The following is a 43,064-nucleotide window of genomic DNA, read 5'->3' on the forward strand; positions in this document are numbered from 1 at the left end:
AACAAAAAACCCGGCCGGGGCCGGGCTTTTGTCTGCAGCCCAACCCCGAAGGGCAGGGCGGCAACGCCGGATCAGGCGGCCTTGAGGGCCTTGATGCGGTCGTTCAGGCGGCTCTTGTGGCGAGCAGCCTTGTTCTTGTGGATCAGGCCACGCGCGCTGAAGCGATCCAGGATCGGCTGGGCAACGGCGAAGGCGGCTTCGGCGCCGGCGGCATCGTTGGCGTCCAGCGCCTTGATCACTTTCTTGACAGCGGTGCGCAGCATCGAGCGCTGAGCCACGTTGCGCGCGTTGCGCACGACGGTCTGCTTGGCGCGCTTCTTGGCGGACTTGATATTGGCCACGGTGGTGGTTTCCTGAAAAAATCGGTGTTATGGGAACAGCAAGCTAGCTAGTATGATGGCGTAAGAAATGCACGTCAAGTCGATTGTCAAGAGGGACGCTGAGTGAGTTCACCCAAGTTGTTGCGGGGCCTGCTGTCGTTCAGCAGCATGACCATGGTCTCGCGCGTTCTCGGACTTGTCCGGGACTTCGTGGTGACCACCACGTTCGGCACCAACGCCATCACTGATGCTTTCTGGGTCGCCTTCAGGGTACCCAATTTCCTGCGCCGGTTGTTCGCCGAAGGGTCATTTGCCACCGCTTTCGTGCCGGTGTTCACGGAAGTGAAGGAAACCCGTAGCCACGCCGAGCTGCGCGAACTGATGGCCCGCACCGCCGGCACCCTGGGCGGGGTGCTGATGCTGGTCACCGCACTGGCGCTGATCTTCGCGCCGCAGCTGGCCTCGGTCTTCTCCAGTGGCGTTGATACCGACCCGGTCAAGCAGGGCCTGCTGGTCGACCTGTTCCGCCTGACCTTCCCGTTCCTGCTGTTCGTCTCGCTGACCGCACTGGCCGGTGGTGCGCTGAACAGCTTCCAGCGCTTTGCCATGCCGGCGCTGACCCCGGTCATTCTCAACCTGTGCATGATCGCCGGCGCGCTGTGGCTGGCACCGCGGCTGGGCGGCACGCCGGAAAAGCAGATCCTGGCGCTGGGCTGGGCGGTGCTGGCCGCCGGCATCCTGCAGTTGCTGTTCCAGCTGCCCTCGCTGAAGGGCATCAACCTGCTGACCCTGCCGCGCTGGGGCTGGCGCCACCCGGGTGTGCGCAAGGTCATGACGCTGATGGTGCCGACCCTGTTTGGTTCCTCGGTGGCGCAGATCAACCTGCTGCTGGATACGGTGATCGCGGCCAAGCTGACCGACGGCTCGCAGTCGTGGCTGTCGCTGGCTGACCGCTTCCTGGAGCTGCCGCTGGGCGTGTTCGGCGTGGCGCTGGGCACGGTGATCCTGCCGGCGCTGGCCCGCCACCATGTCAGCACCGACCGCGAGGGCTTCTCGCGCTCGCTGGACTGGGGCCTGCGCATGACCCTGCTGATCTCGGTGCCGGCCATGCTGGGCCTGCTGCTGCTGGCCGAGCCGCTGATCGCGACCATCTTCCAGCACGGCCAGTTCAGCGCCTTCGACACCCGCATGACCGCGCTGTCGGTGTATGGCCTGAGCTTCGGCCTGCCGGCATTCGCCCTGCTGAAGGTGGTGCTGCCGGCCTTCTACGCCCGCCAGGACACCAAGACCCCGGTGCGCGCCGGCGTGGCGGCGCTGGTGGCCAACATGGTGTTCAACTTCGCCCTGCTGGCCGTGCTGTACCAGGTGATGGTGCCCGACGCGCTGAAGGCGCAGGGCGTGATGGCGGCCATCGGCAAGCAGCCGGGCCTGCACCTGGCACTGGGCATCGCCAGCGCGCTGTCCAGTTACCTGAACCTGGGCCTGCTCTGGTACTGGCTGGGCAAGACCGATGTCTACCAGCGCCGGCCGGGCTGGGGCGGCTATCTGCTGCGCCTGGTGCTGGCCTGCGCGGCCATGGTTGGCGTGCTGTTGGCCCTGCTGCACTGGCTGCCGGGTTTCTCCGCGATGCGTGTGTGGGAGCGGATCGGTGCCTTGGCGTTGCTGGTCGGCGGCGGCGGCGCGACCTATGCGGTGGCCATGCTGGCGATGGGCTTCCGCCCGCGCGACCTGCGCGGGCATTGATCGCGGCCCGTGGCGGCTATACTTCAGGGTTACACCATTGAAGCGGCGGCCCCGGTCGGGCCGGAACGAGAGTTGATGAGCAGGCTGTTCAGAAGCGTCGAGGGCGGGGAGCTGTTCCCCAACGGAAGCGTGGTCTGTATCGGTGCATTCGACGGCCTCCACCTGGGCCATCGTGCGCTGGTCCGCCACGCGGTCGCCCGCGCGCGCGCCTTGGGCGTGGCCGCAGTGGCCGTGGCATTCGAGCCGCTGCCGCGTGAATTCTTCGCCCAGGGCACGCCGCCGCCGCGGCTGACCCTGGCGCGCAGCAAGGTCGAGATCCTGCGCGAGCTCGGTGTCGATGCGGTCGGCCTGCTGCGCTTCGACGCGGCGATGGCGGCGATGCCGGCCGAGACCTTCGTGCGCCGGTTGCTGGTGCACCGGCTGGGCGCCCGCGAAGTCTGGATCGGGCCGGAGTTCTGCTTCGGCAACCGCCGCCGCGGTGATCTGGCACTGCTGCAGGAGATGGGCGCCGAACTGGGCTTCAGCGCCGGCGAGATTGAAGCGGTGGACCTGCATGGCGAGCGCATCTCCAGCACCCGCATCCGCCAGCTGCTGCAGGGGGGCGATTTCGCCCGCGCCAACGACCTGCTCGGTCGCCCGTATGCGATCAGCGGGCGCGTGGTGCGCGGTCGCCAGCTTGGCCGTACGCTGGGCTTCCCCACCGCCAACCTGCGCTTCCCGAAGACCCCGGCGCTGTCGGGCATCTACGCAACCTGGGTGCACGGCGTGTTCGACCAGCCGTGGCCGTCGGTGTCCAGCTTCGGCACTCGGCCGACGGTGGAGGGCGTGGAGCCGCTGCTGGAAGCCCACCTGTTCGATTTCCAGGGCGACCTGTACGGGCGCCACATCGACGTGGAGTTTGTCGCCAAGCTGCGCGACGAAGAGAAATTCAATGATCTGGCGGCACTGACCGACCAGATGCACCGCGACGCCGAACAGGCGCGCGCCCTCCTTTCCGAACATAGATTGCGAGCCACTGCGTGAGCCAGGACTACAAGACCACCCTGAACCTGCCAGCCACCGAATTCCCGATGCGCGGCGACCTGCCCAAGCGCGAGCCGGGCATTCTGGCGCAGTGGGAAGCGCAGGGGCTCTACCAGCAGCTGCGTGACAACGCCGCCGGCCGCCCGCTGTTCGTGCTGCACGACGGCCCGCCCTACGCCAACGGCCGCATCCACCTGGGCCATGCGGTCAACAAGATCCTGAAGGACATCATCGTCAAGTCGCGCTACCTGGCCGGCTTCGATGCGCCCTATGTGCCGGGCTGGGACTGCCATGGCCTGCCGATCGAGATCGCGGTCGAGAAGAAGTGGGGCAAGGTCGGCACCAAGCTCGATGCGGTTGAATTCCGGCAGAAGTGCCGCGAGTTCGCCGAAGAGCAGATCAACATCCAGCGCGTGGACTTCAAGCGCCTGGGCGTGACCGGCGATTGGGACAACCCGTACAAGACCCTGAGTTTCGACTTCGAAGCCAATGAGATCCGTGCGCTGGCCAAGGTCGTCGCCAACGGTCACCTGGTGCGTGGTGCCAAGCCGGTGTACTGGTGCTTCGACTGTGGCTCGGCACTGGCCGAGGCGGAGATCGAGTACCAGGAAAAGGAATCGCCGGCGATCGACGTGGCCTACGCCGCGCGCGATGCCCAGGCCATCGGCAAGGCGTTCGGCGTGAGCGTGCCGGCCGACGTCGAAGTGGCCGTGCCGATCTGGACCACCACCCCGTGGACGCTGCCGGCCTCGCTGGCGGTGTCGCTGGGCGCGGAAATCAAGTATGTGCTGGCCGAAGGCCCGGCCCACAACGGCAAGCGCCGTTGGCTGGTGCTGGCCGCCGCGCTGGCCGAGCGCTCGCTGCAGCGCTACGGCGTCGAGAGCGTAGTGCTGCACGGTGAAACCACCGGTGCGGCGCTGGAGAACCAGCTGCTGGCGCATCCGTTCTATCCGGAGCGCGACATCCCGTTGCTCAATGGCGACCACGTCTCCGACGAGGACGGTACCGGTGCGGTGCACACCGCCCCTGGCCACGGCCAGGAAGACTTCGTGGTCAGCCAGAAGTACGGCCTGCTGGACAAGTACAACGCCGGGCAGGTGACCCCGATCGACGGCCGTGGCGTGTACCTGGAATCGACCCCGCCGGCCGGTGAGGTGGTGCTGGCCGGCCAGCACCTGTGGAAGGCGCAGGAGGCCATCGTCGGCGTGCTGCGTGACAATGGTTCGCTGCTGGCCTTCCACCCGATCCGCCACAGCTATCCGCACTGCTGGCGCCACAAGACACCAGTGGTGTTCCGCGCGACTCCGCAGTGGTTCATCTCGATGGACAAGGCCAACCTGCGCAGCGATGCGCTGGCTGCGATCGACACTGTCGGCTGGTTCCCGACCTGGGGCAAGGCGCGCATCCAGAGCATGGTCGACGGTCGCCCGGACTGGACCATCTCGCGCCAGCGCACCTGGGGCGTACCGATCGCACTGTTCACCCATCGCCAGACCGGCGAGATCCACCCGCGCTCGGTGGAGCTGATGCAGCAGGTCGCCGACCGCGTCGAAGCCGAGGGCATCGATGTGTGGTACTCGCTGGACGCCGCCGAACTGCTCGGCGCCGAAGCGGCCGACTACGAGAAAGTCACCGACATCCTCGACGTCTGGTTCGATTCGGGCGTGACCCATGAAGGCGTGCTCGCCGCGCGTGGCTTCGGCAAGCCGGCCGACCTGTACCTGGAAGGCTCCGACCAGCACCGCGGCTGGTTCCAGTCCTCGCTGCTGACCGGCGTGGCGATCGACAAGCGCGCGCCGTACAAGCAGTGCCTCACCCACGGCTTCACCGTGGATGAGCACGGCCGCAAGATGTCCAAGTCGCTGGGCAACGGCATCGAGCCGCAGGACATCATGAACAAGCTGGGCGCGGACATCCTGCGCCTGTGGATCGCCTCGGCCGACTACAGCAACGAGATGTCGCTGTCGCAGGAAATCCTGAAGCGCAATGCTGACGCCTACCGCCGCCTGCGCAACACCGCACGCTTCCTGCTCGGCAACCTGGACGGTTTCGATCCGGCCCGGCACCTGCAACCGCTCGGGCAGATGGTCGCGCTGGACCGCTGGATCGTGCATCGCGCCTGGGAGCTGCAGGAGAAGATCAAGACGGCCTACGACGGCTACAACATGGCCGAGATCGTGCAGCTGCTGCTGAACTTCTGCAGCGTGGATCTGGGCTCGCTGTACCTGGACGTGACCAAGGACCGCCTGTACACCATGCCGACCGATTCGCACGGTCGCCGTTCGGCACAGAGCGCGATGTACCACATCGCCGAAGCGTTCACCCGCTGGGTGGCGCCGATCCTGACCTTCACCGCCGACGAGCTGTGGGGCTACCTGCCGGGCGAACGTGCCGGCCATGTGCTGTTCACCACCTGGTACGACGGCCTGGCGCCGCTGCCGGCCGGTGCCCAGCTCAACGCCGCCGATTTCGACCAGCTGCTGGCTGTGCGCGAGCAGGTGGCCAAGGTGCTCGAGCCGATGCGTGCAAACGGCGCGATCGGTGCCGCGCTGGAAGCGGAAATCACCATCGCCGCCAGCGAAGAGCAGGCCGCGAAGTGGCAGCCGCTGGCCGATGAACTGCGCTTCCTGTTCATCAGCGGCGACGTGCAGGTGCGGCCGGCGACCACCGACGAGGTGTTCGTCAGCGCCCAGCCGACCACCAAGACCAAGTGCGTGCGCTGCTGGCACCATCGCGCCGATGTCGGCAGCAACGCCGACCATCCGGAACTGTGCGGCCGCTGCGTGAGCAACATCACCGGTGCCGGTGAAGTGCGGAGCTGGTTCTGATGGCCGCGTCCCGTCCGCATCCGAACGCCCTGGTCTGGCTGCTGCTGTCGGCCGCCATCATCGGCCTGGACCAGTGGTCCAAGGCCTGGGTGCTGTCGAGCCTGCCGGAGTTCCAGCCGGTGGTGGTCATCGACGGCTTCTGGAACTGGTACCGCACCTACAACACCGGTGCGGCGTTCAGTTTCCTGAGTGACGCCGGTGGTTGGCAGAAGTACTTCTTCACCGCGCTGGCGATCGCCATCAGCGGCCTGATGGCCTGGTGGCTGCGCGGCACCGCCCGTGGCAACTGGAAGGCCGCGGTGCCGTATGCGCTGATCATCGGCGGTGCCATCGGCAACGTGATCGACCGCCAGGTGCACGGCCATGTGGTCGATTTCATCCAGTGGTACGTGGGCAGCTATACCTGGCCCTCGTTCAACATCGCCGATTCGGCCATCGTGGTGGGTGCCATCGGCATCGCCCTGTTTGGCCTGTTCGACGGCAAGTCCGCCAAAAAGGCGGATAATGCCAATCCGAAACCGTAAGCCGGCCGCTGCCGGGAGATTGAACTGATGGATGTGCTGCTCGCCAACCCGCGTGGTTTCTGTGCCGGTGTCGATCGTGCGATCGAGATCGTCAAGCGCGCGATCGAAACGCTGGGCGCGCCCATCTACGTCCGCCATGAAGTGGTGCACAACCGCTTCGTGGTCGACGACCTGAAGCAGCGCGGCGCGATCTTCGTCGAAGAGCTCGACGAGGTTCCGGACAACAACACGGTGATCTTCAGCGCGCATGGCGTCTCCCAGGCCGTGCGCCAGGAAGCCGAGCGCCGTGGCCTGAAGGTGTTCGACGCGACCTGCCCGCTGGTGACCAAGGTCCACTTCGAAGTCGCCCGCCACTGCCGTGCCGGCCGTGACGTGGTGCTGATCGGCCATGCCGGTCACCCGGAAGTGGAAGGCACCATGGGCCAGTGGAACCGCGAAGCCGGTACCGGCCAGATCTACCTGGTCGAGGATGTCGAGCAGGTTGCCACGCTGCACATCAACCAGCCGGACAACTTCGCCTACACCACCCAGACGACGCTGTCGGTGGACGATACGCGCGGCATCATCGATGCGCTGCGCGAGCGTTTCCCGGCGATGCAGGGCCCGAAGAACGACGACATCTGCTACGCCACGCAGAACCGCCAGGACGCCGTGCGCGACCTGGCCAAGCGCTGCGACCTGGTGCTGGTGGTCGGTTCGCCGAACAGCTCCAACTCGAACCGTCTGAGCGAACTGGCCCGCCGTGAAGGTGTGGAGTCGTACCTGATCGACGGTGCGCACGAGATCGACCCGGCGTGGGTGGTGGGCAAGCAGCACATCGGCGTGACCGCTGGCGCCTCGGCGCCGCAGGTACTGGTCGATGGCGTGCTGGCGCGCCTGGCCGAGCTGGGTGCAACCGGCGTGGGCGAGCTGGAAGGCGAACCGGAATCGATGGTGTTCGCGTTGCCGAAGGAACTGCGTCTGCGCCTGGTCGACTGACCGGGCCTGCCCCTGGTGGGTGAGAACTGCACAAGGTGGGTGCGAACCTTGGTTCGCACGCCTTTGGCATGCACTGATGGGCGCACCGCCCATGACCTTTGGCCATGGGGCAGGGCACCGCACAGGCCTAGCATCGGAGGATTCTCCGCTGCTGGAAGTTGCCGATGAAGACCCGAGCCCTGGCGATGTCGTTGCTGTTCGCGCTGGCCGCCACGCCCGCGCTGGCGCAGGCCTCGCCATCGGGTGATGCCGCAGCCCCAGGCCTGCTGCGCATCGATGTGGATGCGCGCGATCTCGCTCGCCGCATCTTCAAGGTGACCGCCACCGTACCGGTCAAACCCGGTCCGATGACCCTGCTGTACCCGCAGTGGATTCCCGGCAACCATTCGCCCACCGGCCCGATCGACAAGCTGGCCGGCCTGCGCGTGACCGCCAACGGCAAGCCGTTGGCCTGGCAGCGCGACCAGTACAACGTCTATGCGTTCAAGGTAGACGTGCCCGAGGGCGTCAGCGAGATCGTCGCCCACTTCGACTTCCTGTCCTCGCAGGGCGGCAGCCAAGGCCGGGTGGTGATGACCCCGGAGATGCTCAACCTGCAGTGGAATGCCAACTCGCTGTATCCGGCCGGCGTCGATACACGCGACCTGCAGGCGCAGGCCAGCGTGATCCTACCCAAGGGCTGGTCGTTTGCCACTGCGCTGGAAACCGCGCGCCGCGACGGCGATACCGTGGTGTTCAAGCCGATCTCCTATGACCACCTGGTCGATTCGCCGTTGTTTGCCGGCGAGCACTACCAGCGCATCGATCTCGATCCGGGCGCGAAGGTGCCGGTGCACCTCAATGTGTTTGCCGACGAGGCCAAGTCGCTGAAGCCGAGCGAGGCACAGATCACCCTGCACCGCGCACTGGTGCGGCAGGCCGACAAGCTCTACGGTGCGCGCCACTACAACCACTATGAATTCCTGCTGGCGTTGACCGACCGTCTTGGTGGCATCGGCCTGGAGCATCACCGTTCCAGCGAGAACAGTGCCGACCCGGGTTACTTCACCGAGTGGGACGACAACGCCTGGATGCGCGATCTGCTACCGCACGAGTACACCCATTCCTGGAACGGCAAGTACCGGCGTGGCGCTGACCTGACCACCGCCAACTTCAACACGCCGATGGGCGACAGCCTGCTGTGGGTCTACGAAGGCCAGACCCAGTTCTGGGGACAGGTGCTGGCGGCACGCTCGGGGCTGTGGTCGACGGCGCAGGCGCGCGACATGCTGGCCAATGTGGCCGCGACCTATGATCGCGGCCGCCCGGGCCTGGCCTGGCGCCCGTTGCAGGACACCACCAACGACCCGACCATCGCCCAGCGCCGGACGTTGCCGTACCGCAACTACCAGATGAGCGAAGACTATTACTCCGGTGGCCAGATGCTGTGGCTGGAAGTGGAGGGCAAGCTGCGCGAGCTGAGCGGCAACCGCCGCAGCCTGGATGACTTCGCGCGCGCCTTCTTCGGGGTTGGCAACGGTGACTGGGACGTCAACCCCTACACCTTCGACGACGTGGTGGCGACCTTGAACGGCATCGTGCCGTACGACTGGACGACGTTCCTGCGCGGGCGCCTGGACGGCCACGGTTCGTTGACCGGGGGGCTGGAACTGGCGGGCTGGAAGCTGGTCTACCGCGATACCCCGAACGACGCCTACAAGGCGCAGGAAAAGCGTGCCAAGGCCGCACTGCTGGCCTATTCGCTGGGCGCGACCGTGCTCGACAGCGGCGTGGTCGGCGACGTGATCTGGGACAGCCCGGCGTTCAACGCCGGTCTTGCACCCGGCATGAAGGTGATTGCGGTTGGCGGGCGCGAGTACAGCAGCCAGCGCTTGAAGGATGCGGTGGCGACGGCGGCCAAGGACAAGGCGCCGATCGTCCTGCTGGTGAAGCAGTTCGACCGCATCGAGACGATGAACATCGACTACCACGGTGGCCTGCAGTATCCGGTGCTGGAGCGTATCGCCGGCAAGCCTGACCGCCTGGCGGACCTGTGGAAGGCGCGATGAAACCGCGCGCCCGCGATGGCGTGATCCTGTTGATGGCGATCCTCGCCATCGTCGGCGCGCTCTTTCACGGTGACGGGCGCTGGCTGCATTGGCTGGCGAAGCCGGCGACCACGCTGCTGATCGCTGCCATCGCCTGGCGGGTGCGTGATCCTGCGCAGCCGTCCTACCGGCGCGCGGTGCTGGCCGGCATGCTGCTGTCGTGCCTGGGTGACATCGCGCTGATGTTGCCGATGGACGCGTTCGTACCGGGGCTGGTGGCCTTCCTGCTGGCGCACCTCTGCTACATCGTCGCCTTCCGTGAGGGCCTGCGTGCCGGGCGTGGCCTGCTCGCCGCCAGCATCCTGCTCGGTGCGTTCGCTGTACTCAATGTGCTTGGGCTGTGGCCGCACCTGCCTGCACCGATGCGTATGCCGGTGCTGGCGTACGTGGTGGTGCTGGCCTCGATGGCGGTGTTGGCCTTGGCACGGCAATGGCGCAGCCCGCAGCCTGCCGTGGAAGCCCGAAGTGCGCCCTGGGCTGCCGTCGGTGCGCTGCTGTTCGTGGCCAGCGATTCGCTGCTGGCCTGGGACCGCTTCGCCGGCGGCCTGCCACTGGCCAGCCTGCTGGTGCTGTCCACCTATTACGGCGCGCAGTACGCCATCGCCCGTTCGGTGAAATAGAAAAAGGGGACGGAGGGGATTAAGTCGCAGACCGCACCAAGGCACATGCGACTTAATCCCCTCCGTCCCCTTTTTGCGTTGACTATCGTCGGTTCGCGTGGCCGGAACGACCCTGTGCGTCGAACGATAGTCGTGCGGACTGGCGATCGCCGGCGACCTCGTCCGGCAGCCACACCAGCCTGCCGCCCTTGCGCACGATCACATAGACGTGGCCGACGTCACCCGGCGTGGCCATCAGCGCGTTCCGCTGTGCCTGCAGCGCCTGGGCCACGCGTGGCACCGCCTCGAAATCGATGTTGGCCAGCGCCGTGCTGCTGCGGCGCAGGGTAATGGTGGGCGCGAAGCGCTGCGGATCGACCGGCCCGCCCTTGCGCCACTGGCCGCGCTCGAAGTGGTAGCTGTCCACGTGCGTGGGTTGCTGCGGATCGACCAGATCCAGATTGATGCGGCCGTCGTCGTAGAAGTGGATGCTGTGGAACACCATCAACCGGTGCCCGGCCAGGGCTGGCATCTGTTCCAGTGCCTGGCGGGCGGCCAGCAGGTAGTCCGCATCGAACAAGCGGTTGCTGCGTTCGGGCATCGGCATCGACCGCGGTTCGGGAATCGGTGCGGCCGAAGCAGGCCGCTCGCGCGGTGGAGGCGTGGTGATCGGCGTGGTTGCGCGGTCATCCTGCACCGAATGGCCCATCGTTTCGGCAAGGGTCTGCAGTGCCCCGCCGGCAACGGCGACGCCGGCCAGCAACAGCAGCACCATCGAAAATACCAGTCGCGTCGAGGGGGGCTGCTTCATACACCCTCCAGGCGAACGTTGCCGCGATCTTCCGGGTCGTACAGCAGCGTGACCTGCTCGCGTGGAAGGTTGGCCAGCTCGATCAACGGGATGAAGCGGCGCACGTTCACCTGCTGTATGCCACCTTCGCGGTCGGTGTACTCCAGCTGGAACTCCACCTGCGGCTGCTCGTTGAGGTAGGTGCCGGTCTGGCGCAGCTTCAGCACCTTCGCATCCACGCCGATGCCGCGGTACTTCAGCGCGTCTCCGCGTGCATCGGCCTGCAGCAGGCGCCCCAGGACGCGCAGGCCCAGGGCGTAGCCGCACAACACCAGCGGGCACACCAGCAGTGGGTGGCCGAAGGACATGAACGTCCAGCCCAGGCCCTCGCTCTGCAGCCGATAGGCGAGAACGTAGGCGCTGGCAACCACGACGATGCCGATGACCGCGCCGGCGCCGCGGCGCCAGAGGCTGGCGACATCAAGTTCGGGCTGGGCGCCCTCCAGCACCACATTGGGGAACGCACCCGGCGTCCGGCTCAGGCGAACCTCGATGCGCTGGCCGGCCACGAAACGCTGCAGCTGCGGTTTGCTGTCCACCACCAGCATCTGTTCATTGATCGGCGTGCCGGACAGGTTCTGGAAGCCAAGCTTCAGTCTCCACTGCGCGAAGCCGCGCACGTGCACGCCGGTCTGCTCGGCCTGTTCGATCAACGCATCACGCGGCTCACCGTCGGCCAGGATGGTGCGCACCCGATGCAGCGCGCGCGGCGGGCCCAGCAGCAGGTAGTGCAGGAAGGCGAGCAGCAACGCGAGCCACAGGGCCAGCGACAGGGCGAGCAGCAGCAGGGCCAGCCATGGCGCGCTGCGGTCGGCCAGTGGCACCGGCCACGACGTGCCGAAGTAGAGGATGCAGGGGAAGGGCAACGCGAAGAACAGCAGGAACGCGCCCCAGAACCAGAGATAGGCCTTCATGGGGTGGTGGGGGACCGATGGAACAGGGCGCGTAGGGTACTACGCTCAGCGGATCTGCAGGGTCAGCAGGAAGTAGCGGCCAAGTGGATCGTCCAGCCCCGGCATCTGGCCGCCATTGCCGACCAGGTAGTTCACCGGTTGCGTGTCGAGCACGTTGTGCACGTCCAGCGCGGCGACCACGCGCGGCCCCAGCCGCCTTGCCAGGTGCAGGTTCCAGCGCAGCTGCCGCGGATTCATGCAATGGTTCTGCTCGCGCTGTTCCTCCGGGCATTCCGCACCGGGCAGCCAAGCACGCGTGCGCCCTACCTGGTTGCCGCGCAGGGCGATGTCCCAGTTGCTGTTCTGCCACTGCACATTGAGCACGGCGGCCATCGCTGGCGTGACATGGCCACGCAGGTCCACCGTCGCTTCGTGGCCACGCTCGCGGCGCAGTTCCTGCTGCTTCAGCGCATCGAGCGAGAACAGCCACTGGCCGGTGCTGCCGGTGTCGATGTGGTACTCCCCGCGCAGAACAAGGTTGCGCGACGTGGTGCGGCCGATGTTGTCGAAGGACAGGCGCAGGTTGTGCAGGTTGCCGTCCTCGTCCAACTCCCACGTGCTTGAATTCCACACTGCGTCGGCCGGTTGCAGGGCCAGGATCTCGTTGCGCAGTTCGACGATGTTGTGGGTCAGCGACAGTGAAAACGCATCGGTCGGTGTCCAGGTCGCACCCAGGGAATGGCTGCGCGACCGCTCCGCTTTCAGCGCATCGTTCTCCACCACGTCCACGGTTACGCTGCAGCGTCCGTTGCCGTTGCTCTGCGCGCAGTTGGGCAGTGCGCTGGAGGCGGGTAGTTCGATCGCGCCGAAATAGCCCGGCGGCCGCCGTTGCTCGAACAGGCTGGGGGCCCGGTAGCCGCGCCCGGTGGCAAGCAGGAATGACCACTGCGGTGTCGGGCTCCAGCGTACGCCCACGCGGGGCGAGAAAGCCTGGTAATCGCCATCGCGGTCCCAGCGTGCTGCCAGGTCCATGCGCAGCGTGCGCGCCAATGGCAGGCCGAGTTCGGCGTAGGCACCGCCACTGCGGCGTGACAGGTGGCGTTGTTCCTGTGGCAGGCCCAGCGCCAGGTCGCCCTGGCTCAGCAGCGCGTCGGGATGCGACGTCCAGCGTTCCTGGCGCAGGTCGATGCCGGTGGCCACTTGTGCAGCACCGCCGGCCAATGGCATCAACTCGCGCTGCATGCCCCACCAGCCCTGCCACTGCTCGGTGCGCCCGCGGTTGCGGATCGAAGGGAACAACTGCGCGGCGGTCTCTGCCGGCAACGAGGTGAAGCCGGGCAGGAAATCCAGCGTCTCGGCAGCGCGCAGCAGTGGTTGGGCGCGCACGGTGCCGGACGTCGTCAGGGTGACATCGCTGCGCTGTGCGCTGATGCCGGCATCCCAGCTGCGGCGGCCCTGGTCGCGGCCCATGCCGAAGGTGACGTCGGCATCGGTGGCACGTACATGCGGACGCACGTTGCCGGCTTCGCGCAGCACGCTGTTGAAGGTGAACCCATAAAGCCCGATGGCTACGGCGGTCGGGCCGAGGTCGAAGCGTTGCCGGTTGTGGCTGGCCCGCGCCTCGGCGTAGGCGTAGCGACCTTCGCCGCGCTCATGCCGATAGCGCAGGTAGGCCGAGGCGGTGTCCGAGGCCGGTTGCAGCGAACGCGGGCGTGCGCTGTCGAACCAGCAGGCACCATCGCGCCGTTTCAATGGCCCTTCGCAGCGCGTTGCCGGCCAGTAGCGTCCATCGCGGAACGCGCCGATCAGGTACTGCGAGGTTTCCGCATGCCATTCGCGGCGATCGCCGGCCACGTGGTCGATGCGATGCAGGTCGATGCCAGCGAACCAGCGGTCCCCTCCGTCCCGCACGCCACCGGTGGCCGCCTGCAGGCGATACTGGCCGGCGTCGCCGCGCCCGCTCAGGCCGGTCTGCAGCATGGCTTCAGGGCCATCGGCCTGGTCACGCAGGATGATGTTGACCACGCCGGACATCGCGTCGGCTCCATAGATGGCCGACGCACCGCCACGCACCAGTTCGATGCGCTCGACGAAGCTGAGCGGGATGCCCCCCAGGTCGGTGAGCCCGCCCTGTTCCAGCGACACCATCGGATAGCGTGGCAGGCGCCGGCCATTGACCAGGAACAAGGTCGCACGCGGTCCCATGCCGTCCAGGCTGGTGGTGGTGGCCGCACCCACCGGCAGGTACTGCGAATCGCCACTGCGCGAGGTGCTCATTGCCGGGTGGCCGTTCATGCCCGGCAAGTGCCGCAGCAGGTCGAACAGGCTGCCGTAACCGCTGCGCAGGATGTCATCGCGGTCGATGATGGTCACCGGCAGCGTGGTCTGCACGGAGGTGCGCGGCAGCCGGCTGCCGGTGACATGGATCGGCGCCAGCTCCACCTGCGGTGGCGTCTCGGGCACCCTGCCCGGCGCCGGTACCGCGGGCATCGCACGCGTCGCGACCGGCGGGGGCGATGGCGGTGCTGGCCGGGTGCGGCGGACGACGAATCCACCGGCAGGCGTGCGCAGGATGGTCACCGGCATGCCGGCGACCAGTTCCTTCAGGGCCGTGGCCGCATCGCGTTGGCCATGGGTGCCGGCCGTGCGCAGGCCATCCAGTTCACGCGCATCGAACAGCAGGGCGATGCCACTCTGGCGCGCCCATTGCTGCAGGGCCGGTGCGAGTGGGCCTGAACCCACATGGACCTCCAGGGTGCCGGCCTGTTCGGCTGCATCGGCAGAGGGCAGCGCGGCGATGCTCAGCGCGAAGCAGAACAGGGTGCAGAGCAGCCCCTCCCGCAGCGCGCCCGGTACTGCCTTCACTGCAGGCCTCCTCAGTACGTGCGGCGCAGTTCCAGCGCGCCATCCGGTCGCGTCTGGCCAGCCACCGACCAGCCCAGTTCCAGCGCCGACAGCAGTTCCTGCGCATCGCCGGCACGGAAGGTGCCACTCACGGCCAGGCTGGCGATCTCGGGATCGGCGATCACCAGCGGCGTGCGGCCGTAGCGGTTCATGCGCTCGACCACGATCGACAGCGGCGTGGCATCGAACACCAGCTGTCCCTTCAGCCAGCCTTCGGCAGCGGCATTGGACGACAGCGCCGGGCCGGGCTGGAAGCGGCCCGAGGGCAGCACCTGCAGCTGCTGGCCGGGTGCCAGGGTGTGCTGGGTTCCCCCATTGCTGACTTCCACCGCACCTTCCAGCAGTGCGACTTCGACCAGGCCGTCGTTCAGGCGCTCCACCTGGAAGGTGGTGCCGATGTCGCGGATGGTGCTGTCGCCGGCGCGCAGCTGCAGCGCCTTGCTCGACGGTGCGACCTGCAGCTGCACGCGGCCCCGTTCCAGCACCAGGTTGCGATGGCGCCAACCGAATCGGGCATGCAGCGTGGTGCCCGCATCCAGCGTGGCCACGCTGCCATCGGCCAGCGTCTGCTGCCGGGGCTGGTGGGAATCGTTGGCATAGCGCAGCGGCGTGGGGTTGCCGTCGATGGCGACCATCCAGCCGATCCCGATGGCCAGGCAGACGCCTGCGGCAGCGGCCACTGCCGGCAGCCAGCGACGCTGTGCCGGCCGTGCCGCACGTGCTGCGGCGGTGCGCAGCCACGGGTCAGCGGCCAGTTCTTCGCCCCGCTGGAACAGGGTCTCGGCCTGGATCCAGGCGCTGACATGGGCCGGGTCCTCGGCCAGCCAGTCCTCGAACCTCTCTCGCTCGCCCGGCGTGCAGTCCGGAGCCTCCAGCCGCGCCACCCAGGCGCTGGCGCGTTCAAACAGCAGGGTGTCTTCCCTGGGGCTGGCGTGACTCATCCGTTGTCCCTGTCGTTGTGCAGCGGATCCGATCCGAGTTCCTGGCGCAGGCCCTGCAGGGCGCGGGCGATATGTTTTTCCACGGTCTTGGCGGTGATTCCACAGTGCCGCGCGATCTGCGTATAGCTCATGCCGGTGATCCGGTTGAGCAGGTACACCTCGCGCGCGCGCTCGGGCAGCTTGAACAGGGCCTGCCGCAGCAGGGACAGCATCTGCCCGGACTCGGCCTGGCGCAATGGATCGGGCGACGTGCTGGAGGGCTCGTCGCCGCCATCGTGTTCGGCAAGGGACAGGTGTGGCCGCGACTGCGACGAGCGGCCACGGTCTGCCAGGCGGTTGCGGGCGATACGATACAGCAGCAACCGCAGCTCGTCGGCACTGTGCGCGCGATAGCGGATCAGCCGCTCCATGCAGTCCTGCGCGATGTCCTCGGCATCCTCCGGCCCAACGCCGCGCGTGCGCAGGAAAGCGCACAACGGCGCGCGTTCTTCCCGTACGAACGCAATGAACGCGTCCGTCGGCACGGACAGGTCCGGCGCGCGATGGATCAGAGGAGAGGGGGTGGACAGGGCTGGCCTCGGGCGTCGGTGGCGGGTGCGTCTTCGAGTTTTACGCGACGATGACCGGATGGGGAAGAGTGTGCATGGCCCCTGATTCCATTGTGAATGCATTCATGTTTCGGGGGCTGGTGCGCTGGGGGAGTTTGCGCCGCCCGGACGTTGAACTCCTGACCCGTGTGTTGCGGGTGGAGAGAGAACACATGAAGCATTCGAAGTTGAGCCTGGCCCTGGCCGGGCTGATGGGCATCACCGCCATGGCGGCGGTTGATGACGTCATGGCAATGAATTATCACGTGCGGGACGATCGCGTCTTCCTCAGCGGCGGCGTCACCGTCGCCGACGTGGTGGCGCTGCCCGCGCTGCTGGCCAAGGCACAGGCTGAAGGCCGTCCGATCCGCGAAGTCGTGCTGCGCACATCCAATGGTGGCGCGCTGATCGCCGGCGAGTGGCTGCAGGCGGTGATCCGCACCCAGGGCCTGGACACCATCGTGTCCGGCCACTGCATCTCGTCCTGCTCGATCATGCAGTCCGGTGGCGTCAACCGTTACCTCGGCGGCGATCTGCCACTGATCGACTCGGTGCAGATCCACGCCGCCAGCAGTGGCGGCAAGATCACCTATGCGCCGTCAGCGCGCATGACCCAGATCTACACAGGCAACTACGGCGGCGGCATGGATGCGGGCCTGTTGCACAAGGCGATGTATGAAGTGGTTCAACCCAATGGCCTGCTGGTATTCCGCGACCCGGCGCGCACCACGGGTACGTCGGTCACCTTCGATCCGGATGGCAGCGGCAGCAAGCTGGAGTCGTTCCCGGGCCAGGACATCCGCGGCAACAACATCATCAACACGGCAGGCTATCGCGATCCGGGCGACACCCTGCATGTCACCAGCAACGTCAGCGGCGACATCAACCCGGGCTACCTGCGCACCGCACGCCAGCTGCAGGCCTTCGTCGACGACGATTTCGCGCGCTGGAACACCGACTGGGCCAGCACCTACATCAACTACGCGGTGAGCCTGTACAACGTCTCCACGGGGGGGGCGAACGGTATCGGCGCGCAGTCGTTGCAGCAGCTGCTCGCCGATCCCGACGTCCAGAATGAACTGCGCGGTCAGCTGCGGCTGGCCGATCTGGATGCCTCAACCCTGGCCAGTTCGGCGGGCGTGATCCGTGTCAGCAATGGCGCTACCTGGCGCACCGCCGAAACCACTGGCGCCGATTTCATTCTGGTGGACAACGGCACCATCGCACTGGAGGGTGGTGCGCTGCGCACCCCCGAGCTGCGCGTGATGCCGGGCAGCATCGTGGTCGGCCATGGTGATATCGCATCGGTCGGCACCGACAGCGATGCGCTGCTGGATGGCACCGGCCCGTCCTACCGCGAAGACGGCTTCAACCGCCTGCGCGTGTTCGGCACGTTGATGCCGCGTGGTGGTGATCTGGTGACCCACGGCTACGTCAACATCATGCCCGGCGGGCAGGTGCTGTTCGATGTTACCGAAACCGGTGGTACCAGCAGTGGCCGCCTGCGCGTCGGCAGCTTCTACGATGGCGGCTCCGAGGAGGGTGCGCTGGTGATCGCGCAGGGCGCACATCTGGCGCTGAACGTGGCCCAGGGCTTCTATGCCGGCACCTACCGTCGCGACCTGGTGGAAGGACCGATCTACCAGGGGGGCTTCCAGGATGCCGTGCGGCTGGGCGATGCCGGCTACAGCGCCAGCATCACGGCCGGTGAAGTGTTCCGCCCGCGCCACAATTCGCTGCTCAGCTTCAACGTCAACCAGACCGCCGACGGCCTGTGGCTGACCGCCAACCCGGGCTTCGATCAGCTGGGCCTGTTCGCCAACGGCACCTCCGGCGACGGCCTGGGGCGCGCGCTGGCCGCTGCAGCGGACCGCCAGGACAGCGGCCTGAAGTCGTTGCTCGGCGCGCTGCAGTTCAGCGACCGCGATGTGATCGCACAGCAGGCTGGCGCCCTGCGCGGTGATGCGCATGCCAGCCTGCGCCTGGCCGACAATGCACTGATCGGCAGCATCGGCAACGTGGTGCAGCAGCACCAGGCAGCGATGCGCAGTGGCGGCGATGCAGACGGGTTGGCTTCGCAGGCGGCGCAGTCGGTGTCGGCGCAGCCGGGCATGCGCCATGGCAGCCTGTTCAGCCAGCTGGCCATGCATCTGGTCGAGCCGGCGGGCGAGGCTGCTGGCGACAGCCGCGTGGCGGGGCGCAGCCATGGCCTGTGGGCACGCGGTTTCGCCAGCCATGGCCGCATCGATGCCGACGGCGGCGTGGCCGGCCTGAGCCATAACATCGGCGGCATCGTGGTCGGTGCCGACACCCGCGTGGCCGATGACCGCGTGACCCTCGGCGTGAGCGTGGCCGCCGCCGACATGTCGACCAAGGCCAGCGACGGCTCCGGCTTCAGTGGCGACGTACGCGCGCTGGATGTGGGCGGCTACCTGGATGCGACCTATTCGCGGGGCTACCTGTCGGCTGCCGTGCGCTACACCGACCTGCGGCATGACACCCGCCGCAGTGTCGGCGGCATTGATGGGCTGCAGCAGCCTCTGCGCGCGAAGTACAGCAACGATGCCATCTCGGCACGGGTGGAGCATGCGTTCTCCTTCACCACTGGAAAGGGCCTGGTGATCCAGCCGCTGCTGCCGGTGGTGGACTACGCACGGACCTCGGCCACCCGTTTCAATGAAGGGCAGGGCGCCGGTGCGCTGGTGGGCCGCAGCGGCAGCCTGGAGAGCATTCGTGTGGGTGCCGGCCTGCAGCTGTTCAAGACCTTCGAAGGCAACAACGGTGAGCGCATTACCCCGCGTGCCCGCGTGGTCTGGCAGAAGGAGCTGGGCGATTCGCAGGCGCGCTACAGCACCGGCTTTGCTGCGGCCCCGGACCTGGTGTTTGGTGCCAGCAGCCAGGCCGTGGGCGAGCAGGTGCTGGCCTGGAACCTGGGCGTGACCAGCCGTGCCAGCGAGCGCCTGTCGATCATGGCCGACTACGTGGGTGAGCGCCGCGACGGGCAGATCCAGAACGGCGTGATGCTGGGCCTGGGCTACCGGTTCTAAGGGGCACTCGGTCCCGGCGATATCCGTATCGCCGGGACCATCCCATCAGGGCAGGTGCTGCGGTATGGTCGGCAGGGAATTCCAGCCAGGCCTGTCCATGCAGATCGCCGTTTTCAGTGCCCGCCCCTACGATCGTCGCTTCCTCGACGAGGCCAACCAGCGCGATGCGGCCGGGCAGGGCTTTGCATTCGTGTACTTCGATGCCGCGCTGGACGTGCATACCGCTGCGTTGGCACAGGACTGCGCCGCGGTATGCGTGTTCGTCAACGACCGCCTCGACGCGCCGGTTCTGCACGCGTTGCATGCGCTGGGCGTACGCGCCATCCTGCTGCGCTGCGCCGGCTTCAACAATGTGGACCTGGCCACCGCGAAAGCGCTGGAGCTGTTCGTCGCACGGGTGCCGGTCTATTCCCCCGAAGCCGTGGCCGAGCACGCGCTGGCGCTGGTGATGACGCTCAACCGGCAGACCCATCGCGCCTACAATCGCGTGCGCGAGGGCAACTTCATGCTCGATGGCCTGCTCGGGCGCACCCTGCACGGGCGCACGGTCGGCATCGTCGGCACCGGCAAGATCGGCCTGGCTACCGCGCGCATCTTCCACGGCATGGGCTGCACCGTGCTGGGGCATGACCCGTATCCATCGCCGGCCTTCGCCGGCGTGGGCGACATGGTTGGGCTGGATGAACTGCTGGCGCGCGCCGACATCGTGTCGCTGCATTGCCCGCTGACGCCCGATACCCAGCACCTGATCAACGACGCCTCACTGGCGCGGATGAAGACCGGCGCGATGCTGGTCAACACCTCGCGCGGCGCGCTGGTCGATACCCATGCGGTGATCCGCGCGCTGAAGTCGCGGCGGCTGGGTCATCTGGCCATCGACGTCTACGAGCAGGAAAGCGCGCTGTTCTTCCAGGACCTGTCCGGCGAGATCATCGACGACGAGGCCTTCCAGCGCCTGATGACCTTCCCCAACGTGCTGGTGACCGGCCACCAGGGCTTCTTCACCGTAGAGGCGCTGCAGGAGATCTCGGCAATCACGCTGGGGAACCTGCGGGATTTCGCCGAGGGGCGGGTGTGTGCGAACCGGGTGGAGACATCGCTGAGATGATTGGAAGTCATGAGGGGTGTGCGTTTTCATACCTATCATTGAGGGGCGCAGATGAAACGCTTAGTCACCTTGAAAGTTGAGCTGCTGTTTCCATTGCTGATGGCGGGCGGCTGTGCAGCGGAGGAGTCCCGAGGCGAGAAGGGGTGGGAAGGGCTAGAACGATGCGTGACAACAATCGAGACTTACGTTCAAGAGACGAGGGGATGGAGACGGGAGATGTATCGCATTGCGGAGGAGTCTTCCGGCACCGCAGATATTGGCTTCTCAGTCCAGCACGTCCATGACAGGGTTCTGCTGCCAGAAGGTGGACTGAAGTCATTTCATGTTGATCTCGACCAGCGATGTTCCAAGGTCATCCGTGAAAGCCACTATCAGTAGCTGGTAGCGGCTTGTTGGCCCATGAAGAGGGTAGATGCGCAGCCATTGACCGCATGTTGCTTGTAGTCCTACAATGCCCAGCTAGGCCGGAATAGCTCAGTTGGTAGAGCGGCGCATTCGTAATGCGTAGGTCGCAGGTTCGACTCCTGTTTCCGGCACCAGTTGCATGAAAAGCCCCGGCTCAGGTCGGGGCTTTTGTTTGGGCGTCTAGCAGCGGGATTCCATCAACGGCCTGCCATCACCGCGTCCCGCGCCAGCCACCACGCCAGCTGCCGGAGATAACCACCTGCTGCTCCCGCCGATGCGGCGATCAGCAGGCGTGCGAGCACTCTGGTTCCGCGCGCGGCCCGCTCCCGCACCCAAGGCAGGACCGCCACCACCTGCGCACCCAGCAACAGCATCAGCACGTCCAGCCCCAGCGCATCCACGACCGGCAACAACGGCAGCAGATCCGGATTGCAGGCCAGCACGATCACCAGCGCGGCACCCAGCATGGCCATCAGGCGGCGCCCGGCGGGCAGGGTGGTCCAGTGCAGCAGTCGGCTGATCAGGCGCATGGGATTCCCTGTGTCACGTGTGCGAGTCCTCATCAGTCCCGATCGGTCGCACCGGCTGCCGCAGCACGGTTTTCAACCGCGCTGCGTCGGTCCTGCGCGGGTCGCTCAGGTAGATCTCATGATGGGGGCCGGCAAAGGTGTATCCCAGTGCGGGCATCACTTCGTCATGCAGCTGCGCCAGGACGGGTCCCTCGTCGTCGTAGGCGCCCACGTGCAAGGTCTGCAGGCTGGGGCCCTCGGCAAGGACTTCATGGCGGAGGCTGGGCGGCGCCTCTCCCAGCTTCGCGCGCGCCTTGCTGATCGCGGCCTGCCACTGTGCAGGGCCGATGCCCTCGGGCGTGCGGATCATTACGGTCCAGGCCCACTCATCCTTGCGCCGCGCGAGGAAGCTGGCCGGGTCCTCGGCACTCCACAGCGCCTCCAGCGGTGGCACCACGTAGTCGCGCCCTTCGGCCTTCAGCGCGAACTTCAGTGCATAGCTCACCGAATACAGCCACTGGACGGCCTGCAGGTAGGCGGGGGCCGTGTTCGGGTCGCCGCGACCATCGACCATCACGTAGGGAATGGGCGGTACATCCACGCGTACGAACCTGCCGGCGGGCGGTTGATAGAGCGCCCCGTCGCGCTTCCTGAAGTCGATCTTGTCCACGGGCCTTCCTCCTGCGCCGAGCATCCCACGCCAGGCACCCGCCAGCACGCCTGAACAGGTTCAGGTGACTTTGCCGAACGAGGGCGGACCACCTGCCAGCAGCTGATGCCAGGATGCCGCCCGCAGGCGTCCTGCTGGCCGCGCCCGCGCGGTGCGACAACGTGTCGCAGCCAGAATCGGGCCTTTCCTGCGCTCGATCAATGTCAATGCCTTTCTTAAATGGTGGGTGACGGCCTAAAATTGAAAGGCTGACTCGACCCCACCTCCCTGCCTGTCTTCCGGACCGGTGGGACCGGCTTTGGCCGGAACAGGCAGGGACGGGGAACGGCATTCCCTCGCAATTGGATCGACCGATGATTCCGTTGAAAACCCTTGGGCGCTGGTTGCGCCCGGGCCTGCTGCTGTCGTTGCTGGTGATGCTCACCGGCTGCGATGCCGTGGCCATCCTCAGTCCGAAGGGCCAGATCGGCCAGGATGAGAAGACCCTGCTGATCACGGCCACCGTGCTCATGCTGCTGGTCGTCATCCCGGTCATCATCATGACCCTGACGTTCGCGTGGAAGTATCGCGCCTCCAACACCAAGGCCCGTTACGAGCCGAAGTGGTCCCACTCGACGGCGATCGAGGTGGTGGTGTGGTCCATTCCCTGCATGATCGTGCTGGTGCTGGCGGTCCTGACCTGGCGTTCGTCGCACGCACTGGACCCGTATCGTCCGCTGGATTCGGACGTCAAGCCGGTCACCATCGAGGCGATCTCGCTGGACTGGAAATGGCTGTTCATCTATCCGGAAGAGAAGGTGGCGGTCGTCAACGAAATCAAGTTCCCGGTCAACACCCCGCTGAACTTCAAGATCACGTCCGATTCGGTGATGAATGCCTTCTTCATCCCGCACCTGGGCAGCATGATCTACTCGATGGCTGCGATGGAGACCAAGCTCCACCTGATCGCCAACGAGACCGGTGAATTCCCGGGCATGTCCTCGCACTACAGCGGCGCGGGCTTCGCCAAGATGCACTTCACCGCCTACTCGGTCACCGATGCCGAGTACCGCCAGTGGCTGGACCAGGTCCGCGCCGGCGAGCAGACCCTGGACAAGGCCTCGTTCAAGGCCCTGGGTGAAGCACGCAACGCCGAGTGGTATCCGGTCACTTACTTCGGCAAGACCGAAGAAGGCCTGTTCGACTGGGTCATCGCCAAGCACATGGGCGACAACAAGCATTACGGCATGAAGCACTCGCATGCCGGTGCCGCCGCTGCCGATGCCGCCACCCATGAAGCGCACGAGGGCCACGCCCCGAGTGACGCGCATGATTCCAAGGAATCGGGTGAAAACCTGGATGCCACCGAACACGAACACGCAGGCCATGCCGGCCACGCGGGTTCGGGAGAATGAACATGTTGGGAAAACTCTCTCTTGAGTCGATCCCCCACGATCCGATCGTGCTGACCACCCTGGTCGGCGCGGTTCTTGGTGGCCTGGGCGTCGTCGCCCTGATCACCAAGTTCAAGCTGTGGGGCTATCTGTGGAAGGAGTGGTTCACTTCGGTGGATCACAAGAAGATCGGCGTGATGTACCTCATCGTCGCCTTCGTCATGCTGCTGCGCGGTTTCTCCGACGCCATCATGATGCGTACCCAGCAGGCCATCGCCGTCGGTGGTTCCGAGGGTTACCTGCCGCCGCACCACTACGACCAGATCTTCACCGCCCACGGCGTGATCATGATCTTCTTCGTGGCGATGCCGCTGATCACCGGCCTGATGAACCTGGCCGTGCCGCTGCAGATCGGTGCGCGTGACGTTGCGTTCCCGTTCGTCAACTCGCTCAGCTTCTGGCTGTTCGTGGCGGGCGCGGTGCTGATCATGCTGTCGCTGTGGATCGGTGAGTTCGCTGCCACCGGCTGGCTGGCGTTCCCGCCGTTGTCGGGCATCGAATACAGTCCAAGCGTCGGCATGGACTATTACATCTGGGGTCTACAGGTGGCGGGTTTGGGTACCACGCTCAGTGGTATCAACTTCTTCATCACCATCCTCAAGATGCGCACCCCGAGCATGAAGCTGATGCAGATGCCGGTGTTCACCTGGACCGCCCTGGTGACCAACGTGCTGATCGTGGCCGCGTTCCCGGTGCTGACCATCACCCTGGTGCTGCTGACCCTGGACCGTTACCTGGGTACGCACTTCTTCACCAATGATGGTGGCGGCAACGCCATGCTGTACATCAACCTGATCTGGATCTGGGGTCACCCGGAGGTGTACATCCTGGTCCTGCCGGCGTTCGGTGTGTTCTCCGAGGTCATCGCGACCTTCTCGCGCAAGGCGCTGTTCGGCTACAAGGGCATGGTCTACGCCACCGCCTGCATCGGCGTGCTGTCGTTCATCGTGTGGCTGCACCACTTCTTCACCATGGGCTCGGGTGCCAACGTCAATGCCTTCTTTGGCATCACGACGATGATCATCTCGATCCCGACCGGCGTGAAGATCTTCAACTGGCTGTTCACCATGTTCCGCGGCCGTGTGCACTTCACCACCCCGGTGCTGTGGACCATCGGCTTCATGGTCACCTTCGTCATCGGCGGCATGACCGGCGTGATGCTGGCGATCCCGGCCATCGACTTCGTGCTGCACAACAGCCTGTTCCTGATCGCCCACTTCCACAACGTCATCATCGGCGGCGTGGTGTTCGGCATGTTCGCCGGCATCACCTACTGGTGGCCGAAGATGTTCGGCTTCCGCCTCAATGAGTTCTGGGGCAAGTGCGCGTTCTGGTGCTGGTTCATCGGCTTCTACGTGACCTTCATGCCGATGTACGTGCTGGGCTTCATGGGCATGACCCGTCGCCTGCAGAGCACGGTGAACCCGGCCTACGAGCCGTTGCTGCTGGTTGCCGCCTGCGGCGCGTTCATCGTCGGCGCCGGCATCCTGTGCCAGATCATCCAGGTGGCCGTGTCGATCCGCGACCGCAAGAAGACCGTCGACCTGACCGGCGATCCGTGGGATGCTCGTACGCTGGAGTGGGAAACCTCTTCGCCGCCGGCCTTCTACAACTTCGCGACCCTGCCGGACGTCACCGAGCTGGACGATTTCTGGGAGCGCAAGCAGCGGGGTGAAGCCTGGCCGAAGCCGGCCAAGTACACCGACATCCACATGCCGCGCAACACCGGCACGGGCGTTGTCATCGGTGCCTTCAGCCTGGTGTTCGGCTTCGCGATGATCTGGCACATCTGGTGGCTGGCCATCGTCGGCTTCGTCGGCATGATCGCCACGTTCATCTACCGCACCTTCGACCAGGACGTGGACTACTGGGTCCCGGCCGCCGAGGTGGAACGCATCGAGAACGAACACCGCAAGCACCTGGAAGCCCAGGGCCTGGTGAAGTCGGAGCTGAAGGCATGAGCACCAATACCTCGACCCTGAGCCACGGGCACGCCGCGCACGCGGCGGCCCATGGCCATGACGACCACGAGCACCACGATACCGGCGGCAACACCGTCTTCGGTTTCTGGGTGTACCTGATGAGCGACTGCCTCATCTTCGCCTCGCTGTTCGCCACCTACGTGGTGCTGGCGGGCGGTACCGATGGTGGTCCCACCGCGAAGGACCTGTTCGAGCTGCCGTTCGTGGCGTGGGAAACCGCGCTGCTGCTGACCTCGTCGCTGACCTTCGGCCTGGGCATGATTGCCATGCACCGCAAGCAGATGGGCCAGATGTACCTGTGGCTGGGCATCACCTGGCTGCTGGGCTTCGGCTTCATGTGCATGGAAGTGTGGGAGTTCCAGCACCTGATCCATCAGGGCTACGGTCCGGACCGCAGTGCCTTCCTGTCGGCGTTCTTCGCCCTGGTCGGTACCCACGGTCTGCACGTCAGCGCCGGCCTGCTGTGGCTGCTGGTGATGTTCGTGCAGCTGAAGAAGTACGGCCTGACCCCGACCAACAAGACCCGCATGGCGTGCCTGAGCCTGTTCTGGCACTTCCTGGACCTGATCTGGATCGGCGTGTTCTCCGTCGTCTACCTCAATGGAGCGCTGTAATGGCACATGACAACCATGCACACGACCACGGCACCGGCGGCGAAAGCCACGGCAGCGTGAAGTCGTACCTGATCGGCTTCGTGCTGGCGGTGGTGCTGACCGTCATCCCGTTCTGGATGGTGATGTCGGGCGATTTCTCGCGCACCGTCAACGGTGTGGTGATCGCAGTCACCGCGGTGCTGCAGATGCTGGTCCACCTGGTGTTCTTCCTGCACCTGGATCGCTCTTCGGAAAGTCGCTGGAACGTCAACGCTGCGGCCTTCACCGTCGTGGTGATCGGCATCATCGTGATCGGCACCCTGTGGGTCATGCACAACATGAACGTGCACATGATGCACTGACGTCCTCGCGACGTTGCCACACAGAAAGGCCGCCCTCGGGCGGCCTTTCTGTTGGCGGATGGATGGGGTCGGATCCCTGTCCGCAGGGCAGGGCTCTGACCCCGGGGGCCGGGTAGATCCACGCCATGCGTGGATGGAGTTGCGTGGATGGGGTCAGAGCCCATGCCTGCGGCAAGGGCTCTGACCCCGAAACCGGGGCCTCACCCCACCCGGCGCAGGAACTCTTCGGCCTCCATCGGCCGGCCCAGATGGTAGCCCTGCAGTTGGTCGCAGCCGAGCTCGCTCAGGTACTCGCGCTGCGCCTGGGTCTCCACGCCCTCGGCCACCACCTGCAGCTGCAGGGTGCGGCCCAGCGCGATGATCGACGAGACAATGGCGGCGTCCTCGTCATTTCCTTCCAGGTCGTGCACGAACGCACGGTCGATCTTCAGTTCGGTGGCTGGCATCCGCTTGAGGTAGAGCAGGCTGGAATAGCCGGTACCGAAATCATCGATGGCGATGTGCACGCCCATTGCGGTCAGGTCGCTGAGGATCGCCAAGCTGGCATCGACGTCCTTCATCGCCGTGGTTTCAGTGATCTCCAGGGTCAGCCGTGCCGGTTCGATCCGGTGCCGCTCCAGCACCTCGCGCACGCTGTCCAGCAGTGCCGGCGAGGCAAACTGCAACGGCGAGAGATTCACTGCCATGGTCCATTCCGCATGCCCGGCATCGTGCCATGCCCGCAGTTGCGCGCAGGCCCGGTCCAGTACCCAGTCACCGATCGGCAGGATAAGGCCGCTGCGTTCGGCGATCGGAATGAAGACATCCGGTGCCAGCAGCCCCAACTCCGGGTGCTGCCAGCGCAGCAGCGCCTCGGCCCCGGTGGCCGGTGCGCCCGCGGCCGGAAATTTGGGCTGGTAATGCAGGATCAGTTCGTTGCGGGCGATGGCCTTGCGCAGGTCCTGCAGCAGGCGCAGCTGGCGATTGGCACTGAGCTGCATCGAGGGGGTGAAGAAGGTGTAGCCGTTCCGCCCGGTCTCCTTGGTGTGGTACATCGCCGCATCGGCGTGCGCCATCAGCTCGCGCTCGTTGCTGGCGTCATCCGGATACAGGGCGATGCCCAGGCTGGCGCTGACCTGCAGTTCGGCCGCATCCAGCGTGAACGGCTCACCGGCGGCGGCAATGATGCGCTCGGCCACCACTACCGCATCGTCGGGAATATCGATGGCCAGCACGATCACGAACTCGTCGCCGCCGAGGCGGGCGAACGTGTCCTGCGGGCGCAGCAGGCCGCCGATGCGCTGCGCCACCGCCACCAGCAGGCGGTCGCCAAGCTGGTGGCCATAGGCATCATTGACCGCCTTGAAACCATCCAGGTCGCAGAACATCACCGCCACCGCATGATTGCGGCGCCGCGCCTTCTCGATGGCCTGCTCGATGCGGTCCTGCAGCAGCATGCGGTTGGGCAGCTGGGTCAAGGGATCATGCAGTGCCGCCTGGATCAGCTTGTCGTTGGCGTGCGCCAGCGAATCGGCCAGCAGCCCGGTGCGCACGCGCATCTGCCGGTCGAACAGCGAGGCCACGAGGGCGATGCCCAGCGTGGCCACGGTGGTGACGATCACCAGCACGGCCAGCCAGCGCGTGTCGATGCCGCCACTGCCGAAGGCGCCACAGATGCTGCCTTCGGGGAAGCGCGCCGCCGCCATGCCGGTGTAATGCATGCCGACGATGGCCAGGCCCATCACCAGCGATGCGAGCACGCGCAGGAGCAGGGTGTGGCGCTGCTCGGCGCGCAGGCGGAAGGCGATCCACAGTGCGGCGCCAGCGGCACCGATGGCCACCGCGATGGAGGCGGCAAACCAGCCCGGGTGGTAGTCGATGCCGGGCTGCATGCGCATCGCAGCCATGCCCAGGTAGTGCATGGCTGCGATGCCCAGGCCCATCAGCACGGCCCCGGCCAACAGCCGGCGCCACGGCAGGGTGGGGCGCGACACCAGCCACAGCGCATAGGCGGAGGCGCCGATCGAGACCGCCAGCGAGTACAGGGTGATGCCGAGGTCGTAGCCCAGCGGGATCGGCAAATCGAAGGCAAGCATGCCGATGAAGTGCATCGACCAGATGCCCAGGCCCATCGCCGCCGCCCCCCCCGCCAGCCACCAGCGGGCCACGCGGCCCTCGGCGGTGGCCAGGCGCCCGGCCATGTCCAGCGCCGTGTACGAAGCAAGAATGGCCACCAGCAGGGAAATGATGACCAGGCTCTGACTGTAACTGCCAGTCATGTTGAATCCAGTGGGGGAGGAAGGGGGCGCCCGCAAGGCGCACGCCCGCGACCCCTATCGGCGCGGGTGGGCAGGACTTGAGCGGTCGCAGCAGCTGCGACCGGGCTCGGCTATCCTGCCACGCCTGTTCCCGTTGCTGGAAATCATCCGATGGCCAAAGCCCGCACCGCCTACGTCTGCAATGAATGCGGCGCCGAATTCAGCAAATGGCAGGGCCAGTGCACGGAGTGCAACGCCTGGAACTCGCTGTCTGAAATCGTGCTGGAGAGCGCGGCGGCGGCCAAGGCACCAGCGTCGCGGCGGGCGGGCTGGGCCGGCAAGATCGATCCGCCGAAGATCACCGCGCTGAAGGACGTGGAGCAGACCGAGCATCGCCGGGTCTCCACTGGCATCGGCGAGTTCGACCGCGTGCTGGGTGGTGGCCTGGTCGAAGGCGCGGTGGTGCTGGTGGGCGGCGACCCGGGTATCGGCAAGTCGACGCTGCTGCTGCAGGCGGTGGCGAAGATGGCGGCCGAACTGCCGGTGCTGTACGTCACCGGTGAAGAGTCGCTGGCCCAGGTGGCCGGCCGCGCGCACCGCCTGGAGCTGCCACTGGACGGGGTCAACGCGCTGGCCGAGACCGGGGTCGAGTCGATCCTGCAGCATGCCTCCAGGGCTGGGCCGCGGCTGATCGTGGCCGATTCGGTGCAGACCCTGTGGACCGAGAGCCTGACCGCTGCGCCGGGTTCGGTCAGCCAGGTGCGCGAGAGTGCGGCGCGGCTGGTGCGGTTCGCCAAGGAGACCGGCACTGCCGTGTTCCTGGTCGGCCACGTGACCAAGGAGGGTGGCATCGCCGGCCCGCGCGTGCTGGAACACATGGTCGACGCGGTGCTGTACTTCGAGGGCGAGAGCGGCAGCCGCTTCCGCCTGTTGCGCGCGTTCAAGAACCGCTTCGGTGCGGTCAACGAGCTGGGTGTGTTCGCGATGGGCGACAAGGGCCTGAAGGAGGTCTCCAACCCTTCGGCGATCTTCCTCTCCGGCGGCAGCACCCACCAGCCGGGCAGCTGCGTGATGGTCACCCGCGAGGGCACGCGGCCGCTGCTGGTGGAGGTACAGGCGCTGGTCGATGCATCGCCGCTGTCGAACCCGCGCCGTGTCGCGGTCGGCCTGGAGCAGAACCGCCTGGCGATGCTGCTGGCGGTGCTGCATCGCCATGGCGGCGTACTGGTCGGCGACCAGGACGTGTTCGTCAATGTGGTCGGTGGCATCCGCGTGCAGGAGACTGCCGCCGATCTGCCGGTGCTGCTGGCGGTGTTGTCGTCGCTGCAGGATCGGCCGCTGGCGGAGAAGACCATCGCCTTCGGTGAAGTGGGCCTGTCCGGCGAGATCCGCCCGGTGCCCAATGGCGAAGACCGCCTGCGCGAGGCCGCCACCCATGGTTTCAAGCGCGCCATCGTGCCCAAGGCCAATGCGCCCAAGGGCGGTTCGGTGAAAGGCATGGAGGTGATCGCGGTGGAACGCCTGTCCGAGGCCATCGACGCGGCGTGAGGCCGGCTCTACAAACGTCAATCACGGCAACGGTCAGCTTCCTTGTGCTAGTTTTTCCCGCTCGACGAAGACGCCCTCTGGCGTCTTTCCGTGCCCAGGAGTAAACGATTACATGCAGGACACCGCACTCACCGCCCCCAACGCCGAGATCCGTCGCGCCGGGGTCGATCTCAATGGATTGATGACGGTGCTGGGCAAGCACCTGTATTCCACCCCGGTGGTGGCGCTGCGTGAGCTGGTGCAGAACGCGCATGACTCGATCATCCGCCGCCGCATCGAGCAGCCCGGTGTTGACGTGCCTTCGCGCATTTCGGTGCAGGTTGATGCCGGTGCCGGCGTGCTGCGCATCACCGATACTGGGGCCGGCCTGACCCGCCAGGAGATCCACGATTACCTGGCCACCGTCGGCGTCGGCTACACCCGTGGCCTGCGCCAGGGCGGTGAGGACGATGAAGGGCTGATCGGCATGTTCGGCCTCGGCTTCCTGTCGGCCTTCGTGCTGGCGCGCCGGGTCAGTGTGCGAACCACCTCGTACCAGGCGCCGGATCTGGGCCATCTGTACGTGTCCAGCAACGCCGAGCAATACACCGTCAGCGAAGTGCCTGCACGCGCGGTCGGCACCGAGGTGGAGCTGGAGCTGCATCCGGACTTCCTGCCGCTGGCCAACGAGGCGCGCCTGCATGAGGTGCTGGGCCGCTACTGCGCGTTGCTGTCCGAGCCGATCTTCATCGGTGCTGCGGGCGAGGCGCTCAATCCCGAGCCGCCGCCGTGGCGCGGCCAGGGGGATGTCGCCGTGCATCCGGTGCAGGCGCGCCGGCAGGCGCTGCAGTTCGCCGCGCGGTTCGAGCACGATTTCGAACCGATCGTCACCGTGCCGCTGCGCGCCGATGGCAACAGCGATGCCACTGGCCTGCTGTGGGTGCAGGATGGCGCCACCTATGGCACCAGCGACAACCGCAACCTGTCGGTGTTCGTGCGTGGGATGCTGCTGGATGACGACGCGCGCGACCTGTTGCCGCCGTGGGCCGGATTCATCGGCGGAGTGATCGAATCCTCGCGGTTGACGCCCACCGCCAGCCGCGAAGACCTGCAGCGCGATGACCAGTACCGCGCGGTGCAGCATGCACTGCTGGAGGCGCTGATCGACGGCCTGGCCGACGTTGCGAAGCAGCAACCGGAAGCCTGGCGGCGCGTGCTGACCCGCCACAACGAGGCCCTGCTGGGTGCGGCACTGTGCGATGAGCGCCTGTTCGAACTGCTGATGGAGCATGTGCGGGTACCGACCTCGCAGGGCGACCTGCCGGCCAGTGCGCTGCCGGCGCGCGGTGCCGTGCATGTCATCCTCGACAACGGCGGCGGCTTTGAAGAGATGCTGTTCCGCGCGATGGGCGTACCAGTCGCGCATGGCCATCGCTACGCGGTGGTGCCGTTCCTGCGGCGCTGGGCCCAGGCCAAGGGCCTGCGCCTGGTCGAGCTCGGCACCGAGCAGGGCAACCGCGCACTGTTCCGCAGTGATGACAGCCTCGACGAGGCGCAGCTGGCGTGGCTGCGCGAACAACTGGGCGACGGCGAGCAGCTGCTGCCCGCGCGTTTCAGTCCGGAGGCGCTGCCGGTGGTGGTGGTGCCCGACCGCGAGGCCGAGCTGAAGCAGCGGCTGGAAGACGACGAGAACGACAAGCGCGTCTCGATGGCCGCGCTGCGCCTGGCGCGCCAGTTCACCGCGCGCATCGAATCGCGCGCACCGTCGCGGCTGTATCTCAATCTCGACAACCCGGCGGTGCAGGCACTGCTGCGCGCCCAGCGCGAGGGCCACCCACAGGCCGAGGCTGCGGCGCGCCTGCTGCGCTCGCTGAAAGTCATCGTCGCCGCGCAGGGCCGCCCGCTGGCACGCGCGACCGCTACGCCGGGCCCGGATCTCAATGGTGCCTTCACCGATATCGCCGGTGCCCTGCAGCAGATGCTGCGCTGAGCACCGCACCCTCTCATCCAGCCTTCGCTAGACAGGAGCAATTATCCCCATGGACATCTGGAACTGGGTCGAAAAGCTGCAGGGTGACCTGCGCCAGGCCGGCCAGGCGCAGAACGCGCACCTGCTGAACCGTCTCGCCGACGAGGTCAGTGAACTGCAGATCGACCGCGTCGATGCGCTGCTGCCCGAAGCACGCGCCCTGGGCAAGGCACTGGACAACCCGTGGGTTGACGTCTATGTCGGCCACTGGGCGCTGCGCAACCGCGTCGGCAACCGCGTGGAAGGCGAGAGCGCACTCGGCGAAGCCGTAGCGCTGTTCGAGCGCGCGCACCGCGAGGACACCCTGGAATGCCCGCAGTCGATCTGCGTGACCCAGGACCTGGCCGCCTGCTATGGCAACATCGACGGCCCGGGCTGGGTGCCCGAGCGCATCGAGGTCTGCGACGAAACCCTTGGCCGCATCGATCCGAGCTGGGCCTGTTTCCAGTGCCTGAGCTGCGAGAAGGCCGATGCGCTGCTCGATGATGGCCGTGGCCAGGCGGCGCTGGATTACCTGCAGGTGCAGGCCGATGCCGTGGAAGCCTGTGGCAAGGAAGTGTTCGACAGCTTCCCGGAGATGCAGATCAAGATCCTGCTGGGCATGGGCCGTACCGATGAGGCACTGGCGCTGATCGAAAAACGGGAGGCCGAAGTTGCCGCGTCCGGAGAGTACGAGCCGGCCAACTGCACGGTGCCGCGTCGCTTGTCCAAGGCCTGGGCGCTGGCCCAGCTGGGCCGCGACGAAGAGGCGCTGCAGCAGCTGGTGCCGTGGAGCGAGCTGACCCCGAACTACTGGCGGCTGTGGGCAAACACCGCCGCAGCCCTGTGCCAGCGTGATCCCGCGCGAAATACGTGGGATCTGGGCACGCGCTTCAACACCATCATCGAGCACTTCGCACGGGTCGGTTCGCACCGCCTGCTGATCGAAGTCGCGGCGTTGAGCCTGGAACTCGCCCTGCAGCGTGGCGCGCGCTGGGTCGCACTGCGGCAGCTGGAACTGGCCCGCACCCATCTGGCGCAGCTGCGCCAGGATCGGGGTGCTGCGGCGCTGGTGGCCGGCCTGGCCGCGCGCATCGAGGCATTGCCGGACGTCGCGCCGCTGCCGGTGCCGGCGGGCGAGCTGCTGGCATGGCTGGACGCGCAGGGCGAACAGAACCAGTCGCGCGATCCCGAGCGCGAAGCGCAGTGGTTGCTGCAGGCGCATGCCGAGCTGCCCGATGACGAGGCGCTGGCCGACATGGCCGCCTCGGCACTGAATGCCTGCGGCGCGCAGGCCGAGGCGCGGTCGCTGCTGTGGCGGTTCGTACGCGGCCATGTGCAGCACGATGGCCCCGCGGCCTACACGCTGATGCGCTGGCTGGCCGAACAGGGCGACGACGACGGACTGCACCAGCTGGCCGATCTCTATCGCGGCAGCGTGCCCGTGTTCGCGCACTGGTGCGAGGTGCAGCGTGCACGCCGCGTGTCCGACTGGCCGGCGCTGGAGCAGGCGGCCCGATCGCTTCTGGAGCTGTCTCCGGGCTCGCACGGCGCGCGCGGCACGCTGGCGCGCATGTACATGGAAACCGGCCGTTTCAGCGAGGCCCAGGCCTGTTATGCACAGCTGGTGGAGCTGCTGGACGAGCCCAATGCCGCGCATTGGGACCACATGAGCGCAGCCAGCGCCGCGCGCGACTGGGACGCGGTGCGCCGCTCGGCGGCGGCGCTTGGCATGGAATTGTCCAGCCAGGATGGCGTGGTAGAGGAGCCGTGGGGCTGGGTGATCATCCGCAGCGAAGAAAACGGCGAACCGATGGAGTACTACGCCCGTCGCAGCGGTCCGGTGACCGCGCGCATCGTCGAGAACGCGCCGTCCAACCGCGCCCAGCAGGTGGGCGACTGGGTGGTGTTCGATGCCGCGCTGGTGCATCCGGCACCAGAGGAGGAGGAAGCACGCGAGCATTTCATCCCGACCTATGCGCAGGTGCATGTGCTGGAGCGCGGCGGCTTCGCCCGCAGCTGGATGATCGATGGCGCGCACCCGGGCGAAGATGCCTGGAATGCCTTCGTCGAGGCGGCCGAAGCACAGGGCTGGAAGGTGTGGTCACACAGCCGGCCGGACTACACCGTCACCGACCCCGATGTGGAAGAGGGTACGCTGCCCGGCCTGCTGTTCACCGTGGCCCAGCCGCAGGACCACGCACCGCTGGCACTGCACCGCTTCCTGCAGCAGCACACCGCGACGTGGCCTCATCCGCATTGCTGGCTGCGCCTGGCTGAAGCCTGTGACCAGGATCGCCAGCCGCATCTGGACGTGATCGAGCGTTACGGGTTGTAGGCCGGATATCGGGTAGTGCCGGCCGCTGGCCGGCAGCACCGGGAGATCCTGTATTGTCGGCCAGCGGCCGGCACTACCTCAGGGAAAAATACATGCGAAAGACAGGGATGTTGATGATCGCCGGGCTGCTGCTGGCCCCTGCCGTGCAGGCGTCACCCGCCTGCCAGGAACCAGAGGCGGTGGCCCGCGCCTTCTACGAGGCAACGACGGGCGATGGTGATCTGCTGGAGCCACCCCCGGCGCTGGTCAGCCCTGCCTTCGGCAAGGCACTGCGTGGAGAGCGCGCCTGCCAGCAGCGCGAAGAGGGCATCTGCACCATCGATTCGGATCCGTGGCTGGATGCGCAGGACGGTGACATCGAAACCCCGGTGCGCTACAGCTGGAAGGAGGCTTCGGTCTCCGCCGGCCAGGTCGAGATGCGCTATTCGGTGTGGAAGAAGGCCTACCTGACCCGCCTGCCGATGGTGCGCCACGGGCAGGGATGCTGGCAGGTTGATGACATCGTCACCAACAGTGGTCGTTCGGTGCGGAAGATCCTGGCCCAGCCTTGACGGTAGCGCCGGTGGGTGCCGACCGTTGGTCGGCACACCGCCTATCGCGAATGCCCGAACACCAGTTCGATCACGAACTGGCTGCCGAAGAAGGCCAGCAGCAGCAACAGCATCGCCGCCAGCGTCCAGTGCACCGCCTTCATGCCGCGCCAGCCGTAGCGCCGGCGGCCGATCAGCAGCACGCCGAACACGATCCACGACAGCACGCTCAGCACGGTCTTGTGCACCAGCTTCTGCGCCAGCAGGTCGTCGACGAACAGCACCCCGGTGACCAGGGTGAGGGTCAGCAGCGCGAAGCCGACGGTGATCACCCGGAATAGCAGTGATTCCAGGTCGGCCAGCGGCGGCAGCGCGCGCAGCCAAGGCCGGAACTCGCGGCGGCGCAGGGCGCGTTCCTGCAGCCACAGCATGATCGCCAGCAGCGCGGCGATGCTCAGCGTGGCGTAGGCCAGCAGGGCCAGCCAGGCGTGGCTGGCCAGGCGCCAGCCCAGCACCTTGCTCGGTTCGTGGCCGTAACCGTGGTAGGCCAGCAGCAGCACGGCGGCCAGCGGGAACACCACCACGCCCAACGCCGACATCCGCCCGCGCGCGCCGACCAGCGAAGTCAGCCAGGCCATGCCCAGGCCGACCAGCGACAGTGCGGCGAAGAAGTGCATGTCCGGCCCGCCGTTGGTGCGCATCGCCACCATCACGTGGTAGCCGCCGTGCAGCAGCATGGCGGGCAGGGCCGGCCACAGCCAGATGGGGGAGCCGGTCGTCTCATCGCGGCCAAGCGCGCGCACCAGCAGGGCACTGGCAGCCAGGTAGAGCAGGACGGCGATGAGAACGATTGTCATCGTTGCAGTTTCGCATACCCCCGTGATGCTGGCGACGGCCCCGTGGCCGCAGTCCGGGGAGACAGCCAGACCCGTTATACTGTCTGCCTTATTGTCCCCCGCTTTCAGACAGGTTGCGCCGCATGTTCGAGTCCCTGACCCAGCGCCTTTCCGGCACCATCGAGCGCCTGCGTGGCCGCGGCCGCCTGACCGAGGAGAACATCCGCGAGGCAACCCGCGAAGTGCGCATCGCGCTGCTCGAGGCCGACGTTGCGCTGCCGGTGGTGCAGGCGCTGATCGAGCGCATCAAGGTGCGCGCGGTCGGCCAGGAAGTGCTGAAGTCGCTGACCCCGGGCCAGGCGCTGATCAAGGTCGTGCGCGACGAGCTGACTGCGGTGATGGGCGCTGAAGCCAGCGACCTGAACCTCAATGTGCCCGCTCCGGCCATCATCCTGATGGCGGGCCTGCAGGGCGCCGGCAAGACCACCACCGTGGGCAAGCTGGCCAAGCACCTGAAGGAAAAGCGCAAGAAGAAGGTGATGGTGGTCTCGGCCGACGTCTACCGTCCGGCCGCGATCGAGCAGCTGAAAACCCTGGCCGAGCAGGTGGGCGTGCTGTTCTTCCCGTCCAGTGCCGACCAGAAGCCGGAAGCCATCGTCCGCGCAGCCATCGACGATGCACGCAAGTCGTTCGTCGACGTGCTGCTGGTCGATACCGCCGGCCGCCTGGCCATCGACGAAGCGATGATGGCCGAGATCAAGGCCCTGCACGCTGCGGTGAATCCGGCCGAAACGCTGTTCGTGGTCGACGCCATGACCGGCCAGGACGCGGCCAACACCGCCAAGGCCTTCGGCGATGCCCTGCCGCTGACCGGCGTGGTACTGACCAAGACCGACGGTGACGCCCGCGGCGGCGCCGCGCTGAGCGTGCGCTACATCACCGGCAAGCCGATCAAGTTCGTCGGTGTCAGTGAAAAGCCGGAAGGCCTGGACGTGTTCCACCCGGACCGTATCGCCAGCCGCATCCTTGACATGGGCGACGTGCTGTCGCTGGTCGAGCAGGTCGAGCAGCAGGTCGACAAGGACAAGGCCGCCAAGCTGGCCGAGAAGGTCGCCAAGGGCAAGAAATTCGACCTGAACGACATGCGTGACCAGCTCGAGCAGATGCAGAACATGGGCGGCATCGGCGGCCTGATGGACAAGCTGCCGGGCCTGGGCAACATCCCCGACCATCTGAAGCAGCAGGTCAGCCAGGGCAAGGAAGTGCCGCGCATGATCGCTATCATCGGCTCGATGACCAAGAAGGAACGGCGCAATCCGAACCTGCTCAACGGCTCGCGCCGCGCGCGCATCGCCAAGGGCTCGGGCGTGACGCCGGCCGACGTCAACAAGCTGATGAAGCAGTACATGCAGATGGAAAAGATGATGAGCAAGATGGCCGGCGGTGGCATGAAGGGCATGTTGCGCAGCATGAAGGGCATGATGGGCGCCATGGGCGGCCGCGGCATGCCGTTCCGTTGATGACGGCCCCGTCCGCAATCTGATGTAGCGCCCGGGCCCACGCTCGGGCGGCGGCGCACAAGCGCCGCAGCAGGCCGTCGGGCAGCAGGCTCGACTCTTCCCCTGTCCTGCGCGCACCATGGGGGCCTGTCCGAAACGATGGGCCGTCATGCAGAGTTCCGCTGTAGCTTCCCGCGCCGAGGCGTTCTGCCGGCGCTTTGGCGTTTCCGTTCCGATCCTGCTGGCACCGATGGCCGGTGCCTGCCCGGTACCGTTGTCGGCTGCGCTGGCCAACGCCGGCAGCATGGGCGCAATGGGCGCGGTGTTGTCCTCTTCGGCCGATATCGGTCGCTGGATGGATGACTTCCGCGCAGCCTCCAGCGGTCCGGCGCAGGTGAACCTGTGGATGCCGGACCCTGTACCTGCCCGTGACGTTGCCGCCGAGGCCGCCAGCCGTGCCTTCCTCGCGCAATGGGGCCCGGAGGTGCCGGCCAGCGCCGCCGACGCCACGCCGGCCGACTTCGAAGAACAGTTCGCCGCACTGCTGGCGGCGCGTCCTGCGGTGGCCTCGACCATCATGGGCGTGCTGTTGCCGCGCCACGTGCAGCAGTTGAAGGACGCCGGCATCGCCTGGATCGCCTGTGCCACCACCTTGTCCGAAGCGCGCGCGGCACAGGACGCCGGCGCCGACGCGGTGGTGGCGCAGGGCGCGGAGGCCGGCGGCCATCGTGGTTCCTTTGATCCGGCGATGGCCGAGCGCCAGCTGGTGGGACTGTTTGCGCTGCTGCCGCGCCTGGCCGATCAGCTGCAGATTCCGGTGATTGCCGCCGGCGGCATCGCCGATGGCCGTGGCATCGCTGCCGCACTCACCTTGGGCGCCAGTGCGGTGCAGATCGGCACCGCCTTCCTGCGCACGCCGGAAGCGGCGATCGCTTCGGCGTGGGCCGATGGGCTGGCCGCCAGCGAACCGGAAGATACCTGGCCGACCCGCGCCTTCAGTGGTCGCCTGGGCCGTGGCCTGGCGACGCCCTATGTGCGCGCCGCTGCTGCAGAAGGCGCCCCCGCGCCGCGTCCATACCCGGTGCAGCGCGGCCTGACCGCCCCGATGCGCAGGCAGGCGGCACAGGAAAATCGTCTGGCGGCGATGCAGGCCTGGGCCGGGCAGTCGGCGTGGATGGCGCCGGCGCAGCCGGCCGCCGACGTGCTGCGCGGCATGTGGGAACAGGCGCAGGCACTGCTGCCATGATGGTGAGCTGCAACGGCCGGGCGGCGCAGGTGGAGGATCTCCTGCCGGCGCTGGTGAATTACGGCCACTTCACCTCGCTGCAGGTGCGTGGTGGTGCAGTGCAGGGGCTGGACCTGCATCTGGCGCGGCTGTCACAGGCTACGCGCGAACTGTTCGGCAGCGAACTGGACACGGTGCAGGTGCAGGCGTGGATGGCGCAGGCATTGCAGCAGTCAGGGCAGGCCGATGCCTCGTTGCGGGTGACGGTGTACTCGCGCCGCTTCGATTTCCGCAATCCGCTGGCGGCGGTGCCGGTGGACGTGCTGGTGGCGGTGTCAGCGCCGGTGACGCTGACCGTCGCCAAGCGAGTGCGCAGCGTGGCCTGGCAGCGTGAACTGCCGCAGATCAAACATGTGGGCACCTTCGGCCTGTTCGCCGAGCGCCGCGCGGCGATGGCGGAAGGATTCGACGATGTGCTGTTCGTGACCGTCGATGGCGAAATGAGTGAAGGCAGCACCTGGAACCTGGCCGTGCACGATGGTGAACGGCTGCTCTGGCCGCAGGCGCCGGCCCTGCGCGGGACCGCCGAGGCGCTGCTGAAGCAGCATTGGCCGCGGGCGCAGGCCACGCAGCCATTGCGGCTGGCGGATATGGCTGGCGTGAAAGCCGCTTTTGCCTGCAACGCCAGTGGTCTGTGGGCGCTGGAGGCCATTGACGGGCATGTCCTGCCCGGCTCGCAGGCACTGGCTGAACAGGGCAGGGCGGCGCTGGCGGCGGTGGCTTGGGACAAATTGGGGTCAGATCCCTTTTGCGCCGCAAAAGGGATCTGACCCCGGGAGTTCATCCCCGGGGTTGGCTCGGCCGGGCTCTGCCGCTATAATCGCCCGCTTACCTCGCCATCCTGGCGACTGGGCAATAGGAAAAACACCATGGTCAAGATTCGACTGACCCGCGGCGGCGCCAAGAAGCGTCCGTTCTACCACATCATCGTCACCGACGTGCGCAGCGCGCGCGACGGCCGCAACATCGAGCGCGTTGGCTTCTACAACCCGGTCGCCCAGGGCGCCGAGAAGCGCATCGAGCTGGACCTGGCCCGCGTTGACCATTGGGTCAAGAACGGCGCCCAGCCGACCGACAAGGTCCGCAACCTGATCAAGGAAGCGACCAAGTCCCAGGCCGCTGCGGCCTGATCCTGACGGGCCACGCTTCGGCGTGGCCCTCTTGGTTGAAGCAGATGAAAGATATCGAGCGCCGCATCCTGCTGGGCAGGGTTGTCGGCGCTTTTGGTGTGCGCGGCGAGATCAAGCTCGAGTCCTGGACCGAGCCACGTTCCGCCATTTTTCGTTACCAGCCGTGGATCGTGCGCAGCCCATCCGGCGTGGAAACCACGGTTGAAGGTGTGCGCGGCCGCGACAGCGGCAAGCACCTGGTGGCCCGTTTCCCCGGGGTCGAGGATCGCGATGTGGTCGAAGCGATGCGCGGCACCGAGATCTACGTGGCCCGCAGTGCCTTGCCGCCGCCGAAGCCCGATGAGTATTACTGGGTGGACCTGGAAGGCCTGGATGTGAAGACCACCGAGGGCGTCGCCCTGGGCCAGGTCTCGCACCTGTTCAGCACCGGCGCCAATGACGTGGTTGTGGTCCGGGGTGACCGCGAGCGGATGATTCCGTTCGTGCAGCCGGACTTCGTCAAATCGGTCGATTTCGAGGCCAACCTGATCGTGGTCGACTGGGATCCCGAGTTCTGAGTGTGAGCATGCGTTTCGACGTCATCACCCTGTTTCCCGAGTTCCTCGCCCAGTCCGCTGGACTGGGCGTGGTCGGGCGCGCGCAGGAGAAGGGACTGTTCAGCCTGCATGGCTGGAACCCCCGTGATTACGCCGAAGGCAACTACCGCCGGGTGGACGACCGTCCGTTCGGTGGTGGCCCGGGCATGGTGATGCTGATCGAGCCGCTGCAGGCCTGCCTGCAGGCGATCCGAGAGGCCGATCCCACCCCGGCGCGGGTGATCTACCTCAGTCCGCAGGGCGCGCCGTTGACCCAGGCCAAGGTGCGGGAACTGGCGGCGCTGCCGCGCATGGTCCTGCTCTGTGGCCGCTACGAGGGCATCGACGAGCGTTTCCTGGAGGCCAATGTCGACGAGGAAATCTCCCTCGGCGACTACGTGCTGTCCGGGGGCGAGCTGGGCGCGGCGGTGATCATCGACGCCGTGGCCCGCCTGCAGGACGGTGCCCTGAACGATGCGGAGTCGGCGGCGCAGGACAGCTTCGAGGGCGACCTCGGCCTGCTCGACTGCCCGCATTACAGCCAGCCGGCCCAGCACCCGCTGGGGGACGTGCCGGAGGTGCTGCGCTCGGGCAACCACGCGGCCATCGCCGCCTGGCGCCGCCAGCAGTCGCTGCTCCGGACCGCCCAGCGGCGCCCGGACCTGCTGGATGAACAGGCACTGGGCAAGGCCGACCGCAAACTGCTGGAGCAGGGCCGCCAAGCCCGGAACCAGAAGGCCAGCCCCTAGCGCAGGGCTGGCTTTATCGGCTATCATGGCCAATTCCCGCCAGCCCCGGTTGGCGCGCGCAGTACCCAAAACAAACGTGCAGCACAGTCCGGTGACTGCATGAGCCCACGTTGTCGATACGACACGCCCACCCGAACAAGAATCGGTGTAACCCATGAGCAAGCTGAACAAGTCCATCGTCGCGGAATTCGAATCCGCCCAGATCACCCGCGAACTGCCGAAGTTCAGCCAGGGCGACACCGTTGTCGTCAACGTGAAGGTGAAGGAAGGCAGCCGCGAGCGCGTGCAGGCCTACGAAGGCGTCGTCATCGCCACCAAGAACGCCGGCCTGAACTCCTCGTTCACCGTGCGCAAGATCTCGCACGGCTACGGCGTCGAGCGCGTTTTCCAGACCCACAGCGCCATCATCGACTCGGTCGAAGTGAAGCGTCGTGGTAAGGTCCGCGCCGGCAAGCTGTACTACCTGCGTGGCCTGGAAGGCAAGGCTGCCCGCATCAAGGAAGACCTGGCTGCCGCTGCTGCCGCCAAGGCTGCCCGTCTGGCCGACAAGGCCTGATAAACAACTTCGGTTGTTGCCGCGACGGCCACCTTCGGGTGGCCGTTTGCGTTTCCGGCATCGCATCGGCCACGATCAGCTGATGAGCGACATCAACCCGCGCTATCCCGCCGTGATCCAGTCGGCACTGCGCTTCCTCGACGGCAAGGGGCTGGCGCGCGTGCAGTCGGCGCCGCTGCTGCACCGCCTGCTGTGGCGCGTGGGCATCGCGCTGCCACCACCAATCCTGGCTGGTTTTGGTACCAATGCGCTGGTGCAGGGCCTGTTGTTCGGGCTGTTCTGGACCGCGCTGATGTGGCTGATGCTGTGGCAGGGCAGCGAGCGCCCGCTGGCGCTGTTGCTGGTGGCCGGCCTGTCGGCTGGCGTGCTGTTCGGTATCGTGATGGCAGCGCTGATGCGCTCGCTGCGCTGCCACCGCAAGCTGCCGGACTGGCGCCGGTTCCGCGCACGGCAGGCGGGCTGAGCCGATGGCGCACTGCGCCGTGACCACCGGGCGGGCCCGCGCTAGGCTGCAGCTTCATCCCGATGGACATAGCGTGCGATGCCTGCCAAGCGAACCGCACCTTCCACTGCGCCCACGCTGCTGTCCGGTGGCAACCCGCAGATCGCCAAGGGCGAGGGCGATGCGCCGGTGCAGGCATACATCGCCGCCATGCCGGACTGGAAACGTCCGATCGGCGCGCGACTGGATGCATTGATCGAGCAGGCCGTACCTGGGGTGCACAAGGCGGTGAAGTGGAACTCGCCGATGTATGTGGTTGCGCCGGGCGAAGGGTGGTTTCTCAGCTTCCATTGCTTCACCCGCTACATCAAGGTGGCGTTCTTCCGTGGCGCGGCACTAGCGCCAGTGCCGCCCGAGCCGTCCAGGAGCGCCGATACGCGTTACCTGCACATCCCGCAGGACGGCCTGCTGGATGAGGCACAGTTCCTCGACTGGGTGCGCCAGGCCGCCGCGTTGCCCGGCGAGCGCATGTAACCCCGACCTTCTCATTCCTTTCCCGACGAGAGCTCCTGATGGCCACGCATGCCCCCAACCCGGCCGATGCCGGAACACCGGCCACCGAGTTGATCGATGCACGCATCGCCGAGTTGGCAGACTGGCGCGGTGAAACACTGGCACGCGTGCGTGCGTTGATCCATGAAGCGCTGCCCGACGTGCAGGAAACCTGGAAATGGCGGGGTACACCGGTGTGGGAGCACAACGGCATCCTGTGCACCGGCGAGACCTACAAGCAGGCAGTGAAGCTGACCTTCGCCAACGGTGCGGCGCTGGCCGATCCAAAGGGGCTGTTCAACGCAAGCCTGGACGGCAACACGCGGCGTGCGATCGACATCCATGAAGGCGCGATGCCGGATGCCGCTGCGTTCAAGGCGCTGCTGCGCGCGGCGGCGACGCTCAACGCGGCGA

The 43,064-nt window shown here is 66.8% G+C and carries 38 protein-coding genes and 1 tRNA gene; 29 read left to right on the forward strand and 10 right to left on the reverse strand.

The genetic code is table 11. From position 1 onward, the window contains the following. Positions 1 to 71 precede the first annotated feature (71 nt). Positions 72 to 341 carry a 30S ribosomal protein S20 gene (rpsT, locus tag N5E02_RS07690; RefSeq protein ID WP_005408560.1) on the reverse strand — a complete coding sequence of 90 codons (270 nt, stop codon included), beginning with the start codon at positions 339 to 341 and terminating at the stop codon, positions 72 to 74. Between the two features lie 117 nt (positions 342 to 458). Here rpsT and murJ point away from each other — a divergent pair, with 117 nt between their 5' ends. The 7 genes from murJ (at position 459) to N5E02_RS07725 (ending at position 10,123) form a co-directional block, all read left to right on the forward strand. After that, positions 459 to 2,063: a murein biosynthesis integral membrane protein MurJ gene (gene murJ, locus N5E02_RS07695; RefSeq protein WP_095377769.1), complete on the forward strand. Its 1,605-nt coding sequence runs from the start codon at positions 459 to 461 to the stop codon at positions 2,061 to 2,063. A 75-nt stretch (positions 2,064 to 2,138) separates the two neighbouring features. Further along, positions 2,139 to 3,086, forward strand: a complete 948-nt coding sequence (locus tag N5E02_RS07700) for a bifunctional riboflavin kinase/FAD synthetase (protein ID WP_005415707.1) — start codon at positions 2,139 to 2,141, stop codon at positions 3,084 to 3,086. Further along, a complete protein-coding gene (gene ileS / locus N5E02_RS07705) occupies positions 3,083 to 5,914 on the forward strand; it encodes an isoleucine--tRNA ligase (RefSeq protein ID WP_139726822.1) in 2,832 nt (943 codons plus the stop codon). Before N5E02_RS07700 ends, ileS begins: the two co-directional genes overlap by 4 nt. Next, entirely contained in the window at positions 5,914 to 6,438 is a 525-nt protein-coding gene (gene lspA / locus N5E02_RS07710; RefSeq protein WP_005415709.1) for a signal peptidase II, read from the forward strand. The genes ileS and lspA overlap by 1 nt, the downstream gene beginning before the upstream one ends. Positions 6,439 to 6,465: 27 nt before the next feature. Further along, the gene (gene ispH / locus N5E02_RS07715; protein ID WP_005415710.1) at positions 6,466 to 7,416 is read left to right on the forward strand and encodes a 4-hydroxy-3-methylbut-2-enyl diphosphate reductase; all 951 of its coding nucleotides are present in this window, start codon (positions 6,466 to 6,468) and stop codon (positions 7,414 to 7,416) included. 164 nt (positions 7,417 to 7,580) lie between these two features. After that, positions 7,581 to 9,464 carry a M61 family metallopeptidase gene (locus N5E02_RS07720; protein ID WP_065178101.1) on the forward strand — a complete coding sequence of 628 codons (1,884 nt, stop codon included), beginning with the start codon at positions 7,581 to 7,583 and terminating at the stop codon, positions 9,462 to 9,464. Then, entirely contained in the window at positions 9,461 to 10,123 is a 663-nt protein-coding gene (locus tag N5E02_RS07725; RefSeq protein ID WP_065178100.1) for a lysoplasmalogenase, read from the forward strand. The genes N5E02_RS07720 and N5E02_RS07725 overlap by 4 nt, the downstream gene beginning before the upstream one ends. Before the next feature lie 82 nt (positions 10,124 to 10,205). On the opposite strand, the gene N5E02_RS07730 is transcribed toward N5E02_RS07725, so the two are convergent. From N5E02_RS07730 to N5E02_RS07750, 5 genes are read right to left on the reverse strand one after another with little or no spacing between them, the layout of a single operon-like run. Further along, entirely contained in the window at positions 10,206 to 10,913 is a 708-nt protein-coding gene (locus tag N5E02_RS07730) for a hypothetical protein (protein WP_279946146.1), read from the reverse strand. Beyond that, on the reverse strand, positions 10,910 to 11,866 hold the full coding sequence (locus N5E02_RS07735) for a hypothetical protein (RefSeq protein ID WP_279946147.1): 957 nt from the start codon (positions 11,864 to 11,866) through the stop codon (positions 10,910 to 10,912). The genes N5E02_RS07730 and N5E02_RS07735 overlap by 4 nt, the downstream gene beginning before the upstream one ends. Positions 11,867 to 11,911: 45 nt before the next feature. Next, positions 11,912 to 14,710 (reverse strand): TonB-dependent receptor, encoded by a 2,799-nt coding sequence (locus tag N5E02_RS07740; protein ID WP_279946148.1) that lies wholly within the window; start codon positions 14,708 to 14,710, stop codon positions 11,912 to 11,914. A gap of 11 nt (positions 14,711 to 14,721) precedes the next feature. Then, positions 14,722 to 15,690: a FecR domain-containing protein gene (locus N5E02_RS07745; RefSeq protein WP_262232809.1), complete on the reverse strand. Its 969-nt coding sequence runs from the start codon at positions 15,688 to 15,690 to the stop codon at positions 14,722 to 14,724. Further along, positions 15,687 to 16,214, reverse strand: coding sequence for a sigma-70 family RNA polymerase sigma factor (locus N5E02_RS07750; protein ID WP_080352916.1), 528 nt, complete (start codon positions 16,212 to 16,214; stop codon positions 15,687 to 15,689). Before N5E02_RS07750 ends, N5E02_RS07745 begins: the two co-directional genes overlap by 4 nt. A gap of 236 nt (positions 16,215 to 16,450) precedes the next feature. Here N5E02_RS07750 and N5E02_RS07755 point away from each other — a divergent pair, with 236 nt between their 5' ends. From N5E02_RS07755 to N5E02_RS07770, 4 genes are all read left to right on the forward strand, one after another. Then, positions 16,451 to 19,324, forward strand: coding sequence for an autotransporter outer membrane beta-barrel domain-containing protein (locus tag N5E02_RS07755; protein WP_262219766.1), 2,874 nt, complete (start codon positions 16,451 to 16,453; stop codon positions 19,322 to 19,324). A 97-nt stretch (positions 19,325 to 19,421) separates the two neighbouring features. Beyond that, positions 19,422 to 20,432: a 2-hydroxyacid dehydrogenase gene (locus N5E02_RS07760; protein WP_235649525.1), complete on the forward strand. Its 1,011-nt coding sequence runs from the start codon at positions 19,422 to 19,424 to the stop codon at positions 20,430 to 20,432. Positions 20,433 to 20,483: 51 nt separating this feature from the next. Next, complete coding sequence (locus tag N5E02_RS07765) at positions 20,484 to 20,810, forward strand: hypothetical protein (RefSeq protein WP_139726831.1); 327 nt, start codon at positions 20,484 to 20,486, stop codon at positions 20,808 to 20,810. Positions 20,811 to 20,895: 85 nt separating this feature from the next. Beyond that, positions 20,896 to 20,971 (forward strand) — tRNA-Thr (locus N5E02_RS07770). Between the two features lie 63 nt (positions 20,972 to 21,034). On the opposite strand, the gene N5E02_RS07775 is transcribed toward N5E02_RS07770, so the two are convergent. Together N5E02_RS07775 and N5E02_RS07780 are read right to left on the reverse strand one after the other, a co-directional pair. Further along, a complete protein-coding gene (locus N5E02_RS07775; RefSeq protein ID WP_139726832.1) occupies positions 21,035 to 21,367 on the reverse strand; it encodes a hypothetical protein in 333 nt (110 codons plus the stop codon). A gap of 13 nt (positions 21,368 to 21,380) precedes the next feature. Further along, positions 21,381 to 22,016, reverse strand: coding sequence for a GyrI-like domain-containing protein (locus tag N5E02_RS07780; protein ID WP_139726833.1), 636 nt, complete (start codon positions 22,014 to 22,016; stop codon positions 21,381 to 21,383). A gap of 353 nt (positions 22,017 to 22,369) precedes the next feature. Between N5E02_RS07780 and cyoA the strand changes: the two genes are divergently transcribed. The 4 genes from cyoA to cyoD are packed head-to-tail and all read left to right on the forward strand — an operon-like array spanning position 22,370 to position 26,386. Then, positions 22,370 to 23,410 (forward strand): ubiquinol oxidase subunit II, encoded by a 1,041-nt coding sequence (gene cyoA / locus N5E02_RS07785; RefSeq protein WP_005415723.1) that lies wholly within the window; start codon positions 22,370 to 22,372, stop codon positions 23,408 to 23,410. Positions 23,411 to 23,412: 2 nt separating this feature from the next. Then, positions 23,413 to 25,410, forward strand: coding sequence for a cytochrome o ubiquinol oxidase subunit I (cyoB, locus tag N5E02_RS07790; protein ID WP_065185975.1), 1,998 nt, complete (start codon positions 23,413 to 23,415; stop codon positions 25,408 to 25,410). Next, the gene (cyoC, locus tag N5E02_RS07795; RefSeq protein WP_005408583.1) at positions 25,407 to 26,045 is read left to right on the forward strand and encodes a cytochrome o ubiquinol oxidase subunit III; all 639 of its coding nucleotides are present in this window, start codon (positions 25,407 to 25,409) and stop codon (positions 26,043 to 26,045) included. The genes cyoB and cyoC overlap by 4 nt, the downstream gene beginning before the upstream one ends. Next, the gene (gene cyoD, locus N5E02_RS07800; protein WP_005415725.1) at positions 26,045 to 26,386 is read left to right on the forward strand and encodes a cytochrome o ubiquinol oxidase subunit IV; all 342 of its coding nucleotides are present in this window, start codon (positions 26,045 to 26,047) and stop codon (positions 26,384 to 26,386) included. The genes cyoC and cyoD overlap by 1 nt, the downstream gene beginning before the upstream one ends. A gap of 200 nt (positions 26,387 to 26,586) precedes the next feature. Here the strand turns inward: cyoD and N5E02_RS07805 are convergent, their stop codons facing one another. After that, positions 26,587 to 28,644, reverse strand: a complete 2,058-nt coding sequence (locus tag N5E02_RS07805; RefSeq protein ID WP_065185974.1) for a bifunctional diguanylate cyclase/phosphodiesterase — start codon at positions 28,642 to 28,644, stop codon at positions 26,587 to 26,589. 150 nt (positions 28,645 to 28,794) lie between these two features. Between N5E02_RS07805 and radA the strand changes: the two genes are divergently transcribed. The 4 genes from radA to N5E02_RS07825 all read left to right on the forward strand — a co-directional run bounded on the left by radA (position 28,795) and on the right by N5E02_RS07825 (position 35,047). Then, the gene (gene radA / locus N5E02_RS07810; protein WP_005408586.1) at positions 28,795 to 30,171 is read left to right on the forward strand and encodes a DNA repair protein RadA; all 1,377 of its coding nucleotides are present in this window, start codon (positions 28,795 to 28,797) and stop codon (positions 30,169 to 30,171) included. A gap of 112 nt (positions 30,172 to 30,283) precedes the next feature. Next, complete coding sequence (locus tag N5E02_RS07815; RefSeq protein WP_053498505.1) at positions 30,284 to 32,140, forward strand: ATP-binding protein; 1,857 nt, start codon at positions 30,284 to 30,286, stop codon at positions 32,138 to 32,140. Positions 32,141 to 32,189: 49 nt separating this feature from the next. Next, a complete protein-coding gene (locus N5E02_RS07820; protein ID WP_279946149.1) occupies positions 32,190 to 34,496 on the forward strand; it encodes a tetratricopeptide repeat protein in 2,307 nt (768 codons plus the stop codon). A gap of 92 nt (positions 34,497 to 34,588) precedes the next feature. Further along, positions 34,589 to 35,047: a hypothetical protein gene (locus N5E02_RS07825; RefSeq protein WP_065178088.1), complete on the forward strand. Its 459-nt coding sequence runs from the start codon at positions 34,589 to 34,591 to the stop codon at positions 35,045 to 35,047. A gap of 41 nt (positions 35,048 to 35,088) precedes the next feature. Here N5E02_RS07825 and ccsA read toward each other — a convergent pair whose 3' ends face one another. Further along, complete coding sequence (gene ccsA / locus N5E02_RS07830; RefSeq protein WP_005415730.1) at positions 35,089 to 35,883, reverse strand: cytochrome c biogenesis protein CcsA; 795 nt, start codon at positions 35,881 to 35,883, stop codon at positions 35,089 to 35,091. A 122-nt stretch (positions 35,884 to 36,005) separates the two neighbouring features. On the opposite strand from ccsA, the gene ffh reads away from it, so the two are divergent. The 10 genes from ffh to N5E02_RS07880 all read left to right on the forward strand — a co-directional run. Continuing rightward, the gene (gene ffh / locus N5E02_RS07835) at positions 36,006 to 37,382 is read left to right on the forward strand and encodes a signal recognition particle protein (RefSeq protein WP_014036403.1); all 1,377 of its coding nucleotides are present in this window, start codon (positions 36,006 to 36,008) and stop codon (positions 37,380 to 37,382) included. 148 nt (positions 37,383 to 37,530) lie between these two features. Next, complete coding sequence (locus tag N5E02_RS07840) at positions 37,531 to 38,607, forward strand: nitronate monooxygenase (RefSeq protein ID WP_061479149.1); 1,077 nt, start codon at positions 37,531 to 37,533, stop codon at positions 38,605 to 38,607. Then, positions 38,604 to 39,416: an aminotransferase class IV family protein gene (locus N5E02_RS07845; RefSeq protein ID WP_139726835.1), complete on the forward strand. Its 813-nt coding sequence runs from the start codon at positions 38,604 to 38,606 to the stop codon at positions 39,414 to 39,416. Before N5E02_RS07840 ends, N5E02_RS07845 begins: the two co-directional genes overlap by 4 nt. 99 nt (positions 39,417 to 39,515) lie before the next feature. Beyond that, entirely contained in the window at positions 39,516 to 39,776 is a 261-nt protein-coding gene (rpsP, locus tag N5E02_RS07850) for a 30S ribosomal protein S16 (protein ID WP_005415733.1), read from the forward strand. Positions 39,777 to 39,820: 44 nt separating this feature from the next. After that, a complete protein-coding gene (rimM, locus tag N5E02_RS07855) occupies positions 39,821 to 40,333 on the forward strand; it encodes a ribosome maturation factor RimM (protein WP_005415734.1) in 513 nt (170 codons plus the stop codon). Between the two features lie 8 nt (positions 40,334 to 40,341). Further along, positions 40,342 to 41,100: a tRNA (guanosine(37)-N1)-methyltransferase TrmD gene (gene trmD, locus N5E02_RS07860; RefSeq protein ID WP_005415735.1), complete on the forward strand. Its 759-nt coding sequence runs from the start codon at positions 40,342 to 40,344 to the stop codon at positions 41,098 to 41,100. Positions 41,101 to 41,254: 154 nt separating this feature from the next. Further along, the gene (gene rplS, locus N5E02_RS07865; protein WP_005415736.1) at positions 41,255 to 41,656 is read left to right on the forward strand and encodes a 50S ribosomal protein L19; all 402 of its coding nucleotides are present in this window, start codon (positions 41,255 to 41,257) and stop codon (positions 41,654 to 41,656) included. Positions 41,657 to 41,738: 82 nt separating this feature from the next. Further along, the gene (locus tag N5E02_RS07870) at positions 41,739 to 42,119 is read left to right on the forward strand and encodes a DUF6404 family protein (RefSeq protein WP_005415737.1); all 381 of its coding nucleotides are present in this window, start codon (positions 41,739 to 41,741) and stop codon (positions 42,117 to 42,119) included. A gap of 78 nt (positions 42,120 to 42,197) precedes the next feature. After that, positions 42,198 to 42,632 carry a DUF1801 domain-containing protein gene (locus N5E02_RS07875; RefSeq protein ID WP_262232812.1) on the forward strand — a complete coding sequence of 145 codons (435 nt, stop codon included), beginning with the start codon at positions 42,198 to 42,200 and terminating at the stop codon, positions 42,630 to 42,632. Between the two features lie 38 nt (positions 42,633 to 42,670). After that, a partial coding sequence (locus N5E02_RS07880; protein WP_279946151.1) for a DUF1801 domain-containing protein occupies positions 42,671 to 43,064 on the forward strand: 394 nt, incomplete at its 3' end.

Source organism: Stenotrophomonas sp. GD03777 (assembly GCF_029842485.1).
GTDB classification, from domain to species: Bacteria; Pseudomonadota; Gammaproteobacteria; order Xanthomonadales; family Xanthomonadaceae; genus Stenotrophomonas; species Stenotrophomonas sepilia.

What these genes read in the sequence shown, in the direction of transcription:
- N5E02_RS07700 (WP_005415707.1), top strand. Translation starts at nt 2,139, where the DNA reads ATGAGCAGGCTGTTCAGAAGCGTCGAGGGCGGGGAGCTGTTCCCCAAC.
- lspA (WP_005415709.1), top strand. Translation starts at nt 5,914, where the DNA reads ATGGCCGCGTCCCGTCCGCATCCGAACGCCCTGGTCTGGCTGCTGCTG.
- ispH (WP_005415710.1), top strand. Translation starts at nt 6,466, where the DNA reads ATGGATGTGCTGCTCGCCAACCCGCGTGGTTTCTGTGCCGGTGTCGAT.
- N5E02_RS07720 (WP_065178101.1), top strand. Translation starts at nt 7,581, where the DNA reads ATGAAGACCCGAGCCCTGGCGATGTCGTTGCTGTTCGCGCTGGCCGCC.
- N5E02_RS07725 (WP_065178100.1), top strand. Translation starts at nt 9,461, where the DNA reads ATGAAACCGCGCGCCCGCGATGGCGTGATCCTGTTGATGGCGATCCTC.
- N5E02_RS07730 (WP_279946146.1), bottom strand. Translation starts at nt 10,913, where the DNA reads ATGAAGCAGCCCCCCTCGACGCGACTGGTATTTTCGATGGTGCTGCTG.
- N5E02_RS07735 (WP_279946147.1), bottom strand. Translation starts at nt 11,866, where the DNA reads ATGAAGGCCTATCTCTGGTTCTGGGGCGCGTTCCTGCTGTTCTTCGCG.
- N5E02_RS07745 (WP_262232809.1), bottom strand. Translation starts at nt 15,690, where the DNA reads ATGAGTCACGCCAGCCCCAGGGAAGACACCCTGCTGTTTGAACGCGCC.
- N5E02_RS07755 (WP_262219766.1), top strand. Translation starts at nt 16,451, where the DNA reads ATGAAGCATTCGAAGTTGAGCCTGGCCCTGGCCGGGCTGATGGGCATC.
- N5E02_RS07760 (WP_235649525.1), top strand. Translation starts at nt 19,422, where the DNA reads ATGCAGATCGCCGTTTTCAGTGCCCGCCCCTACGATCGTCGCTTCCTC.
- N5E02_RS07765 (WP_139726831.1), top strand. Translation starts at nt 20,484, where the DNA reads ATGAAACGCTTAGTCACCTTGAAAGTTGAGCTGCTGTTTCCATTGCTG.
- N5E02_RS07775 (WP_139726832.1), bottom strand. Translation starts at nt 21,367, where the DNA reads ATGCGCCTGATCAGCCGACTGCTGCACTGGACCACCCTGCCCGCCGGG.
- cyoA (WP_005415723.1), top strand. Translation starts at nt 22,370, where the DNA reads ATGATTCCGTTGAAAACCCTTGGGCGCTGGTTGCGCCCGGGCCTGCTG.
- cyoB (WP_065185975.1), top strand. Translation starts at nt 23,413, where the DNA reads ATGTTGGGAAAACTCTCTCTTGAGTCGATCCCCCACGATCCGATCGTG.
- cyoC (WP_005408583.1), top strand. Translation starts at nt 25,407, where the DNA reads ATGAGCACCAATACCTCGACCCTGAGCCACGGGCACGCCGCGCACGCG.
- cyoD (WP_005415725.1), top strand. Translation starts at nt 26,045, where the DNA reads ATGGCACATGACAACCATGCACACGACCACGGCACCGGCGGCGAAAGC.
- N5E02_RS07805 (WP_065185974.1), bottom strand. Translation starts at nt 28,644, where the DNA reads ATGACTGGCAGTTACAGTCAGAGCCTGGTCATCATTTCCCTGCTGGTG.
- radA (WP_005408586.1), top strand. Translation starts at nt 28,795, where the DNA reads ATGGCCAAAGCCCGCACCGCCTACGTCTGCAATGAATGCGGCGCCGAA.
- N5E02_RS07815 (WP_053498505.1), top strand. Translation starts at nt 30,284, where the DNA reads ATGCAGGACACCGCACTCACCGCCCCCAACGCCGAGATCCGTCGCGCC.
- N5E02_RS07820 (WP_279946149.1), top strand. Translation starts at nt 32,190, where the DNA reads ATGGACATCTGGAACTGGGTCGAAAAGCTGCAGGGTGACCTGCGCCAG.
- N5E02_RS07825 (WP_065178088.1), top strand. Translation starts at nt 34,589, where the DNA reads ATGCGAAAGACAGGGATGTTGATGATCGCCGGGCTGCTGCTGGCCCCT.
- ccsA (WP_005415730.1), bottom strand. Translation starts at nt 35,883, where the DNA reads ATGACAATCGTTCTCATCGCCGTCCTGCTCTACCTGGCTGCCAGTGCC.
- ffh (WP_014036403.1), top strand. Translation starts at nt 36,006, where the DNA reads ATGTTCGAGTCCCTGACCCAGCGCCTTTCCGGCACCATCGAGCGCCTG.
- N5E02_RS07840 (WP_061479149.1), top strand. Translation starts at nt 37,531, where the DNA reads ATGCAGAGTTCCGCTGTAGCTTCCCGCGCCGAGGCGTTCTGCCGGCGC.
- N5E02_RS07845 (WP_139726835.1), top strand. Translation starts at nt 38,604, where the DNA reads ATGATGGTGAGCTGCAACGGCCGGGCGGCGCAGGTGGAGGATCTCCTG.
- rpsP (WP_005415733.1), top strand. Translation starts at nt 39,516, where the DNA reads ATGGTCAAGATTCGACTGACCCGCGGCGGCGCCAAGAAGCGTCCGTTC.
- rimM (WP_005415734.1), top strand. Translation starts at nt 39,821, where the DNA reads ATGAAAGATATCGAGCGCCGCATCCTGCTGGGCAGGGTTGTCGGCGCT.
- trmD (WP_005415735.1), top strand. Translation starts at nt 40,342, where the DNA reads ATGCGTTTCGACGTCATCACCCTGTTTCCCGAGTTCCTCGCCCAGTCC.
- rplS (WP_005415736.1), top strand. Translation starts at nt 41,255, where the DNA reads ATGAGCAAGCTGAACAAGTCCATCGTCGCGGAATTCGAATCCGCCCAG.
- N5E02_RS07870 (WP_005415737.1), top strand. Translation starts at nt 41,739, where the DNA reads ATGAGCGACATCAACCCGCGCTATCCCGCCGTGATCCAGTCGGCACTG.
- N5E02_RS07875 (WP_262232812.1), top strand. Translation starts at nt 42,198, where the DNA reads ATGCCTGCCAAGCGAACCGCACCTTCCACTGCGCCCACGCTGCTGTCC.